Source organism: Anoxybacillus sp. EFIL (assembly GCF_013096955.1).
In the GTDB taxonomy this organism is placed as follows: domain Bacteria; phylum Bacillota; class Bacilli; order Bacillales; family Anoxybacillaceae; genus Anoxybacillus; species Anoxybacillus ayderensis.
The window spans coordinates 108,239-163,180 of record NZ_SDLH01000003.1 but is presented as its reverse complement, the minus strand read 5'-3'; the positions used below and the strand labels follow the sequence as shown (position 1 = coordinate 163,180).

The following is a 54,942-nucleotide window of genomic DNA, read 5'->3' as shown; positions in this document are numbered from 1 at the left end:
TTTTAAGTCTAACAGGGAACATTTAAAATCCCCTTTCTTACGCATCTGTTTTTATTATAAAGCAACATATTGTTGCTATAAACAAAAATTAATTACTAGCAACAAAAAATTGCTGATTAATATTGACAGTAACTTTTTGTTGCGTATAATTAAAAATAACAAAGCAACTTTTGGTTGCTGGGAGGTGAGTTTTATGACTAAAGAACAACTTAGAGAAACCCTTGTGCAGGCAAGAGAAAGTAAAAATTTGACCCAAGAACAAGTTGTAGAACTATCTGGATTAAGCATCACGCGGCAGTACTATGGGATGATCGAGAACGGCGAGCGAAGACCATCCGTAGATGTTGCTAAAAAAATAGCTCCTGTTCTTGGAGTAAGCTGGACAATTTTTTTTGAAGTAGATAGCAACCAAAAGTTACGTAATATAACATCAGCATAGCAAGCCTTTGCTCCTTGACAACTCAATCCACTATGACATGAAAGGAGGTGAGTAAGATGAGCGTTCTAAACAAATACGTGATTATCGCCCATTTTCATCTTATGTTAAGACAGAATAATTTCAGTGAAGCAGACCTAAAAGAAGCGGTCGATCTGCTTCACAAAGAGCTGTTCCCAGAGGTTTGGGCGAAGATTAACGCCAAGTTAGAAAAGGAAGCCGCCGCGGCAACGACGGCTAAACCACCACATATAGGGGATAAGCATTACCAACTTTGTAAAGATATTTTTGAGATCCTATCAAAACATCATTTATTGGTTCATGAGGCATACACAGTTTTAGAACAAGTAAAGTCAGTCATTGGATATACGCCAATTCGTTAACGTTAATTTAATCTCGTTTTAAGTTCGTTGAATATATTTTCTAAATTGTTTAACTCGATGTAAGACCATTGAAGATCACTATTTTCCTGCAACGAGCCTAAGAACTCTTTATTGAGGATGCCGAACTGGTGAACGAAATCTTCAAACTCTTGAATTTCGCCTCGTTGATAATTTTGTGAGTAAAAATATTGAGCGAGCTTGGCACACTGAAAAGCTTGGTTCATGAATTGTAAAGAAACAGACAGGTTTTTAAATTCACTAAACCCACGGATTGCTTGTTCAGCATTGAATACACATTCATACGAAAACTGCAGTAGCAATTCTTTACGATGATCGATACGACCTAACATGATGTTCACCTCCTTCCTGCCGTATTCATTCGCCAAGAAGGAGGAAATTCCTACAAAAAACGACCTGACTGAAACAAGGTTTACGAACAACCATAGTAACGGAAATGAGCGATGTTTTAATGCAAAGGAGGTAGGTTTAATTGGATAAAATCTGGTGGTCCATGCAAGATCTCAAAGAACGAACAGGCTATAGCGAGGATTGGCTCAAAGAGAACATCCTCTTGCATCCTCGCTATCGGCAAATGCTTGATTTAGAAAACGGTGGTTTTGTGTATTACCCAGAGAAAAAAGGAGAGCGTTGGTGCTTTATCGCATCGCGTATGGAGGAGTTTTTAGCCAAGTATTTCCGTGACATATTCACGACAAAGACCAACACAAAATCACGGATCGCTCAATGAACTTCCACTGTTCACGCTGGTTGTTCTAATGATACTGTAACATGCCATTCTCAATGGTGATGGTAGAAGGGGGAGAACAGAAAATGAAACGTGGTAGAGCGGCCGATGCGGTGAAAGCGGCACGGCAGGCGACAGGGATGACACAACAACAGCTTTCGTTTGAAATCTATGAATCTCGCGAAGCAGTTTCTCAGCAAGAAAACGGACGGTATCGAGTGCAACCGAACATATCGAAATATTTCACCGAAAAGCATAACAATCCATGGGTGGCGTTAGAAGCAGCAGCAGAATACACAGGCTGGGGACCAGTGAAGCTGGACGGTGAGGTCGTCGATCTTCACCGAGCAAGTGTGGCGATGAAAACGAAAGAGGAATTAACCGAAGCGCTACAAGCGATCGAAAATGTATGTGTAGCAAACCATCCGCGAGCGATTAGGGAGTACGATAAACAACACCTCGAAGAAGCGATTTTACAAGCAATAGATGCGATTGTAGCGCTCACACAATACGTCGCAGTTATATGTGTTGATTATGGTTTTTCATGGCTCAACATGTGGAAGAAACATCGTACAAAGTTGCAGACGAAAGGATTTATTCGAAAATAAGGGGGAAAATCAAATGATTCAGTTACCAGACCTATCGAAAATGACGGACGTCGAGGCGATTCATTTTTACACAAGCGAATTTTCGCGGCTCTCACGGGAAGGACAGCTCAACAGTGAATACGGCAAAGCGTTGCTGGAGTGGAAAAAGGAAATGAACAAACGATTAGAACAGTCACGAAAGGAGTGGTGGTAATGTACTTTGTAATCACAGCAAGTCGGGTAATGACAGCGCGTGAGGTAAGAGAATTATGTGCCGAGTTGCGTAATGACCCAGCGTTGCTATTAGCGTTAGAACTTACGGTAAAACAAGAGTGGTACAAACGAAAAATGGCCAGTGCGCCAACACTAGCCATCGCTCAATAAACAATCAACCTTTGACCTAATCATATTCTAGCATAAACGATTTGCGAAAGGAAGGGCAAGCGTATGCTTGCCGATTGGAGTACAAGCAACAGGTATCTCCCAGCCTGAAAATGGGCGTGTCCCCCAGCCCATGAGCTTGTACTTCAATCGGTGCGCATGCACACTAGACCGAGCGAGAGCGGGCGACGATCCAAAAGGGGAGCCGCGCCAGAATACATGCATATGGTCATTGCGAAGACGTCTAGTCATTCATTCAGAAGGAGGAAGAGGTTATGCAAGATATGCTCTTTTTGCAAGAAGAGGATTTGTTACAAAAGGCATCGCGGTGCATCGAGTACATACAAGAATCGCTTCGAAACTGCGACTATGAAACAGCGAAAATCGAAATGTTGGAGTTGCGTTTTTTATTAGACGAATTGCAGGTAATTGAACAAAAGAAAAAACGTCGCGCGCAGCTTTTTGAAGTTGTCGCTGACATGAGAAAACGGGGCATTCAAATTGATTTTGTCTCACGATTGCTAGGGTGATGGTATGACGCGGGAAGAGAAAAAACAAATTCGTTTGCAAATCTTGCAATTGCTAGACAAGTGTACAGGATGCAAAGAACGGCATCACGGTACACAAAGCGTATGCATCATAAGTTGTCCGATCGGAAAGCAAATGCAACAGCTATCTGTATTGTTATCGAAAGAAAGCCCTCGCATAAAAAGAGGGAAATGGACTGAAGAAGAAGAGTTTTACCTATGGCAACATAAAGACATTTTCGATATTTCAGATCTTGCAGCTCGTTTGGAACGAAGTGAGATATCCGTATATTCAAAGTTGCGCCAGCTTGAGAAAAAGAATGTTTTGCCTTGTTAGAAGGGAGGTCACGAAGCATCACTACATTGTATGCTTCATGCGTGTAAATATGCTATTTGAAGTTGAATTCGCAACAAAGGAAAACGGCTATTTCGAAACGATTCATACGGCACTCATTCACGCGCTCACTGTGTCCGAGTGCCGCCAAATCGCGTTAGAAATAGCCAAACAACTAGGAAAAGGTGATATACAGGTTTTTATTTCAGACTTCTAGGATTATTATGCCAAAACGGAGTGCGGAAAGCAAGGGAGGAAGGGGATATACATGGCGACAAGACTTTTAATGGATGAAGAGCCGTTAGTGATTTTACCGTCACTAGCGGCTACGATCGGCTTGAATGAAAGTATCGTGCTGCAGCAGTTACATTACTGGCTTGAGCGAAGCAATCACATTCACGAAGGTTATAAGTGGGTATACAACACATACGAGGAGTGGCAAGAGCAATTCCCATTTTGGTCGATCAGCACGATTCGCCGCATTATCAACAAGTTGGAAGAAAAGGGGCTTATTATTGTCAGTAATTTTAATAAGTCCAAAATCGATAAAACAAAATGGTATCGCATTGATTATGAGAAACTCACTCAATTTGAACAGACGACTGTTCAAAATGACACCTCGACTGCTCAAAATGAACAGACGACTGACGAAATCGACAGTCCATCTGCTCAAAATGAACAGTCCATCTGTTCAAAATGGACAGACGAAGCGCTCAATTTGAACAGACCAATACCAGAGAATACTACAGAGATTACTACAGAGAAAAAAGAAGAAGTAGAAGAAGCACGCGTGCGCGAGAATCCATTCGCTTTCTTTGAACAAAACGGATTTGGCACGATTGGTGGCTACATAAGCGAAAAGATTTCAACTTGGATCGATGACACATCTGAAACACTGGTTTTAGAAGCGATGAAAATTGCAGTAGAAAATGGCGTCAAGACATGGAAGTACGTTGAAACCATTTTGCGCGACTGGGTAGACAAGGGATATCAAACCGTCGAACAAGTGCATGCAGCACAAAAAGCATTTAAAGAGCAGCAATCCAAGAAGCGTAATGGTTCTAGCACGAATAGGAAAAAAGCCGTTCGAACGGAAGTTATTCCAGACTGGCTTAACACCGATTATTCGCAATATGAACAAAAAGCCGAGACGGATCAAGAAGCGCTCGAACGCAAACGGCGTGAGTTAGAAGAGCGACTGAAAAAATATCGCAATGATGACTAGGTGAACGCTATGCCGTACCCGATTTGGATTCGCTTAGAGTATCGAAACGACGTTGGGAGAATTGTTGGTTTCACTGGAAGCATTCAATCCGAAGCAGCGTTACGTGACGTGTTAGAGCGATACGAGATTACTAGAGAACATCTTGTTTCGCTTGAAATCAACGGCAAACCATACTCGTTGTCAAAACTTGATCGCTTTTTTCGGAGGTGAAGCAGTTGCTTTTACTCAAACATGTATTGATTCAGCGTCTACGGCGAAAGGGCGTTTTCGTTGCAACAGACGGGCGAGCGCTATCAAAACTGACGATCGAAGAAATTCAACGGGAATACGAGCGAATGGAGGGTAATCACGATGAATTGGTCAAAAGCAACGCTTAGACAGCTATATGTCATTGTTCGCTATGAAGATTGTCCGAATCGATACAAACAAATGGCGCTTGAAGAAATTCAAAAGCGATTGGGGGAATTGCGATGAGCCGTAAATCATTACATGGCCCAGTTGTCGTCAGTTACTTAACGCCAGAAGAGTTAGAGGCGTACCGAAGCCGTCCACGCAAAAAATATTACGACGAAGATAACCGTCGAATCATTGATTGGCGCTGGCCACAAAACAGAAAGAAAAGGGGAGCAAAATGATGGATTTATCCAAGCTTTTTGACATGCAGCGGGAACTGGATGAGCGGATTGAGAAGCATCATCCAAGGCAACCTGATGACAGAAGAATTTACTCTAAGTTACTTGCCTTACTCGTAGAGATCGGGGAGCTGGCAAACGAAACTCGATGCTTTAAGTTTTGGAGCAACAAAGGACCTTCATCGAAAGAAAAAATTCTTGAAGAAGGCGCAGATGTATTGCATTTTCTCTTGTCGATTGGCAACGAGATTCATGTTAAACCGTCAATTGAAATTATCCCAATCAAAAAAATATCGCTCGATGCACAATTTTTAGCGCTATACGACCAAGCAAGGCTCGCGAACATTAAAGAGCAATGGGAATGGACGTTCAATCTCTATGTCGGATTAATGGAAACGCTCGGATTTACTTGGGATGAAGTTGAGGCAGCGTATATGCGCAAAAATGCAGTCAACCATCATCGCCAGGAAAGTGGGTATTGAGATGGACGCGAAGCATTGGATGAACGAGCTTAACAAAAACCAAATACTTCGCAACGTGCAAAAATTGCTCGAAACACAAACGGAAAAGGGGATTGAAAAATACGGCACAACCGTCAATCCAAGTGACTACACATTTGTCGGATGGTTAGAGCACTTGCAACAGGAAATGGTCGATGCCATCGTATATTGCGAAGTGCTGAAATTTAAATACGCGCACTTAGTTGCGCTTGAGAAGATAAATTCGGACGTGAATGCTGAATGAAACGTCGTAAGCGGAAAGCCAAGTGGTATTTGCTATATCGAAAGGAAAATCGCGATGCGGTTTATGTATATGAGCCGTTGCGCAAGTATGAGCTACAAAGCCGACTTCGACGCGGATGGAAAGTGATTGGATAAAATAAAAAAGCCGGGACTCCTCCCGACAGCCTAACTTCATTATACCACAACGGAGGGATTCCGGTGAGTAAAAGAGCACAAGAGTTGCAGATTGATACAGATAATATGATCGTTTCACACCCCGTCGTGCCAGGGAAGGTGCTTGTGATTGTCGTTGACGGCGTGCAAGGGAAAGCGAAAGTAGCGGAAGCGGTTGAGCATGGATATACGATTATTGAAACAGCAAAAGGAAAAACCGCGCGGATAAAATACGAGGAAAGCGAGTTGTTTTGAAGTGAAAATTGCGGTTCATGTGTATGAATGCAAGGGTTGTGAAGTGGTGTTTGCAGTTTCGCAAGACTTCGAAGAACAGCATCTTGTGCAATGTCCAATTTGTAAAAGTGATAAAGCGTTAAAAGGATTATCGGATGGTGAATTACGAATGAAACGAGGGCAACAGTTGAGGGCATTTATAACCTTATGAGGTGATAGCGTGATTAAATTGCCGCCAATTTCTGAAGACGATGTATTGGAGCTAAAGGATTACATCAGCTTTTCCGAAAGTGCATTTGGATCCCCGGAGAGCGAATTTTTACGTCAGCTTTTTGACTTTCTATACGACAAATACGAAGAAATCGAAGCCGAGCGATGGCGTAATGATCCACAAAACTGGGGCACATACAGCAAATGGCCACGTGAAGATGATTTGCCGTTTTAGGAGGCGTAGTTAATGAGGAAACACGGAGATAAAGTTGAAGTTAGTTTCAATGTTCAACTTCCCATTAATGTGTGTAGTAAATGTCATGTAGAATTCGTTTTACTTTATGTAGCAGATCATTGCAATGAGATATGGGAGCAAGTAGCGAATGGATTTGGATTACTTCATTGCCCTTACTGTGGAGAAAAATTGTGGTGGGAAAAGTGAGACTACGAAAAGTATATAACTGTCTTTTTGAGAATGAAGCAGAGCAGGAACTTCTGTACGTGCATGGGGAGGACTTCGACGGAAACATTGTTTATGAATATTGCGATGGAACGTTTCAGTTGCATAAAATGACGAAACATCAGCTGATCGAAAAGTATAGTAGAGTATGGATTTCTCCATTAAAAGAAGATTTGTAGTACAAATATTATACAAACAGGAGGACCCCTAAAATGGAACATGATTTAAAAGTGCTAAGACAGTATTACGACAAGGTGTTAATCAACGAATATTACGCAACACCAGAAATTGATCCAGACATCGCAAATAAAATCGTTGGCGGGTTGATTTTATATATGAATATCGCTGAGAAACAACAAGCAAAAATCGAGAAGTACGAAAATGCATTAAAAGAAGTGATTCAAGCCGTTTATGATGCAAAGCGATTCACACAAGAATTTAACGATATGGTTGGTTTTGATTTCTTTGAGGATTGAGTGAGGTGAAGAAGAATGAACCAATTACAAAAGGTGTTTACTTACAGTGGCAATCAAGTGAGAACGATTATAAAAAATGACGCAGTTTGGTTTGTAGCAAAGGATGTATGTGAAATTCTGGACATCGCTGACGCCAGAAAGGCTGTCCAAAGGCTTGATGAAGATGAGCGGAGTTTAATTCCGGTCATCGATTCGCTAGGAAGAAAGCAAGAAACATTCATTGTAAACGAACCAGGGTTATATGCATTAATTTTAGGGAGCCGGAAACAGGAAGCGCGTCAATTTAAACGCTGGATTACGCATGAGGTTATTCCAACGATTAGAAAAACCGGCGGCTATGTAGCGAATGATGATTTATTTGTAGAAACGTATCTCAAGCACGCCGATGAACAAACGAAACTATTATTTCGCGCTACATTAGAAACCGTTAGAAAACAAAATGAGCAGATTGCCATGATGCAACCAAAAGCCGATTATTTTGACGCACTTGTTGATCGGCGGTTGCTGACAAACTTCCGTGACACAGCAAAAGAGTTAAAAGTGAAGCCAAAAGCTTTTGTTGAGTGGCTTATTGATAAGAAATACATTTATCGTGATCAGAAAGGAAAGCTGAAACCGTATGCTCAATATGTTCCGTCTTTGTTTGAATTGAAAGAATGGGAACGAAATGGACGAGCTGACGTGCAAACGCTCGTTACTCCGAAAGGAAGAGAAACGTTCCGAATCTTGTTACAAAAGACAGCTGTTTTGATATAATGGAATTAAAACCAAATATGTCCAAGACCGAGAGCGTGAGGACACTGATTGTACAGGATAGCAAAGTTATCTCTGTATGATTGGTGTCCTCTTTTGTTTTATCAGAAAAACGAAAGGGAGAGGTACAATGCGAACAATCCAGCAGGAATTAAAAAAATGGATGAAAGTCAATAAAGTTCAGCAACGTCAGAAGAAAGCGCGTAAAAAGAAACGAGGAAAAGAGCGGCTGACGGAGCGAGATATTAAGGAATTAATGGGCGTTGGTCGACCAGTGTATAGACGCGGTAAGGGCGGGGCATTTCGACAGCGATAAGGAGGGATGGCGCAATGGAAAAGAAGTTAGAATTCATGCTTCCAGAGATTGATCGTGTTGCGACGAAAAAAGCAGTTGAAGCGGCATTAGAAAAATATCGTATATATTTGCTGACTTTACGATTGGATCAACTTCCGAAAGTCACGCAGAGCTACTCTCTCGTTTCAGCAGCAACTAATCAAATTCATTCCTCCACGGAAAATATTGCAATACGAAATGTTGATTATGAGTGGGAGAGGGAAGAATATATTAGGCGAGTTATTAATGTTGTTAATCGACTAAGCAAATGGGAAAGGGCAATCATTATTCAACGGTATATGTCTGAAGAAGATGTTTACGATTACGAAGTGTATAATGAACTTGGGATGAGCGAGCGGAAATATTATCGGTTGAAATCACGAGCGTTTTACAAACTTGCTTTTGCGCTTAGAATCGAGGTGTATAAAAAATGAATTTTGTACAGCCAATTCGCGATCAAGAAAAGATTCAAGCGATTAAGGAGTATTTAAAAGAGCAGAACGAACGTAATTATTTGTTATTTTTGCTTGGTATCAATACCGGTTTACGCATTTCGGATATTCTAAAGTTGAAAGTTGGAGATGTAAAGGGCACACATATTAATATCCGTGAGAAGAAGACCGGAAAACAAAAGCGTATTCGTATTACGCCAGCTTTAAAAAGAGAATTGAATCGGTATATTGTAGGGAAAAATGATGATGAGTATTTAATCAAAAGTCGCAACGGAAGAAATAAACCTATTGGTCGTAGCATGGCATACAAAATATTGCGCAAAGCAGCTGAACACTTCCGATTAAGTGAAATTGGCACGCACACACTTCGTAAAACATTCGGCTATCATTTTTATCAGCAGACGAAAGATGTGGCCATGCTACAAGAGATATTTAATCACTCATCACCAGAAATCACGCTTACGTACATCGGAGTCAATCAAGACTCAATGGATCGAGCTATGACAAAATTTAAAATTTGAACGAGCTCACTTATGAACATGGGTGAGCATTTTTGTTTGTTTTTATGAATTACACATAAATTTTTGGTTGTGTAATTTATTTTTTCACGTCTGTAGGTGGCAGGAATATCAATGAATTTGTCGAAATGTCGAATTACACACAATATAAGATATGGGGAGTTAATAAAAGAGTAACGCTGTGTAGAAGGGGGATTAAAATGCAAGCAGAAATAAAAGAAATTATACGCCTCTTAAATCGCAAAAATTATAAGCAAGCAAAGAAACAATTTAAACGGGTTGCTTCACAAAAGATAACAGAAGGGAAAGAAGAAGAAATATCTTTGTATTTAAGGAAATATTTGCTTTTTTTAAATAAATCAGAAGACAATAATCGTACAAGTATCTTCTGTGATCCATTAATGAACTGGTGCGTTGAACAAGGAATCTTGGATAATGAATATGTTCAGCAGTGTCGATTGCTTAATAATGAGATGGAATGGTATGTAGATCAGTATAAGTTGGTACTAGAGGAACTTTATCGATTTCATCCGGTTGTTGCATTGCACATTATTGTATCTATTTTTGAAAATTTTAATTTGGAAATACTAAGTAGAAAACCGAATAATTATGAAAGACTTTTTTATTTCTTCTATAGCTATGGTATGGAAACAAATTATGAAAGTAGTATAACAGCTCTAAATGTTATGTTGAAAATTTGGAAAGAAAGTGAAAGAAATAATCGCTTTCGTGGAAAAGATACCAACTTACCATATGTGGCGGAACTAGGTTCAAAATTTATGGAAAGGATGTACCCTATTATTCGATCACTTAACTATCTACACTGGATTTGTGATGAGCTAGCTCTTCATCATATGAAAATGATTATGGAAGAAAAACAGGTGACTTTTATATACAAAGATATTGAAGAGTATAAACGATTTCGACTTCCAATACTTCGTAAACATGCTCGGATGCAAAATGCACACCGAACCTTGCCAAAAGTTTCAGAAAATCGTTTTAGTTGGGCTAAGGAAAAGATTGATTATGATCGAATCATACAGGTTAAACCTTCTGGAAATGATTTTAAGTTAAACATCTCAAGTAGTACTTTTATGGAAGCTTTTAAACGCGCGATGGAAGAATCTTATCAAAACTATTTGCTGATCCTTGATGATACGTACATTACTACTCTAGAGAAGCAAGAGGTACGGGGGATTAACTGTTTTGAAATGTTTATTTTTTATTATTGTTTAAAGATTTTAGCCCTGTTGTACTATGAAGCAACACAACATTTCAGAGATAAATATCAAAAGGAAGTTATGGCACCATATCTTGCAATTTCTGTAAAGGGAATTGCAGACGTTTTTATCCCGATTATGTCGAAAATTTTTAAACGTGAAGTATCGAAATGCGATATTGAGAAATTAATAAACCTATATACGTTTGGAAACGATGAATTATTTGACTTGTATTGTAAACCTCTTGTGACGAACACAGGAACAGTAATGATCATTCCTTCTTTGTTCATGATGAACAATTTTTCAAAAACTTTTATTTATCATCTCAACAGACTGGGCATTCGGTTGAGTGATCGGGGAGACATTTTTGAAGAAGTAACTAGAAAACGTTTTGAAGAGTACGGATTTAATGTATATCCAAAACGATTCCATTATTCTTATGAATATGAAGGTGAAACAGATAGAGGAGATATTGATTTGATTGCTCGCAAGGGCTCCTACTTATTCCTTGGACAATTGAAAAATCGGATAGAACCTATGGAGCCTTGGGATCACCTCAATGTTGATAGTAAAATAAAAAAAGGGGTGTATCAAGCTGAAAAAGCTGTAACATATATTAAACGTAATCCTAAAGATTTTTGTGAGCGATTAGGAATTAATGAGAGAGAGCTAGCGACACTTAATATTCAGCCTTTTGTCCTATTAAGTTGTTTTTATGGATCGGGCACTAAAATAAAGGGAATACCAGTAATAGATACAAGTGCTTTGCAAAAGTTTTTCGATGGAGAGTTACGTGTTTATAAAGGAGAAGAAATTATACTTTGTAAATCGATTCGACAAAAAGGAGAAGTGTTACCAGAAGAGTTTGTGAATTTTTTGGAAGATCCCTATTTTCTTAAAGAAAATGTTTATGGTGCCTATTTACTAACATCCCATTTTTACTATATTCGTGAACGTAAATTCGTAGTAAGACCAGAAGGAAACTTTGAGGATCAATTTTCCAATAATTTCGTTGCTGCAACCATATCTAGATTTTGGGAATGAGCTACGACAGAAGAGGAAAAAAACAGCAGATTATTTGTTTTTTTGAAAAGTGTCAGAAAAAAGGAAGGATTTTATCATGAGGATGACAGACTATTTTGCTTCAGACATGCTATGATGATAACGCGAAAGACTTTGGTTGAAGCGGGACGCCACTTCGTATGGAGTGGCGGTTATTGTTTTGTCGATATTTGGCGAACGAATAGTGCAGGAAAATGACTCATTTTGTCGTATTGAGTAGGCGGAAGGAGGGATATAATGCAAGAAGACTTCAAATCGAATGAATACGATGCAATCTTTATTCAGGATTTAATCAAAGCAACCAGAAAAGGTGATAAGGAGCTTAGCGAATTTGTTAATTATCACTTGTTTCCTAAAAGATCACCGTTAAGTTTAGAAGATATCAACAGAAATATTAGATCCTTAAAGAAGATGGATGATACCCAGCATCTAATTGTTAAGGCGAGGGCAAAAGAGTTTGTGGAATTAAATAATCCCGCAAACCTAAATTTGTTATTTGCGATTTTTGGGTTAGTAATAAGTATGTACAATTTACTAAAAGAAGCAAATAAAATTTTAGGGTTAATTCTGAACATTATAGCTATTGGCATATTTGTAGTATATCTGACTCTAACTACAGTTAATAACGTAAGATTGCGTTCCACAGCGTTGTTTTTTTATGAACTGATAAGTAATTTAAATTATGACATGAAAAGTAAAGATTAATTCGAGATTCCTATTAATTATTTAGTGTTTTCAAGGAAAAACTTTCATTGATTTTGACTTTTTCAAGAAAGGAGAAAGAATAGTTTGGGCGAGGTAACTGCAGTTGTCCAAAAAACGATGTGGTCATTAGCGTTAAAACTTGTTTGGCTTATACTATTAATGTTTGTGTTTTATGCCTTTGCTTTTTTCTTTGCAAAGTCCATTCGGCTGCCGCATAAGATAGGGAATGTATTTGGGAGTTTTGCGAGTTTGGTTGGTTTTTATGTTTGGATTCAATATTTTCTTTCTTAACTGATTAGCATCCTTCGGGGTGCTTTTTATTTTATGAAAGGAGCTGATACACATGCAAATCATTCGGGAAACGGCTACGCATATTCAAAAGTGGGATTCAGAAAGTAAGCGAGTTGTAATGGAGCGAAAAGAAGAGATGACAGAGAAGAAACCGGCACAAAACAAAGCAACGACTAAAAGTAAAGTAGCTGATAAATAATGCGGTATTGCAACTATAATGGCTGTAATCGTCGCATTGTTCGAGGTTTGTATTGCGATGAACATAAGCCTAAACGAAAGCACCAGTCGAAAAATAAACCGTTCTATCGGTCACTGGAGTGGCAGCGAATGCGTGAATACATTTATGAACGTGACGGTGGCTGTTGCAAAGAATGTGGACGATTTGTATTTGGGCGTCAGGCGCACATCCATCACATTGTACCGATTAGCGAAAATCCTTCTCTTAAACTTGACCCTAGCAATCTTATTTTGCTTTGCGAATCGTGCCATAAGAAGGTTGAAGAAGGAAGTCGGAAGTGGGAGGAACGACCGTATTTCTTTTGTTGATATAATGTATATTTATTACATTTAGCCCCCCTACCCTTGGTTTTTGGGTGATTGTGGGAAAAAGACCGCGGCCGGCGGTAAACGTGCGCCAAAATGAAATTTTCAAAGGGGGTGTGAAATTTGGATAAAAAAATAAAAGCGGCACTAACGAAAAAGCGAAAAAAGGAACGGGAGCGGATTGTTGGTCTACTCAAGGAAAATGGCACTTACAACAAGTCACTTGAGCCGTTGCTAGAGTTGTACTTAGATGCCTACATGGTTTATTCGCAAGTGTATGAAAAGTGGCAAGAAGAAGGATTTCCTGCAACAAAATCACATACAAACAAAGCTGGTGCAACAAATGAGATGAAGCATCCACTTGCTCAACAAACGGCCGATTGGAATACGAAAATGAGCAAGTTGTTGGAACAGTTAGGATTGACGCCAAAAACGCAAAAACAGATTACTGGGGAAGTGGCGAACGCCACAACAGACGCTTTTCAAGCATTTGCGAATAAATGGGACTGATGTTTTATGATCGAGCGTGGTGTTAATTATGCTGACCAGTTTGCAAAGAAGGTGAAACGAAACAAAAAGAAGTATCCGCAAACGGTCCAGAAAGCTGTTGAGCGTTATGAACGTTGGAAAAAACGAAAAGATATTTGGCTTGATTTAGACGCTGCTAATCGGGCGATGGATTTTATGGAAACGTTTTGTATTTATGCGGAAGGAGAAGTCGCAGGACGACATTACGAATTAAAAGATTGGCAACGGTTTGCATTCACAAACATTTATGGTTGGAAAAAGAAAGACGATAACGGCCAAGATGTGCGAGTGATTCGTACAAGCTATATTCAAGTTCCGCGGAAAAATGAAAAAACAACGATTGCAGCTGGTGCAGCAACCTATGCGTTATATGCAGATGGTGAGTTTGGTGCCGAATGCTACACTGCTGCGGTAGATAAAGAGCAAGCGAACATATCTGCGAAAAAAATAGCGATTACGATTGAAAATAGTCCAGACTTGAATCAGCGAACACAAATTTATAAGGGACCAAAAGGCGGCGTGAATGCGATCGTTTATTCCTTTACGGTCAATGGCAAGAAGTTTAAAAATACATTGCAGCCATTGTCTAGAGAAACGAAAGGACTTGATGGGAAAAATCCTCATTTTGTTCTTTTAGACGAGGTACATGCGCAAGGAAATGCGGATATGTACGATGTTTTAAAGTCTGGCATGGGTGCAAGGAGACAGCCGTTAATGATGATCGTTTCGACAGCTGGCAAAGGTACAACGTCTGTCGGTTTACAAATTTATGATTACTGCAAAAAGATTTTGAATGGTGAAATTGACGATGATTCTTGGTTTGTGCTCATTTATGAGCCAGATAAAGGCGATCGATGGGATGATCCTACAGTTTGGGCGAAAGTGAATCCAAACTACGGGATTTCGGTGAAAAAAGACTATTTGATGAATCAGTTTAAAGAGGCGCAAGTGTCCGCGGAAAGAAAAGATGAGTTTTTAGCAAAGCATTTAAACATTTTCGTTCGTTCTAGTGGTACTTATTTTGAAAGAGATATTGTTGAAAGATGTTTAGTCAATGACTTAGGTGATTTAATGGGCATGACGTGCGTGGTCGGCTTGGATTTATCGAAAACAACCGACTTAACGTGTGTGAGTTTAAACTTCCCTGTTGTGGACGAAAGCGGAAAAGCAAAATTGAAAGTAAAACAAATGTATTTCATTCCATCGGAAGGGCTAGAAGCTCGGGAAAAGATGGAAAACATCCCTTATCGTCATTTAGTGGAACGTGGTTTTGTGACGTTGTGCGAAGGGAAAACGATCGATTACGATATGGTGTTTGAGTACATTAAGGAACAATCTCAAATGTATGATATTAAACAAATTAACTATGACCCAGCACATGCGGTCAAGCTAGTTGAAAAGCTAGAAATGGAAGGTTTTGATTGCGTAGAAGTACGGCAATATCCTTCCACACTCAATGCACCTTTCGATGATTTAGAAATTTTAATGTATGAGGGGCGCGTCGAAACCGATAATCCATTATTGATTTACTGTACGGAAAATGTCGTTGCTTTTATCAATACACAAGGGCTCAAAGCACCGTCAAAAAAGCAAAGTCAGTATAAAATTGATGGCTTTGTGGCCATGCTTACAGCTCATAAGGAAACGATGAACATGATGATAGATGTTAGTGAAGAAGAGTATATGGCAATGATCGAAGTGCTTTATAAGCGGTAAAGGAGGTGAGAACGATTGGGATTATGGCAGCGGCTTTCGGGTTGGTTTAAACGCTCTAAGTACAATGTTTTTAGTAACTTTTGCTGGAATTACGGCGGTTATGTGACAGACGAAAACATTCTGCAATCGTCCGACATTTATAATTTAATGAAACTAATCAGTGACCAAATTGCGCTCACTGATTTTTTTATTGAGGACGAGGCGGGAAACGACGTCAATGATCCGTATACGTTGCGGATTTTGCGCAATCCGAATCAATATTTGACTGAATTTGAAATGAAAAAGCTTATCGTCAACACGCTTTTAATACGAGGAAAAGTCTACGTTTTCAAAAACGAAAATGAATGGCACGTATTAAACGGTGTCTACTCCGAATTGTTAGAGGACGGAAGCAAAATTTACAGCGTTGGTGGTGTTCAAATCCCTGCGGAAATGATTGTTCACGTCAAAAATATTGGGACAAATCATTTAGACGGTGTGGGATTGTTAGATTTAGCACGCCAAACGCTTGAAGGGGTCATGAATGCGGAAAACAGTTTAACAGACAAGTATAGAAAAGGTGGATTGCTTGCGTATTTGTTGAAATTGGATACGCATATTGCACCGAATAACCAAGCACAAAATGCAATGATTATGGCCATTCTTGACAAGTTAGAACAGACTGGACAAGGGAATAAAATTCAGCTAATTCCACTTAGCAAAGGATATGAGATTGAAGCGTTACAAAGTCCAGTGGATGACGAGAAAATTCTTAAATATCTTTCGGTGTACAAAAAAGACTTAGGCAAATTTTTTGGTGTGGACTTGGAACATTTGCTTGAGTTGCAAAAGACGGATATGGAGCAATTCATGATGATGCTTTATACGACTGTACTGCGTCCGATTATAAAAAATCTTGAGCAGCACTTGTCAAAGTTATTTTTCCCTCAAGGCGGGCGCCGGATTCGCTTCAAGATTAACCCATTAGATTATGTGACAATGAAAACGAAAACGGACATTGCTTACAACTTGGTGCGAACGTCCATTGCGACACCGAACGATGCGCGCGAAATGCTTGGATTTGATCGTTTAGAGCAAGAAGAAGCGAAAAAACTATACATTTCAAAAGACTTAATCGGTCTCGATAATCTGGAGGCGACGTTAAAAAAGGTGATTAAAGGAGGTGAGACGCCATGAATGAGAAAGAAAAGCGAATTTTTACGCTCTCGAACATTGAAATACGCGCTGGAACCGAAGGAAGCTCGCAAGTCATTGAAGGCTATGCGAGCATTTTTGATTCTCCGACCATGATTGGAGATATGTTTCAAGAAACAATTGCGAAAGGAGCATTCGCCAAATCATTAATGGAAAAAGCGGATGTCCGTGCGCTCTTTAATCACAATTGGGATTATGTTTTAGGGCGGACGAAAAGCGGTACGCTCACGCTCGAAGAAGATGAGAAAGGGTTGAAATTCCGTGTTACGCCACCAGATACGATCTGGGCAAAAGACTTAATGATTTCCATGCAACGTGGCGATATCAATCAATGTTCGTTTGGTTTCCAAGTCGTTCGTGATTCGTGGAATTGGGATGTTGAACCAGCACAACGAAAGATTCAAGAAGTAAAACTTTATGAAATTAGCATTGTAAGCCTTCCGGCGTATGAGGATACGGAAGCGTACGTCCGCGATCGGTTCACGGAGCAGCGTGAACTGCATTATGAAAGACAAAAATTGATTAAGCGAATTGAGGAGGCGTTGAAGCGATGAAAAAGTATTTATTACGGCGTAAAGCACAATTAGAAAAACGATTAAAACAGCTTAAAGAGTTATTAGAAAAAGGTTCTGAAACTCGTTCAATGGAAGAAGTACAGGCAGAAGTCGATGAATTGACAGCTGATTTGGATGCGGTAAACGAGGCTCTCGCAGAGTTTGATGAGACAGACGATAATAATGGCAACGGAGCTGGTGAAGGGGAAGAAGATGATGAGAACGAAGACGATGAAGAACAAGACGAGGGCGAAGGAGAAAAGCGCTCCATCTTAACACAAGAACAGCGTGCTGGTTTAACAAATATGATTAATCAATCTCTTTCCTCTCGTGTCCAAGTAAAAACAAATGAAATGAAAACGCGCAATGCCTTTTGTCGGTACCTTGTAGGTCAAATTAGTGAAAGTGAAGCGCGGGCAATGGGAGTTCAGACGCACGGCGGCAATGTACTTGTTCCAGAATCGTTGGCGAAAGAAATTATCGCTTATGCTCAAGAAGAAAACTTGTTACGAAAATACGGAAAGGTTGTACAAACAAAAGGGACACAAGGCTTCCCAATTTTAATTAAAAAAGCGAAAGCAAACCGTGTGAAAACAGAGCGTGCATTGAATCAGCCGATTCCAGAGACGGATATTGAATTTGATGAGTACTATTTGAATCCAACGGAAACGGATGCGCTTGTGCTTGTGACAAAGAAACTTCTTGCAATGAGCGAGATGAATGTGGAACGAATCGTTGTGGACGAATTAAAGAAAGCTTACGTACGTGAAGAAGCTGAGTTTTTCTTCAATAGCGCTGACAATCCTGGCGCGTTGATTCGCAAGGCCGTCGCTTTTACGCCGACAGCAACGGACATTTACGACAAGTTTGTGCAACTTAAAAACAGTTTGCCAACGTCCATGCTTAAAAATGCGCGTTGGATGATTAACCGTGCTGCATTAACGGCAATCGAAACGATTAAAACGGCAGACGGCTTTCCACTTTTGCGCCCAGATATCGGGTTAGAAGGTGGCTTCGGCTATCGCTTGCTCGGCTTTCCGGTTGACGTGACGGACTTTGTTGATGCAAATACACCAAACATTCAACGCCTGTATTTTGGTGACTTTTCAACGTTCTACATTCAAGATGTCATCGGCACGATGGAAGTGACGAAATTAATTGAAAAATATGCAGATACAAACCATGTCGGTTTTAAAATTTGGCATTTGAATGACGGTCAGCTTGTCTACGGTCCGTTTGAGCCGTCTGTCTTTAAGCTTGAGCTAAATGCGTAAGCGGGTGAAGGGGCATGGCAGTCTCTGTTGACATGTTAAGGGAACATTTGCGAATCGATGGGAGCATGGAAGATGCCATGCTCTCTTTTTATTTAGAAACAGCCAAAAAGTATGTAAAAAACGCAACAGGAACGGAAGCAGATCATTTAGTGCTCATCGTTGCTTCTATTTTCTACGAATATCGGGTGAGCGAAGAAGAAATGGGCAAAGCCTTTGATGCATTGACGCCATTTTTTGTGCAGGAGGCAATGACAAATGGCGCGGCGACTGACTAACCAATTTAAACATCGGATTACAATCCAGCAGCAAGTAGAGGAACAAAATGAAAATGGATTCATCATAAATGAATGGCAAGACCGTCATCATTTATGGGCAGCGATCAAAACGTTGCGCGGACGGGAGTATTACGAAGCGGCGACAACGCAAAACGAAAATACAGTTCGTTTTGTCGTGCGCTACACAGCGGGGATTACACCCGATATGCGTATTCAATATAAAGGACGCACGTTTGAAATTTTGTCTGTCATTAATGATGATGAGCGTAATGTCACGATGACGATTGTGGCAAAGGAAGTGATGTGATGGGCTTTAAGTTAGAGGGAATGCAAGAGTTGTTAAAGAAGTTGGAGACGTTGGGGAACGAAGCTGAGCAAGTCAAACAAGAAGCACTTATTGCCGGTGCAAAGGTGGTTCAGCAAGCAGCCTCACAGAAAGCACCACGAGATACGGGGAAACTCGCCGAAAACATTGTGATTTCTGATATGAAAGAAGATGGAACTGTCGATATCGGACCGGATCGCGATCGTTTTTATGGGTTGTTTGTCGAATTTGGTCGAAAAGCAGGAGAGAAAAAAGGACGAAAATATCCGAAAGCAGACCCTCATCCCTTTTTGCAGCCAGCTTTTGAGGAGAACATTGATCGTGTGCAAGATGAAATGGCCGATGTCATTCGGCGGGAGTTGAGGCTATGAGCTTAAATAAGATGATCATTGACACACTAAAACCTCTCGGTGTTCCAGTCGCGTTTCAAACGTATGAGGGAAAAGAAAAGACGTATATCACCTTTTTTGAATACAATCAGTTTTCAGCGCTGAATGCGGACGATGAAGAACAACAAACGGCACACTTTTTTCAAATTGACATTTGGAGCAAGACGGACTATACCGATCTAGCGCAACAAGTCAAAGAAAGAATGATAGCAGCAGGATTTCGGCGCACATCGGAAGTGGATTTATTCGAACAAGAAACAAAAACATACCATAAAGCAATTCGATTTTCTTATGTTTGTTAAGGAGGGAATAAGATGGCAGTAATCGGTTTGAAACATCCATATGTCGCTAAGTTGATTAAGGACGATTTCACCGGGGTTCAGTACGATACGCCGAAGCGATTAGCGAAGGCGATTGAAGCAAAAATTAGCCCGAAGGTAAACACAGAAACGTTGTATGCGGATGACGGACCAGCTGAAGTTGCTTCGTCTCTTGGTGAAATTGAAGTAGAAATCGGAGTGGATGACATTTCAACAGAGATGCAGGCGTTTTTGTTAGGCGCAACGATTAATGATGATGGCGTCGTTATTCAAAAAAGCGGCGATACAGCACCATATGTCGCACTTGGGTTTATTCTTCCTCTTTCGAACGGGGGACAGAAATATGTGTGGCTATACAAAGGGAAATTCGAATTACCGGAAGAGCAATATAAAACAAAAGGGGATAAGGTCGAATTTCAAACGCCTACACTAAAAGGGAAATTTGTAAAGCGGGAATTTGATGAAGCATGGAAAGCATCGGTGAATACAAAAGACCAAGGTGTAGATCAAACAGTCATTCAAAATTGGTTTAGCGCCGTGTATCAGGAAACAACAACACCATAAAGGGAAAGGGGAAGCCCTTTCTCTTTTTCAATTTCATAACATGGAGGGATAAACATGCAAATTACATTGTTTGTAAATGGTCAGGAGAAAACATTTACTGTTCCGTTTGTCAAAGCACGTATGTTTCGTCGCGCATTGGAACTACGTAAAAAATATGACTTTAACAATATTGATGTGGAGGCGCTGGATTCCATCATTGCTTTTATTGTCGAACTGTTTAACGGGCAATTCACGGTCGATGAATTTTACGATGGCATTGCGGCAGAACGATTAATTCCAACGATTTCAGATTGCATGAATAAAGTCATTGGAGTGGCGAAAACGAGCGACCCAAACGTGTAACGGGGTCTGAAATGGACCCATATGACGCGGTGAAAGAGTTTTACTTAACACACATTAAAAACGGCATACCGATGTATCTCGTGGATGAGATGGACATCGGTTTTTATTTTGAACTTTTGGATTACGCAGAAGAAAAAGAGACACGAAAAGAACGGCTGATGATTGAGCAGTTGTTGTAAAGGTGGTGAAAAGATGGCAGAAGTGGGTACGTTGCGAGTGTCGCTTGGTTTAGATAGCGCAAATTTTACGACGAGCATTGAGGCAGTCAATCGCAAGCTGAGGCTTGTTGACGCTGAGTTTAAAGCGGCTACCGGTGGGGTGAAGGATTTTGAAAATGGTTTGGAAGGATTGCAAATTAAAGCGGAATCCCTCACACAAAAACTACAGTTACATGAGGCGAAAGTAGCCGAGTTAAAGCGCAGATATGAAGAAAGTGCGCAAACGAAAGGAAAAGACGCAGCTGAAACCGAGAAATTGCTCATCGCTTACAACAAAGCTGTTGCAGAGATGAAAAAGACTGAAGCTCAGTTGCAACAGACAAATAAAGAGATTGAAAAGCAATCGAACGGTTTTAACAAATTAGAGCAAGCAGTAACACAAAGTTTACAAAAAATCGATCAACAGCTCAAAGTTATTGATTCCGAATTTCGCGCTGCAACAGCTGGGATCGAAAATTTTGGCTCAACGTCTGAACAGTTGCGTACGAAAGCAAATAGCTTAGCTCAAACATTGGAATTGCAGAAAACGAAAGTGTCGGAATTAAAGCGACTATATGATGAAAGCGTAAAGGCAAAAGGAACAGATGCGAAGGAAACGAATGATCTCTTAATCGCCTACAACAAAGCGACCGCGGAAATGAAAGAAACCGAAGCGCAGTTGCGACAGTTAAATCAAACGATTGAACAGCAAGCGACAGCATGGGGACAACTACAAACCAAGTTGAATGAGACCGGCCAACGCTTGCAAGACGTGGGTAATAACCTTCAATCGTCTGGAGCGCAAATTGCTGCCTCGTTCGGTGTAGCAAGTGCAGCAATTAGTGGTGCATTAGGTGTTTCTGTCAAAAAATCGATGGATTTTGAGGCACAGCTTTCTCGAGTTGGAGCGATTGCAGGGGCAACGCCGAATGAATTAGAGAAGCTCAAACAGGCTGCCCTTGATCTTGGTTCGTCAACTTCCAAGTCAGCAACCGAGGTAGCGCAAGGTATGGAAATTATGGGGCAAATGGGGTATAGCACAAATCAGATTCTTGCCGCAATGCCAGGGGTCATCGCAGCGGCGGAAGCATCCGGCGAGGATATGGCGCTAGTGGCTGATACAGTATCGGCGGCGCTGAACTCTTTCGGTCTTGAAGCATCCGAAGCATCCAGAGTGGCAGATGTTCTCGCGCAAGCAGCCAATGATTCAGCGGCCGGCATTCAGGATATGCAATATACCTTCAAGTATGCCGCACCAGTAGCAAAATCGCTTGGTATTTCCCTCGAGGAACTTGCGGCGGCCACAGAAATTATGGCCAATAATGGTATCCGTGGCGAGCAGGCTGGTACAACATTGCGTGGAGCTCTGATTCGACTCTCAGACCCGCCAAAAGAGGCTCGGGAGGCACTTGCAGAACTGGGTATTCAAGTAACTGACTCACAAGGGCGAATGCTACCTTTCGGCGATATTATCGGCCAGCTATCTGAAAAAACGAAAAATATGAGCAACGCTCAAAAACTTGCTGCATTGTCTACTATTTTCGGCACAGAAGCCGCCAGCGGAATGCTGACAGTAATTGAAGCTGGGCCGCAAAAATTAGACTCTTTGACAAAATCCCTCCAAAATTCAAGCGGGGCATCAAAAGAAGCAGCCGAAAAAATGAAGGATAACTTGAAAGGAGCACTCGAAGAACTAGGTGGCGCTATTGAAACCGCACAAATTTCGATTGGTGATGCGCTAGCTCCCGCAATACGTATCGTCGCTGAGGCTCTACAAGGTCTATTTAATGCTTTTAATAGTTTACCAGTAGGTATGCAGCGATTTATCGCAATTGGAGCGGCGATTTCAGCTGTTTTGCTCGGGATCGTTGCATCCATTGGCATTGTATTGTCGATTATAGGAACCGCCATGCAAGGTTTTGGAGCATTGGCAAGTGTGATGGCCAGCGCTGGCGGAATGGCAGGGGTCTTTTCAAGCGCGATAGCCGTTATTACTGGTCCAGTAGGGATTGCGATCGGGGCAATTGCTGGATTAGTAGCTGTCGGTGTTGTGTTGTATAAGAACTGGGATGAAATTAAAGCATTTTTGTCCGCAACATGGGAAGGAATAAAAGCGACAGCTGTGGTAGTTTGGGATGGGCTGAAAACGTATTTTACAAGGATATCCAATATTTATAAAACGATTTTTACAACCATATGGGAAGGTATTAAAACGGTAGTCACAACGGTTTGGGAAGGACTAAAAACAGCGGCTACAGCCATTTTTGAAGGGATAAAAGTGTATTTTACAACCGTACTCAACATATACAAAACGATTTTTTCAACTGTTTGGAACACAATTAAGACAACTGTTGTTGGCGTTTGGGATGGATTAAAAACAGCGGCAACGACTATTTTTAATGCAATCGCGTCATTTTTATCGAATGTATGGAATGGTATCAAAACGAGTATTAGTAATATCGTGAGTAGCTTATCTTCTACAGTACAAAACACGTTCAATAGCTTAAGAAGCGCTATTTCTAATATTTTTGGTGGTGTAAGAGACACATTAATTAGCATATGGGAGGGAATTAAAAACACCGCAAGAAATTGGGCAAGTAGCTTTATAGAAATCGGTAAAGACTTACTTCGTGGTATATGGAACGGTATGAGTAGCATGGCAGATTGGCTATGGGACAAGGTTAGGTCTATGCTTTCTGGATTAACTGATAAAATAAAAGACTTCTTTGGAATTCGCAGCCCAAGCCGTTTGTTTGCAGAATACGGAGGCTATTTGTCACAAGGTTTAGCGATCGGGATTACGGACGATGCAAAGCTAGTTGAAAACAGCGTTGTCGATATGGCGAAACGAGTAGCAAAAGCCGGACAACAAATCGGAAATATTGCGTTACCAAGCATAAAGCCAGCAGCGATTCAGCATGTCATTGAAACGAATGTGGTTGGTAACGTTGATGCTTCGAGCGGAGGACCGACAATCATCATCGAAAATATGGTCGTCAGAAACGATGAGGACATATATCGCGTTTCACGCGAGCTATATTCGCTCACTCAATCCTCCCGTAAAGCAAGGGGGATGAGATAATGTCTAAAGGACTTTCTTTCAACGGAAAACACACAAGGAAAATGGACATTCTTGTGACAGATTTAAAGATGCCACTTGTATCAAATATGAGGGACACCTATGAATCTGTTCCTGGACGCGATGGGAATATTCTTTTTCCAGGATGGTTGGAAGATAAACGAATCGAATGTACATTCGGTGTTCGTTGCACGCGGTCTGAACGAATTGCTAAACTTCGCGAAGTGGCGCAATGGCTCTACACGAGAGAACGAAAGCAACTCATTTTCGATACGTCACCAGATGTTTACTATATGGCCAAAGTATCAGGGCAAGTGGACGTGGAACATTTGCAAGGTATATCACTTGTGAAAGTGGCGTTTCAAGCCGAGCCATTCGCATATAGCGTCAATAAGACGAGTGTGTCTAAGCAAATCACTTCAAGCGACAAACAAATCACTCTCGCCAATAACGGAACATATGACGTGTTTCCGATAATAAAAATATCGAACGCTAATACAAATTCCTTGTCTTTGACGCTCGGGGGCGACAAGCTAACTATCTCAAATGCCATCCAAACAAGCGATGTACTGACAATCGATTGTGATGAAATGACCGTTTTATTGAACGATACGAACGTTTTAGACAAAACGACGGGCACGTTTTTGGCTTTGCAACCGGGCACAAATGTAATGACCGTCGAGGCGCAAAATACGCTAAACGTATCGGTGGAATGGCGCGAACGATTCTTGTAGGAGGTGAGAGCGTTGAGTTTTTCAAGAAAAATCGAACACCAGATGGTGCTATATGACCTTGTTGGGAAACCACTTGGTGTTCTGAAAAATGCTTACAATATTGTGCATGAAGAAACGCTGAATGATGCAGAAGTGCTCACGTTCTCACTTCCTCGTGACGATCGTCTTGCCCAAGTAATGATGAACGACATGGAAATCATCTATATGGGCAAGCGATTTTTTATTTCCGAAATGAATGACGGACGCGATGCCAACGGAAAGCCGATTTTCGATGTTATTTGTCCGTCTTATTTCGTGAAATTGCTCGATACGTTTTTAATCGAGATAACGATTGATAGAAAGACACCGAAAGCAGGACTAGAACAAATTATTTCGCGCACAGGTTGGGTCGTTGGGCGTGTAGAGGCGATGTCGTCACAAGAAACACAGCACTCGATGAGCGAAAAGAGGAAATCAGCGCTTTGGACGATTCGACAATGGGCGAAAATTACCGGTCATGAAATTCAATTTGATACGGTAAAAAAAGAAATCAACCTTGTCAAACAGATCGGGACGAATCGCGGCTACGGCTTCCGTTATCGAAAAAACTTGAAGGAAATCAAGCGGACGATTCGTGCACCGGAAGCGACAGTCCTCTATCCATACGGAAAAAACGGACTGTCTATTGAAAGTGTTAATGACAATAAACCGTATGTCGAGGACTACTCTTGGTACACGAGTTTAGGAATCCCATTGGTTGAGGCAAAACAAAAATATCGCAAAGAGTACGTATGGGAAGATGAGCGGTTTTTGCTTGCGGGAGATTTGATGCGCGCGGCACAAGAAAAGCTGAAAGTATTGTCCCAGCCTGTGATTTCGTATCAGTGTAAAGTCATCGATTTGTCTGCGTTGACAGATAATCCACAATATGAGTTTTCTGTTGGGGATTATGTGAATGTGTTTGATGATGAACTTGGAATCAACGTTCAGACGCGGATTGTTCGTATGCGGCGTTTCCCGGACGAGCCGTATCGAAATGAAGTGGAGTTGTCGTATATCATTCCGGGCATTCATATGCAAGAGCAAGATCAGCTCACTTCATCGGATGTTTCTTTGTCCCAGCCTTCTTTTATTATGGGAACGAATGAAAAAACACTTTCTATCGGAACATCTGTACAAACAGCTCTTTCTCTTGTTATCACAAACTTTAGTTCTGCGAATGCGCAGGTCGGGCTGTCATTGATTGGACAAGCCTCTACAACGATGAACGTTGAAATTTCGTTTATGTATGGAGGAAAGCCGATTTTTAATACAATAAAACAAACATGTCAAACCGGATTTGTGACAATCGGTGTTCCGTTTCTTTTGTTACAAATGCCGCCTGGCTCGGCGTTTTTAGATGTACAAATGAAAACAAGCACAGGGACGTTAACTATTGATACACGCGGTTTACAAGTGTTTGTGTATGCGGCTAACCTGCTTGGTGGTATTTTTGATCGTTTACCGCGTGCGAATGTGACGGAAGAAATTCAATGGAAAAACGCAATTTCACCATACACAAGCCGTTTCCAATCGGTTGTTAATGGTCAAATTGTCAGCACGCAAGTTGTTGTTCCTGTATCTGCGAATATCACGGAGTCTATTACACAATGGCGGACTCATGAACAAATTCGTACATTCCCAGCTGTATCAGACACCGTACAGATTACATTGAAATGAGGTGAGGAGATTGGAATTTGATATGGAACGAGCGTATCGTTCACTCGCTAGAAAAGAAAACTTTGTGACTGGCGAAGTTATTGAGATGCTGAAGCATAAAGTCAGCTCGATTCCGATTCGGGGTTTTACAAAAATCGAGCTTTTTGACGAAAAGCGATTCGGAAAAAAAGTCGAAGAAATCACCGCGGAAAACTTTATTTCGATTAATATGAAAGATTATCTTGAGTATATTTTGATGGATGAATATTCAAAAATCGGAGCGTGGTCGACTAGCGGTAAATCTTTTACTGAATGGCATATGAGACCTATCACAAGTAAAAACTTCCCGTTTGATACGCTAGCCCTCACGACAGATTCAAGACCAGAAAATCCGCAAAATGAGCGTATGGTGATGGGGGATATCGTCGGCTATGCCTTCAAAAATGAGTATGTCGGTACGGATACAAAACGTGGGACGATTAACGCTACGGAAAGCTATACAGATAAAGGAATCGCTCATTTTGTTTTTGATTTTTCCACGCAAGCAGCAAATGGTACGTTTTCATCCGTCGTATGGTATTCAAATGTCGATTCATCTTCCGCATCAGCACAACGATACTATCAGAAGAACTATGAGTGGTATGTGGCGTTGAAAGGGAATAATGAGATACCAAACAACTCCGATTATAGAGGTGGTCTGTGTTTCGATGGTTCAAGTTTCTGGACGTACGAATCGTTCGGAACTGGGGCAAGGAAGATCGTTGAAATACTAGTGACTCCAGGAACGAACGGGAAAACAGCAACTTTCACTATCGGTCGTGTTTGGGATTCGCATTTTTCATATCCATCAGTCGCTTACGATATGACTTCTGACGCTGATTTTATTTACTATGTTGCAGGGAATCATGGTACCAAAAATACTATATATCGGGTGAAAAAATCGGACGGAACACGGAGTACGATTACACTATCTGGTTTCACATCCTTATATAGTGTGGAGCGAGTGGGAGCCGACTTTTATGTTTTAGGAGAATCAGCCACACAAGTAAACGGACAATACCCGTTGCGATGGGCAAAGTATGACAGTAGTTTCAACATCATTGAAGCGAAAAATATTTTCGATACTAGCGTTGTTGCATACGGAATGGCATACAATCAACAGAAAAACGAAATTGCGGTTCGTACAAGTTTAGGACTTTTTATTTATGATTTACAAATGAATAGATTGTCTTATAATATCAATCAGCCTAGCTTACCAAATAGATATCCTGGAATAGCTGTTAAGGGTGGAGAATATTTCTTACGTGATGAGTATTCATTTTTCATGGCGGAATTAGGATCGTTAGGGGCACGAAACCTGCTTCCGACACCGGTGACAAAGACGAGCACAAACACGATGAAAGTGACATACGATTTTATATTTGTGTAGGAGGATGCACATGGAACGATTCGATATTGTATACAAAACCGGCGCGGCTGTGGTTGGAGCTGTGATTGGGTATTTGTTTGGAGAGTCAACAGGACTGTTACTCGCCTTATTTTGGATGGTTGTCATTGATTACGTTAGTGGATTGGCTGCTGGTTACACAGAGAAAACTTTATCAAGCAAGATTGGATTCAAAGGTATTATTAAGAAGGTTATGATTTTTGTCATGGTGGCACTCGCCCATTTGGTAGATAGCGCGCTTGGAACGAAAAACATGTTCCGAGATGCGACTATCGTTTTTTATATGGCCAATGAATTGTTGAGTATTTTTGAAAACGCTGGGCGTATGGGGGTTCCCGTGCCAGATCGGTTGACCCAGGCTGTTGAAGTATTGAAAGGGAAAAGTAAGGAGGCAGAGAAGAAATGAAAATTATATGGGATAAAGGACACGGCGGCAACGATCCTGGTGCGGTTGCAAATGGATTGCAGGAAAAACAGTTGACGCATAAAATCGTGGAATATGCAATGTCTTACCTCGAAGCTAACTACACAGGCTTTGAACAACGTGTCACTCGTACAGGAGACCAAACATTGACGTTGTCCCAACGCGCAGACATGGCGAACAAGTGGGGCGCGGACGTATTTGTCAGCGTGCATATCAATGCTGGGAAAGGCACGGGCTTTGAATCTTTTGTATACAACGGCGGCGTTTCTTCCCAAACGGTCGCTTTGCAAAACGTGTTGCATGGCGAAATTCTAGCGGCTATGCGTCAGTTCGGAAATATCACAGACCGAGGCAAGAAACGGGCTAATTACGCTGTGTTACGCGAAACAAAAATGCCAGCCGTTTTGACCGAAAACTTATTCATCGACAGCAACGACGCAAAATACTTGAAAAACGAGGCATTCATAAAGGCAGTTGGCGAAGCACACGCGCGCGGAGTGGCGAAGTTTTTGGGATTGCCGCAAAAAGCAAAGCCACAATCACAACAAAAATCGACTGACGGAAAATTGTATCGCGTGCAAGTCGGGTCGTTCAGTGACCGAAAAAACGCGGAACGACTGGCAGAAGAATTGAAGAAAAAAGGATACCCGACGATTATTGTATGATTCCCCTGCTACTCGGCAGGGGATTTTTTGTTTTTTACGACATGTTTCGACATTTTCCATGATGGTTGTCTGATATGATAATAAACAAAAAATAACTAGGAGGATCAAAAATGTACGTTGTGGATAGTGTTGGTAGAGTCACTTATCCATCTAACTTTGCAAATAATTTATGGAATGGGCAAACGCTAAAAAGAGGTGATAGAAATGATTATGTGAAGACATTGCAATCTTGGCTTTACAGAGCCGGATTTAACCCTGGGGGGATTGATGGAGTTTACGGAGCAAATACAGAGAAGGCTGTGAAGGAATTTCAGAAGAAGGTTGGAATCACGGCCGATGGAATTGCGGGGAAACAAACGTACCAAGCTCTGCAAAAGTATGTCAGAACACAAACAACAGTGTCCCGATCAAACTCATCAGGTAGCGATGATCGTTGGACAGGTCAGACGCTTAGGGAAGGAGATCGGGGACAAGCGGTAAAAGATTTGCAGGCTAAGCTTCAACGATTGGGGTATAACGTTGGGGCTATTGATGGTATTTACGGTAAACAAACAGCAGAAGCAGTGAAAAGGTTTCAAAAGGCCCATGGGTTGACAGCGGATGGCTTGGCGGGAAAAAGCACTTATCATGCTATTGAGCAGGGCATACAGCAAAAAAATTATTATAATCAAAAAACGATTATTCAGAATAAGTATAAAGCATTGGAAAATAAGGTTCATTCTAAAGATTCTACGTGGGGAGAAGTGGTAAAATCTTTAAAGGAAATCGCTAAACTAGGATTTGATTTTATCATTGGAGATGATATTAAAACTTTATTGAATCCCAGCGCTGATACAATTGATAAAGTTATTGCGGCTTTAAGTTTTATTCCGGGTGGAAAGATAGTCAACGGTGAAATAAAATTAGCTAAGCTAGGAAGTAAAATCGAAGTTAAGTTTGATCAAAAATTCCTAAGTGAGATTTCGAAAACAAAACCAATAAATCTTCCCTCATACAAAACTATAAGCATAGATATGGAGCATATCTTATCAGGTCATATTAAATCGGGAAATCGGGCAAAACAAAGCGGAAAGAAAGATTTGTTTCCTGAAAATATGACTACTAAACAAATAGAAAAGGCAATTATAGAGGCTTATAAAAACGGGAAAAAGTTAAAATCTCAAGGCGATAGGGTGAAAATTGAAGGATATGGGGGAGGAATGAAAATAGAAATGTGGGTCAATCTGAAGACAAAAATCATAGAGACTGCTTATCCTAAATTTTAGAAAGGGTGATTATGTTGTTAAAAGACATTGAAGTTGTAGTAAATACAAATTCAATATTCATGAACACTAGTAGAAATGTTATAGGTGAAATTTATCTAAAGATTGGTGATTTCTTTTTTCCCGAAGAAGGCTGGAATGATTTTGTGGTGGTGATTCTAGGATGGTGGCAAAAAAACATTATGAATATTAAAAATGATAGAATTGGGACAGTGTATGAATTCGACTTTATGGATGGACCTTGGTTTATGAAGGGAAAGAAAATTTCAGAGCACACGATCGGATTGGAATTTGTAAGGAATAAAAGTGATTCTCAACAAATTGTCTTCACGTGTTTATGTCAAGTAGCACAATTACAACAATCCATTTTAAATGCTACTGAAAAACTCTTGATAGAGTTAAAATCGAGGAAATGGCATTCCGATGATATTGAAGAGTTGGATAAAATTTGGCGACTATTGCAGTCTCTTAATTAGTAACGAACTTTGACAAGTTTTTTGGTTTCCATAGCCAATAAAACAGAAATGATGACTGTTTTAATGAAGAATTGTCGCAGCATGTGGTTTTTCAATGCCGCACTCGATGAAATATGGGAAAAGGCGGAGTGATCCGCCTTTTTTGCACGGGATAGCAACCGAAAATAATTTTGCACAAATTTTGCACGATACAAAAGAACGTGTGGCTCAAATATTGAAATATCAATACTTTTAGGTATATGGTTATTATCCTGCCGAGGGCGTTATGAAACCCTGCTTGCGTGGCAAGCAGGGTTTTTTGACATAAAAACAAAGTCCGGTGAGCCACACCGGACGAATGGATAAATTTTGCGAGGCTTGCTCGCTTGTTCTATAAGAATGATAACATGCCTTCAATGCATATGCATAGTAGAAAAAACATCCAACAAGTTTTTATCGTCTCTTTCTGATCGAGATGATAAAATGAGGATGAAGGGAGATGGCATGAATGGAGATGCAATTAACGCAAAGGCAAGAGCTAAAAGTTGCGTTGACAAAAGAGCTTGTCCAAGCGATTGAATTGTTGCAATATTCAACGGTAGAATTGCAATCGCTTTTACACGAACAAGCGCTTGAAAATCCATTTATTGAGCTGCGAGAGCGAAAACGGACGACTCATAGGCGGCGTGAACAAACAGATCGGATGAATTATATTGAAAATGTAAGCGCTTTTAATCGCTCGCTTGCTTCCCACTTGCATGCCCAACTTGTTGGGATGCGCCTATCTCGTGAGCATAAAAAAGCGCTCGATTATTTCATTGCTTCGCTTGATGAATGGGGTTATTTGCATACGACGATTGCGGAGGCGGCTTGCCATCTTCAATTGGAAGAAACGGTTGTGTCAAATGCTCTGCATATGTTACGTTCACTTGATCCAGCGGGAGTAGGAGCGGAAAATTTGTCACATTGTTTATATTTACAACTCATTCGTCTTCCAGAAAGGGATGAGTTAGCGGAGACCATTGTCACGGAGTATTTTGAACCGTTTGTCAATAAAAAGTGGAAAGAAATAAAAGCGAAACTAGGTGTGGAATTAAGCGATTTACAACGAGTGTGGGAACTCATTCGCACGCTTCATCCACGTCCGGGAAGTTTATATAATGATGAGCAAATGACGTACATTGTACCGGATGTCATCGTGTCATATGATAACGGAACATGGACGGTGACGATGAATGAGGAAATCGTTCCAACGGTTGTATGGAATGAAGCGTATGAACGGAAAATACAGACGGACGATCCGTATGTTCGAAAATATATCGAAGAAAAAAGGCAGCAGTTTCATTGGATTCAGCGGTGTTTAACTCAGCGAGCGACGACGATGGAGAAAATTACGCTCGAGTTAATCGATAAACAACGCGATTATTTTGAAAAAGGTTCGCTCCATATGAAACCGCTCACGATGCGTGATGTTGCAGCTTCATTACACATGCATGAATCGACAGTTAGTCGCGCAGTAAAAAATAAATATATGCAAACGCCTCATGGGTTAATTGAAATGCGCCGCTTTTTTACAAGTGGTGTCGATGAACATGCATCACAAGAAAAAGTAAAAAGTTTAATTGCTGAACTCATTAAACAAGAAAATAGTCAAAAACCTCTTTCTGATCAAAATATTGCTGATTTACTTGAACAACGTTACAATATTTGTGTTGCGCGGCGCACGGTTGCAAAATATCGCGAACAGCTTCACATTCCGCCAGCTTCGAAACGAAAGCAATATGCATAGAGGGGACAAAACATGAAAGTGATCGTATATTCGAAAGAAAATTGCTGTCTTTGTGATGAGGCGAAAGCGATTCTTCGTGAGTTACAAGTGGAATGGGAAGAAGTCGATATTTACAAAGATGAGCAATTGCTTGAACAGTATCATCTTATCATTCCAGTCATTGAAGTCGATGGAGAAATGGTGGCATATGGCCGTATTCACAAAGATGTCATAAGAAAGCGGTTGCAAAAAAAACGAAGCAGTTGAATAACGTTTCACTTCCTGTTACAATAAAGATGTGGCAGGGGTGAATTTTTTTACACAAAGTGGGACACAATACGTCATAGTGGGACTTAAAACGTCCAAATAGAGAAAAAAGTGAGTAAAAAGGAAGAAAAGAGCATGCGACAATGGATTGATGTTCAACGAAAATTGTTGCCTGATCTTCTCGCGATTATGCAAAAACGGTATGAAATTTTGCAGCACATTCGGTTAATGCAACCGATCGGACGGCGAACGTTGTCGCTCAACTTAGGCATTAGCGAGCGCGTCTTGCGGTCGGAAGTGCAGTTTTTAAAAGAGCAACATTTACTCGATATTACAGCTGCAGGCATGAGCATTACAGCTGAAGGAAATGATGTGCTCATGCAACTAGAAGATATGATGCGAGAAGTATTAGGACTGAAAGAATTAGAAAGAAAAATAAAAAAGAAGCTTCCTGTCGAAGACGTCATTGTCGTTGCTGGTGATAGCGACCAGTCTCCTTGGGTAAAAAGAGAGATGGGAAGAGCTTGTGTCTCACGAATAAAACATTCGCTAAAAGGGAATGACATTGTTGCGGTGACGGGTGGAACAACCCTTGCTGCTGTTGCTGAAATGATGACACCTGACGCTAAATACCGCGATGTGCTGTTCGTTCCTGCGCGCGGTGGACTTGGGGAAGATGTAACAAACCAAGCAAACACAATTTGTGCGCGCATGGCTGAAAAAGCAATGGGACATTATCGTTTGTTACATGTCCCTGACCAGCTAAGTGCTGAAACGTACCAATCGATTATTGAAGAACCTGCGATTCGAGAAGTGCTTGAATTAATTAAATCATCAACGATCGTCATTCACGGAATTGGCGATGCAAAAACGATGGCAGAACGAAGAAAAACGCCACTAGAGGAAATGAAAAAAATTGAACAAAACGAAGCGGTGGCGGAAGCGTTTGGGTATTACTTTAATCAGCACGGAGACGTCGTGCATAAAGTAAATACAGTTGGCATTCAGCTCGAAGATGTACGCCACGTCCCTTGCGTCATTGCGGTTGCAGGAGGAGCTTCGAAAGCAAAGGCGATTCAAGCGTATATAAAGCAGGCAAATCAGTGCATCTTAATTACAGATGAAGGTGCAGCAAAACAGTTAGTACGGGATGATTCATCCCTCTAAAATATATCCCTACAATTCCAAAGGAGGAACAAACGATGGCAGTAAAAATTGGTATTAACGGTTTTGGTCGTATCGGCCGTAACGTATTTCGCGCAGCATTAAAAAATCCTGAAATTGAAGTAGTAGCAGTAAACGACTTAACAGATGCAAAAACGTTAGCACATCTTTTAAAATATGACTCTGTTCACGGCACATTAGATGCAGAAGTGTCTGTAAACGGCAATAACATCGTTGTAAACGGAAAAGAAATTATCGTAAAAGCAGAACGCGACCCAGCAAACTTAGGATGGGGCGATCTTGGTGTTGATATCGTTGTTGAATCAACAGGACGCTTCACAAAACGCGAAGACGCAGCGAAACATTTAGAAGCAGGCGCGAAAAAAGTAATCATTTCTGCCCCTGCGACAAATGAAGACATTACAATCGTGATGGGCGTAAACCAAGACAAATATGACCCAGCAAACCATCATGTGATTTCAAACGCATCTTGTACAACAAACTGCTTAGCGCCATTTGCAAAAGTATTGCATGAAAAATTCGGTATTATCCGCGGTATGATGACAACTGTTCACGCATATACAAACGACCAACAAATTCTTGACTTACCACATAAAGATTTACGTCGTGCGCGTGCAGCAGCGGAATCTATCATTCCAACATCAACAGGTGCAGCAAAAGCGGTAGCACTTGTATTGCCTGAATTAAAAGGAAAATTGAACGGTATGGCGATGCGCGTACCAACACCAAACGTATCTGTTGTTGACCTTGTTGCTGAACTTGAAAAAGAAGTAACGGTAGAAGAAGTGAACGCAGCATTGAAAGCAGCGGCAGAAGGCGAGTTAAAAGGTATTCTTGCTTACAGCGAAGAGCCACTTGTTTCTCGTGACTACAACGGCTCAACAGCTTCTTCAACAATCGATGCGCTTTCAACAATGGTGATGGAAGGTCGCATGGTGAAAGTTCTTTCTTGGTACGACAACGAAACTGGATACTCTCACCGCGTTGTTGATCTTGCTGCATACATTGCGTCAAAAGGCTTATAATTTTTTGGATTGTTTGCCCAAAACGGTTTATAATAAATAGTTGGAAATACCGAGAAGGGGAGCGGGGATCATCCCCACTCCCCTTCTATGTATCACACGAATAAGGAGGCCTTTCCATGAACAAAAAAACAGTTCGTGACATTGATGTGAAAGGGAAACGTGTCTTTTGCCGCGTCGATTTTAACGTGCCAATGCAAAACGGTGTTGTAACTGACGATACGCGCATTCGCGCCGCGCTTCCAACGATTCAATATTTAATGGAACAAGGAGCAAAAGTCATTTTGGCGAGCCATCTTGGCCGTCCGAAAGGAAAAGTTGTTGAAGAAATGCGCCTCACTGCTGTGGCGGAACGTTTAAGCGAACTGCTCGGCAAGCGCGTCGTAAAAACAGATGAAGCGTATGGCGATGCGGTGAAAGCGGCGATTGCACAAATGAATGAAGGCGATGTATTGTTGCTTGAAAACGTCCGTTTCTATCCTGGCGAAGAGAAAAACGATCCAGAGTTGGCGAAAGCATTTGCAGAACTTGCTGACGTATATGTCAACGATGCGTTTGGGGCAGCTCACCGCGCACATGCTTCAACAGAAGGTATTGCGCATCATCTACCTGCTGTTGCTGGCTTCTTAATGGAGAAAGAGATTGAAGTATTAGGAAAGGCATTGTCAAATCCAGATCGTCCGTTCACAGCAATTATCGGTGGTGCAAAAGTAAAAGATAAAATTGGTGTGATCGAAAACTTATTAGACAAAGTTGACAATTTAATTATTGGTGGCGGGTTAGCGTACACGTTTGTAAAAGCGCTCGGCCACGAAATCGGAAAATCATTATTAGAAGAAGATAAAATCGAGTTAGCGAAATCTTTCATGGAGAAAGCGAAAGAAAAAGGCGTGAACTTCTACATGCCTGTTGATGCAGTTGTTGCGGACGATTTTTCAAACGATGCAAACAAAAAAGTAGTGAACATCGACGAAATTCCAAGCGACTGGGAAGGGCTTGATATCGGTCCGAAAACGCGTGAATTGTACCGCGATGTCATTTTAAAATCAAAACTCGTCATTTGGAACGGTCCGATGGGCGTATTCGAAATGGATGCGTTTGCGGAAGGGACAAAAGCAGTTGCTCAAGCGCTTGCTGATGCAGAAGGTACATATACGGTCATCGGTGGCGGCGATTCAGCAGCGGCAGTTGAGAAATTTGGACTGGCAGACAAAATGAATCACATTTCAACAGGTGGCGGTGCGTCGCTTGAATTTATGGAAGGAAAACAACTTCCAGGTGTCGTCGCGTTAAACGATAAGTAAGAAAGGGGTTAAAAGCGATGCGGAAGCCGATTATTGCAGGAAACTGGAAAATGCATAAAACGCTACAAGAAGCGCTTCAATTTGTTGAAGAAGTGAAACATGCTGTTCCTTCAAACGAGCAAGTTGATACGGTTGTTTGTGCTCCAGCGCTCTTTTTAGCGCATTTAGTGGAAGCTACAAAAGGAACAAATGTAAAAATTGGTGCGCAAAATATGCATTTCGAAGATCAAGGCGCATTTACAGGGGAGATTAGCCCTGTTGCATTGAAAGATATCGGTGTACAGTATGTCATCATCGGTCACTCAGAGCGCCGTGAAATGTTTGCGGAAACAGATGAAACAGTAAACAAAAAAGTGCTTGCGGCATTTAAACATGGACTTGTACCAATCGTTTGTTGCGGAGAGACGTTAGAAGAGCGTGAAAACAACCGGACAAACGAAGTGGTCGGCGCACAAGTTGAAAAAGCGCTTGCTGGCTTAACAGAAGAGCAAGTGAAACAAGTTGTTATCGCTTATGAACCAATTTGGGCGATTGGAACAGGAAAATCGTCTACAGCGGAAGATGCAAACAACGTATGCGGCTATATTCGTCAAGTGATTGCCCATACATTTTCACAACAAGCTGCTGATGCGGTGCGCATTCAATACGGTGGTAGCGTGAAACCGGAAAACATCGGTGCATTTTTATCGGAAGAGCATATTGACGGTGCACTCGTTGGCGGTGCAAGCTTACAACCACAATCGTTTTTACAACTCGTGGAGGCAGGAAAATGAGCAAAAAACCAGTAGCATTAATTATTTTAGACGGATTTGCTCTTCGTGAAGAAACGTTTGGTAACGCGGTTGCACAAGCGAAAAAGCCAAACTTTGATCGATATTGGAATGAATATCCACATGCGACGTTAACGGCGTGCGGTGAAGCGGTTGGGCTTCCTGAAGGACAAATGGGGAATTCGGAAGTTGGCCATTTAAATATCGGGGCCGGTCGCATTGTGTACCAAAGCTTAACGCGCGTCAACATCGCCATTCGTGAAGGCGAATTTGAGCGCAACGAAACGTTTTTAGCAGCGATGGATCATGTGAAAAAGAATGGAACGAATTTGCACATTTTCGGACTTCTTTCAGACGGCGGCGTGCACAGCCATATTAATCATTTGTTTGCTCTCTTGAAGCTAGCAGCAAAAGAAGGCGTCAAACATGTGTATATTCACGGCTTTTTAGATGGACGCGACGTCGGTCCACAAACAGCGAAAACGTATATTCAACAGTTAAATGAACAAATTGCACAAATTGGCGTTGGCGAAATTGCTACGCTATCTGGTCGTTATTATTCCATGGACCGCGACAAACGTTGGGAGCGCGTAGAAAAAGCGTATCGTGCGATGGTGTATGGCGAAGGTCCATCATACCGTGATCCGCTTGCGTGCATCGATGATTCTTACGCAAATGGCATTTATGACGAATTCGTCTTGCCATCTGTTATCGTTCGTGAAGATGGATCACCAGTCGCGACGATTCAAGATAACGATGCGGTCATTTTCTACAACTTCCGTCCTGACCGTGCGATTCAAATTTCAAATACGTTTACGAACGATGATTTTCGTTCATTTGATCGCGGACCGAAACATCCGAAAAACTTGTTTTTCGTATGCTTAACACACTTTAGTGAAACAGTAAAAGGGTACGTGGCATTTAAGCCAACGAACCTTGATAATACGCTCGGTGAAGTATTATCACAAAACGGGTTAAAGCAATTGCGTATTGCAGAAACGGAAAAATATCCACATGTTACTTTCTTCATGAGCGGCGGTCGTGAAGAAAAGTTTCCTGGCGAAGAGCGCATTTTAATTGACTCGCCAAAAGTGGCAACATACGACTTAAAACCAGAAATGAGCGCATACGAAGTGACAGAAGCGCTATTAAAAGAAATTGAAGCGGACAAATTCGATGCGATCATTTTAAACTACGCAAATCCTGATATGGTTGGCCACTCTGGAATGTTAGAACCGACAATTAAAGCAGTTGAAGCGGTCGACGAATGTTTAGGAAAAGTTGTTGATGCAATCATCGCTAAAGGCGGTATTGCGATCATTACGGCAGACCACGGAAATGCAGATGAAGTATTAAATCCAGATGGCAGCCCAAATACGGCGCACACGACAAATCCGGTGCCGGTCATCGTCACGAAAAAAGGCATTACGCTTCGCCAAGACGGTATTTTAGGCGACTTGGCGCCAACGATGCTCGATTTACTCGGCTTACAACAACCAAAAGAAATGACAGGAAAAACGTTAATTCAAAAATAAACTAAAGGAGAGATGAACGATGCCAACAATTATTGACATTTATGCTCGTGAAGTATTAGACTCTCGCGGCAATCCGACAGTAGAGGTAGAAGTATACACAGAATCTGGTGCATTTGGACGCGCCCTCGTTCCAAGCGGAGCATCAACAGGGGAATACGAAGCTGTTGAATTGCGCGATGGCGACAAAGGTCGTTACCTCGGTAAAGGTGTATTACAAGCGGTGAAAAACGTAAACGAAGTGATCGCGCCAGCGTTAATCGGTAGCTACGATGTAACAGAGCAAGTAGCGATTGACCGCGCATTAATCGCTTTAGATGGTACAGAAAATAAAGGAAAATTAGGTGCGAACGCCATCCTTGGCGTATCGATGGCTGTCGCGCGCGCAGCTGCCGATTACTTAGGTATTCCTTTATATCAATATTTAGGCGGATTTAACGCGAAAACGTTGCCAGTGCCAATGATGAACATTTTAAATGGCGGTGCGCATGCAGATAACAACGTTGACATTCAAGAATTTATGATTATGCCAGTTGGCGCACCAAACTTCCGTGAAGCGCTTCGTATGGGTGCGGAAATTTTCCATAGCTTAAAATCGGTATTAAAAGCAAAAGGTTACAATACAGCGGTTGGTGATGAAGGTGGATTCGCACCAAACTTAAAATCAAATGAAGAAGCGCTTGAAACAATTATTGAAGCGATCGAAAAAGCAGGATACAAACCAGGCACAGAAGTCATGCTTGCGATGGACGTTGCTTCTTCTGAACTTTACAACAAAGAAACAGGCAAATACCATTTAGAAGGCGAAGGCGTTGTAAAAACGTCTGAAGAAATGGTTGCTTGGTATGAAGAGCTTGTTAACAAATATCCGATCATCTCGATCGAAGACGGCTTAGATGAAAACGACTGGGCTGGTCATAAGTTATTAACAGAGCGCCTTGGCAAAAAAGTACAACTTGTTGGTGACGACTTATTCGTAACAAATACGAAAAAATTAGCGCAAGGTATTGAACAAGGTGTAGGGAACTCGATCTTAATTAAAGTGAACCAAATCGGTACGTTAACAGAAACGTTTGAAGCGATTGAAATGGCAAAACGCGCAGGCTATACAGCGGTTATTTCTCACCGTTCTGGGGAAACAGAAGATAGCACAATCGCTGACATCGCGGTCGCAACAAACGCGGGTCAAATTAAAACAGGTGCTCCTTCACGCACAGACCGCGTGGCGAAATACAACCAATTGCTTCGCATTGAAGACCAATTAGGCGAAACAGCGGTATACGATGGAGTAAAAACGTTCTACAACTTGAAGAAGTAAAAACGCAAACAAGGATGCCTCACGTGGGCATCCTTTTGTTTATTATGTCAAATTTAAAAGAAGTATGTCGAAGAAAACATATTGACAAATAAAAATAAGCCCTAATATAATCGGTTTGTAAAAAAAATGTATTAGGGGTGTGAGATAGTCAAAATGAGGAGGAAAATATGTAGCTTGATTTTGACTGGATTTTTTTGTTTTTTAGTTGTTTTTATGATGTATGTCGATTCAGTAAATGCAATGACTAATCGCTCGACTATTCTGCTAAAAGAAGAATCCTCCGATATGTATTCAATAACTATACCAATTACTCAAAAATCACAAATTACTCAACAGGATGTACATTCTTATGGGATAAAAGGATTTCTAGTTAAACAAGCAATTAAAATTATTAAAATTGCCACTGATAAAGGAGGAGACGTTTTAAACTATATACTCAAGTGGCTTGATAAAGACACAGCAAAATACTTTGAGAATAATAAAGACAAAGTAGTGAAATCACTAGATGATCTCGAAAATTGGGTTGATGATGCGAGTGATTTGGCTCAAATCACAATTAAAAATAAGTTAAACTCTTTATTAATGGTAGCAGGGGTACCTGGTACATATTCGTTACCTATCGCTGATGCTATTGCAAGAACGATTACTTGGTTAGTTCTTTAATTTTTATGTTTCATCAAAATGACATGGGGAGATAAAAATGAGAAAAATTTATGAATACTTATCAATCGAAGAAAAAAAGGAAGCAGTTAGAAGACTAAAACAAGATTTAATAAAATTAGAACAGGAGATATCCAAAAATAAGAGTTCTTTTTCAAGTTTTATATGTGAAGTACTGTACAGTACACGTGATAAATGGAAGTTGGAGATTGAGGAACTAGAGCGTGAAATAAGAAATAAAATGTAAGCTGGACACAGGAGTTACTTTTGTTATATTTATGGATAAAAAAGGAAGAAATGACCGCGTGGAAAAATACAACCAATTGCTTCGCATTGAAGATCAACTAGGTGAAACAGCAGTATACGATGGAATGAAAACATTCTACAACTTGAAGAAGTAAAAAATAAGGATGCCTTCGCATGAGGGCATCCTTTCTTTCAAGTTTTTCTTTTCTTTTGGATATATTGCACTACAATGAAAATAAATACAAGAAAGAGTAGCACATCAATAACCCAATCGAGGGAGTATGTTTTTAAAAAATCTTTTGCGGTACTTTTTATGACTAATAATAAAAGACTAACGATTAACCCTATGATAACGCCTGTCATGGTAGTAAATATAATTTTTGCTTTACTCATTTTTGTATCCCTCTGTTGAATTTATATCGTTTTATCAAATAAGGATGTCTTCGAATCAGGATTAATTTTGTTTTTGTAGTTTGTTGAAAGTTCAGACTAGACAAATGAGTGCTTCTCATGGTCAACAAGTTAAGAAAGCAGCAACATTCGTCACAGTCCTATAATATTAGAATTTATTCCGTGTATTGTCAATTGGCATTCTATCAAATCAAGTACATCAAAATATGCGAAATTGGAGCTCAATCTAAAAGATTTGTCCTCGGCGGATTCATCAGTAGGCGCAGTTAATGTCTCATTGTACTTTTCTTGAATAAGTGTAGATGAGTAAATTTACTAACATAAATTTACAACCAAACAAAAAAGAGGACATGAACCCAATTCCTTGGTTAGAATAGATGTGCCACAACTACTCACAAGGGGGTTCATGTCTCATGAATAGATTAGCACATCACCAAGGAATCCACAAGTTTTTGACGATGTTGGGGTTGTTTGAGTCAAGACTTTGTGGGAGATTTTTTTCTCGACCGATTTTTTTGGTTATATATGGTTTTATAAAATCGTTATATGTAAGCGCTTTTACTTACTCTCATCCTGTAGGTATGTGCGTTTTCTCTCGTTTTAAAAACCTTTCAATGCTTGCAATGCCTCGTAAATCGGTGTCCCTGAAGATTGGCGAAGGTATGGGATGTTATCTCGTACCACTTCTGTCATTTGCGTTTGCACGCGCTTCAGTGCCTTTTTCACGATCGTTTCTCGTTTCGTTTCTTCTCGTTCTTCCACGCCATACATCACTCCATCGCGTGTCCGAATGAGTAACGTATCTTTTATCGCGACGATCGCTCGCAACATCGCTTCAATCCCTGCATCCCTCCAACTTCGACCGTTTTTACTTCGTTTCGCAAACACATGCATCGTTCCTTCCGCACTCCCCATCCCCCTCATGTTTGTCGTGTCAATCCCTTTTTCCTTCAACCATACGCGATAGTCACGTAAACATCCTGGTATCTCCTCGATTCGACGAACAAGCGCCTCGAGTTGCTTTTCCTTCTCCTCATGTTCTAACGTACCGATGGCACTTGTGAGTTCTCGTAACACACCTTCTTCATCCCATGATGCTAACTTCTTTCGAATCACCCGATATCTCGCATGACCTCGGAACAATTGACGAATCTCTCTTGCCACATGGAACCGATCAAGCTGAAAGTACCCCCTGTCCCCGAAATATTCTCGACACGCTGTAATCCATGGGGCTCCATCTCCATTGATGACCACCCAATCCTCAAACGGATCATAGCTGTATTCCTTCATCAGAAAATTCTCTACAGCTTCCCAAATCGGTTCATTCGTTTGATGAACCATATACCGTCGATTCACTAAGGATACGCGTTTCCCGTTTTTCTCCCATCCTTGGTGAATCGTGATGATCTTTTCTTCTTTTCCTTTGATGCGGCTTCGTTGACGTTTCACGTACAACCCGTCTGCTTCGATAAAAAACACGCGCCCTTTTTTCTCCATCGCACGGTGCCCTTCCACCTCTGCCTCGATGATGGACTGGCGAATCGTTTCGTGACTCATACATGCATACCCCACCAGCTTTTCAAGCGACTGCGCAGCCTGTCGATACGAAGAACCCGTCACGGCGAGATGAATCGCTGTCTCCTCTAATAGCGGACTCACTCCATGCGCCCCATCGACCTGAAGAAAGACATCGAGTAAAGACGTATACACCTTTTTTTCACGGTCAAAGTAGTAGTTTCGCTTCACTTCCACCTCTCCAAATAGCGTTTGGAGTCGGATCGTCCGCTTATCTTTGAGCGCATATCGTTTCTTGTCCCGCTGTTCTGCCAATGTGCGGTCGATCTCCTCCAACACCTGTTGAAGGAGATGACCATATTGTTTTTGCATATGTCTAAATAAAGACTGTTCGATCTCTTTTAATGTCAAGCCGTTTGTGATATAATCCTGCATTGGGCTCCACTCCTTTCTTTGGTTGTATTTTTTTCACACTTACTACCTTACCAGGAGGAGAGCCCGTTTTTCATCTATTTTGCTTACATATCTGACAGGTTCCTTATTATACCAAATCAGGAACCTGTCTTTTTTTCTCCCACAAACATTTTACTCATACTGGGGGACTGTACGTCGATCAATCGAAAAAAGGTGTGGTAACAATTAGTTTTTCTAAAAATTTAAAACAAATGAATAAAGAGATAAATGACATTAGAAAAATTTTTGATAATGATTCAAAAATAAAATTTAAACAAGTACAAAGATCAGAAAAGCAGCTTGATGAAATACATTCGACAGTACTCTCGAAGAAGCATGAATTAAAGGAACAAGGTATAAATGTTACTACTATATATTCTGATATTCAAAGGAATAAGGTTATTATCGGCATTTATCCATTTGACAGCACTGCTAGGGATTCACTTGTAAATATATTCGGTTCAGATATTGAAGTAATTGAATCTGATGGTGGTTACGAAGAGTCTAGAACTGCTTATACACGGCCATTAGAAGGCGGATTAAGGATTAGCAATATTGACACAGGTTGGGGGTGTACGGGCGGATTTTCAGCTTCTTATGGAAATTGGGTTTACTATGTCACAGCTGGTCATTGCGGAAGAAGTAGTGATAGATTTAGTCAAGGCGGTTCATACTTTGGATATGCCTACAGGCTCGTAAATAGTGGTGAACTGGATGCAATGCTGATTTCATTAGGTCAACTTTCCTATGCTAGCAATTATAATTATGGACAGCCTAACTTTACCAGTTGGCAAAGAGAATCATATGAATATGTAGGACAATACGTATGTATGAATGGTTCATATACCGGTAATGCATGTGGGGTTGTAAAAAGTACAAATTATTCAGCAAGAGAACACAATAATATGACTGCTGCTGATTATAATTCTACTAACGGTGATAGTGGTTCGCCTACATATTATGGTAGCCAGATTAGAGGTGTACATGAAGGCGTAGGCTCTAATGGGTGGAAAATGTATACTCATGTACAAAGTATAGTAGATTATTGGGGTTTATCTCCTAGAACGTGGTGAATGTTTTTGTGTATTATCTTTGTTAATATAGGGATTAGGGAAATAACGTATTACCAAATAAAACGTTCATGAGTAATCTTTACTTCCCTTAGGAGCATTTTTAAAAGCCTCCTGCTCATAAAAAGGGAATAGAGAGAAGTTTAGTTTTGCGTTGTGTTGTCTTTTTCGATAAATGTAATCTTAAACTGTAGATGAGCAAATTCACTAACATAAATTGACAACCAAACAAAAAAGGAGACATGAACCGAACTCCTTGGGTAAAATAGATGTGCTCAAAACCCATTCCCACAAGGAGGTTCATGTCTCATGAATAGATTAGCACATCACCAAGGAATCCACAAGTTTTTCCTAGCGTTAGGGTTGGTCTTGCATGTCTCCAAACCAGCTTGGGAACATCTCGTTCACCTGGTCGATGCCTTGACCACCAAGGGATTTTCGGGAACGTTGACCGATGTCCATCACTGGAGTTTTCATCCGAATCATCGAACCACGCTCAGCCACTTTTTCACGAAAAGCCCTTGGAACGAGGAAAAACTGCTTGGGAAGCTTCAGGAATGGATCCTTCGCCAGATCAAACGCCTGGCCAAACGGAAGAATCAGCCCCTTTTCCTTTCGATCGATGATACAATTTGCCAAAAAACGAAGCCCTCGTCACGGGTCACGCACGCCATTCAAGGATGCAATTGGCACTACTCGCACAAAGATCGTCAATCGGTCTGGGGGCATTCGCTCGTTTGGCGGATGGTGCACACCTTCACTCAAGCGTTTCCGTTCGCGTTTCGTCTGTATGACAAGGCGGCGGGAAGGAGTAAAATCGACCTGGCGATCGAGATGCTTTCCTCGCTCAAAGGGAAGCGGGCTCATCCAGTGTATGTGCTCATGGATTCATAGTATCCGTCCCAAGAGCTCATCGAAGCCTGCCTGAAACAGGGATTCCATGTCATCGCCATGCTCAAGACGAACCGAATTCTCTATCCGAAAGGCATCGCGGTCCAAGCCAAGTTGTTTGCCCGCTATATCGAGCCCCAAGACACCCGCCTCGTCACGGTGGACAAGAAGCGTTACCGCGTGTATCGTTATGAGGGGGCGATCCATGGCCTCGATGATGCGGTGGTGCTGCTGGCTTGGAAAGCGGATCAGCCGATGACGCTGGAACATCTTCATTGCGTCTTGAGCACCGATCGGGAACTTGGCGACGAAGACATCTTGCGTTACTATGCCCAACGCTGGTCGATCGAATGCTTTTTCCGGCAGGCAAAAGACCAGCTGAAGCTCGATGGGTACCGCGTCCGCCACATTCAGGCGGTCAAACGGTATTGGGTGGCCGTTTTGTTGGCTTGCGTGTACAGCATAGCGGAATCCCAGCAAGACCTCTCTGCCGGGCTGGAGCTTCTTCGATCGCGGAAAGGCCACAGCGTCGTCGAGTTCATTTATGACGCGGCGAAGCAAGAGATTCCCATTGATGTTGTCAAAAAACAGCTCCATGTCGCCTAAGGGGTATCCTGTTTGTCTGTTGGGTTATGGAAATTATTGTGATGAAAAATACTCATCTACAGCTTAAATAAAAAATTATTTTTCATACAAAGGAATGTAATTCGAATGATTAGAACTGTTGTTTTCGTCTTGGTTAGTTTACTCTTGACTGGTTGCACAGGAACAAAGTCTTTTGAAGGGACGCTTTATAGTATTGGAGAAAATTATTTTGTCGTGGACTGTTCCCATGAAGTAAAGAAAAGGAAAAATAACGTAGAGGATATAAGCTATCCTTGTACAGTCCGAATCACAGACCAAACAAAATTCAGTGATGAAGATGGCAACAAATTAAGTGTTGACGATTTTACGGAAGAAGTAACTGTGAGAGTCATTCTTGCCACTCCTCAGACTATGAGTCAAAGTAAAGAAAGCAGAGACATTGAGGCTAGGGAGATTATATTGCTTAATCGATAGAATCTGGTCCTTCAAACGTAACTATTCAGCCACATCATAAAGTGAGCTGAATAGTTACCTTTTTTATAACAATTTAGATAAGCTATTGAATCATGCCATACTTGCAATAGGTAGATATGGAAATACTGATGATGCATCAAGACTTGAAAGAATTGTTGAGGAAAAAAAGTATTTAACAAAAAGGAAATTTTGGAAATGGCTAAGTGAAAGCGTGTTGTTAGACGATATTAACATCACAATAAAGAAATTGAAACGAAAGAAATAGACGATTCACACTCTAAATGAGCAACAAGGAAACATCGGGATCCGTTACCAATACGATGAGTGGGGAAATATTCATTCTCAATCCGGCGCTTTGGCGGAGGAAAACCCATACCGATATGCGGGATACCAATATGACAAAGAAACGGGTCTGTACTATCTGATCGCCCGGTACTATCATCCAACGCATGGCGTGTTCCTTTCTTTGGATTCGGACCCAGGGGATGCGGACGATATCCTCACGCAAAATGGGTATGCGTATGCGAACAATAATCCGGTGATGTTGGTCGATCCGAATGGGCATTTCTTCTGGTTTGTAGTTAACGCTGGATTTGCGGCGTATGATGGATATAAAGCCTTTAAAAAAGGCGGTTGGAAAGCAGCGGCGATTGCTGTAGGTGTAGGGCTTGTTGGTGGTGCTGCTTTTAAAGTGTATAGAATTTATAAAGCGAAAGAAACAGCCAAGATTATGAGGATTTTATTGGCTGCTAAGCATGGAAAAGGTAACACTACTATAGAAGCAGGTAGAGTAAGTAAGAGACTATATACATGCACTTTAAAGCAATGACTTCTGTATGAACACCTTTTTTCATGGCTATAATGCTCCTAAATACTCATGTGTAAAAGGAGCTGAAATGACATGAAACATCTGAAAATTACAAATGATCACGGCTGGACGCCTCGAACACTTCGGAAACAAGAACGAAAATCAAAGATGCTTCGCTTCGCGTTCGGGTGACTGCCGTTCGCCTCGTCATGGAAGGTCATCTTGGCAAAGATGTGGCCAAAATGGTCAATCTGTGCCGTCAATCCGTTGCCCTCTACGTTGCACGTTTTCATGAGGGTGGGCTCGATCATCTACTCGATCGTCGGTTGCCGCCTGGTCGTGTGCCATTTCTGACGGAAGAACAACAACAAGAAATCAGACAACTCGTGTTAACTACTACACCTATGGATGCTGGCTGGGGCATTGCTTCGTCATGGAACACGCGTATTTTACAATCCTACATCCAACAAACCTACGGCGTTTCGATGTCACGTGAAGGCATTCGCAAGTTGCTGCATCGTTTGCGTTTATCGTGGACACGCCCCACTGACAAGCTCGTTAAAGTGGATCCCAAACGTCAAGCTGCATTTCAAAGGGAACTTGAATTTATAAAAAAAAACTAATTACCGAGAATGTCATGCTGTTTTATGTGGATGAGACACATGTTCGTGCTTATCAAGCGCTACGTACGACATGGGCAGAAGTAGGGAATTAAAAACAAGTGCCGAGCTACGGTCACCACGCTCATGTTTCCATTTTTGGTGCCGTCGATGTTCAACGAGGCGATGTCGTGTTTCATCGTGCATCATCCGCCAATGCCGAAACGTTCCTCGACTTTTTGCGCCTGTTGAAAGAGAAATATGCAGATCGATTCCTCGTGCTTGTATTGGACAATGCACGTATTCACCATGCCAAGATGGTGCAAGCCTTTCTTGATGGCAAGGAAGGTGATGCTTTTCATTTCATCTTTTTGCCACCGTATTCTCCACAGTTAAACCCGATGGAACGGTTATGGAAGTGGCTGAAAGATGAAGTCATCGCCAACGTCTTGCATAAAGATCAAAATGATATTGCCCAGTCGATTACTCGTTTCGAACAATATGTCTTACAGCACCCAGATGAGGTGTTACGTCGCATCGGGTGTGCTGCGTAAATCAGAGGTTAAAATTTTAAATTGGATGTATATAGACTAACATCAATGAACCTCCTTGTGGATAGTTGTGGGCACATCTATTCTAACCAAGGAATTGGGTTCATGTCTCTTCTTTTGTTTAGTTGTAAATTTATGTTAGTGAATTTGCTCATCTATAGTTAAGATATTATATACCAACCTGAAAATTAAAATAGTACCCTGCATCGTTAAGAATTTCGGAGACTTTCTCTAAAAAGTCCTTGCATTTATCAGGAAATTTGTTTTTGAAATAAATTTTTATTTCGAACTCTCTCCCTTTTGCATCCTCATAAGTAGAATATATTTCTCCGCTTTCAATAAAACTTAAGTATACATTTATTTTTTCTTGGAGAAGTAATAAATGTTCCTCTTCATTTTCCCACTCAAGGGAATCAATAATCCCCAAAGTTACAATCCCTGTTTCCTTATTTAAACTAATAATGTCAACTTCATTAGTATTTTGTAACGGCACTTGTCATCACTCCAAATTTATTTTTTTCGAATAATTTCTACTTTTGTCGGAGGAATTTTGGTTCCACCCGTATAAGGAGCTTTTCCTTTTCCTACAACTGTAGCCCCCGATTGTTCAATCTCTGGAAAAGCTTTCTTTTGATTTTTTGTTAGTGGTGCTGTAGGGGAAGCTTTACATTCTACACATTGTATTTGCCCTGTTTGACTATTTTTAGAAACAATATCAATTCTTGTTCTAACCCCACTTTTAGTTTTAACAGTTATTTGTTGTCTTACATTAATATTATTAGGGTCTGAAGATATTTTGTTAACAACTTCCTTTTCAAAAGCATCTCCTTTAGCTTTGTTTTGTTCAAGTTGAGATTTACCTGTATGTTTAACATTACCCTTAGACACTCCCACTGAAGAGCCTTCACTTCGGCTCATTCGCTGATATAATTCCTTGGCACTTTTGGCGAAGTTCGTGCTTCCTGTTGCCGTCAAAGTGGCTCCATGGGTCACTCCCGCAGCGGCAATGGCAGTGGCAGGCGTTCCAATACTTGATTATGTGACTGAATAGTTACGTTGATTTTACGCAATGAATGATAAAAAAAGCTTGCAACCCTTATTGTTTGAAGCGTGATTGAGGTAATAACATTCACAACGCCTCAAACAAAACGAAGGGGTGACAAGCCTCCGAGTGTACTACATGAACCAGAGGTTAAGATGTCAATTTGGATGTGTATAGCGCCACGAGATATCTAAATAATCGCTATCTTTGGTTCGTATGCAGCGACAACATCTACGATCGAGTCGCCTGCCAAAAAACAAAAGTGTATAAGTGATTCTGATTCTGAGATTCCGTATGATTGCTCTGATAACCATTGAATATATTCAGAATTAGCAACTTTAAAAAAAGTCCATTCTGCGTAAAATTGTGTTCCATACTGCTCATCAATTTTATTTATTACACTTTGTCTAAAACTTTCGTCTGTACTTCTATATGCATGTACGGAATCTTCAAATATCACTTCAACTTTCTTATTTTCATCATAAGCATCAGACAACAAAATTTTAAAGCCCTCAATACTATCTGATAACGACTCTACATAATATTTTAATGACAAATCACCTATTGGTTCCCATCGCTCCCATTTTTCTTGCATTATTCCACACCTACCTTAGTAACGGATTTTAATTGATTTTTTACCGTCATAAATTTCTAATGTCGGCCTACCATCGGAGCTTTTGTTTCTTACATTTATGGTTCGTCCATCTGGTAATTTTCCTACCTTACCGCCTGGTATATCTTTTACATCGGTCACCCCCATGCTGTTAAAATCATCGACAGCTTGAGCGAAACCACCTTTTTTTTCATACTGGATAGCTTTACCTTTAGTAATCCTACCAGGATTAGCTCCTTTCAAGACTTCATCCACAGATTTTATGGAAGTTTTTGACGATTCCTTCCCTCTCCCACGAGAAACTCCATCACTTCGGCTCATTTGCTGATACAATTCTTTTGTACTTTTCACAAAGCCTGTACCGCCTGCGGTGGCAAGTCCTGTCCCATGCGCTACTCCCGCAGCGGCAATGGCAGTGGCAGGCGTTCCAATGACTGCCCCTGCTCCTGTGGCGTTAAGCAACATCCCGCCTGCACCAATGGCAACGGAGCCTGTCGTTTCCATCACACCTGCGATTGTTGCTACCGCATGTCCGAACGTTTGTCCTGCTTTGTACGCCGTCGGATGTTTTCTGTAATCTGAGTGCTTTTGTACAACGTTTAACGTCATATCCGATAACGCTGCATCCCCTGCACCTGTGACAAACTCTTTTGTGCTTTCGATCGGATGTTTCTTAAAGCTGTGCCATGATTGTTCTGTATGTTTCGCTACGGACAAAACGGTTTTTTCGGCATGTTGTCCTGTGTTCATTATACTACGAGCAGCTTGTTTAACGGCAAGTCCTGTCTTCTTTTCTAGTTGGTGAACACCGTGTTCAAGCGTTTTTTCTGTATCTTTCAACGTTTGTTTAACAGAACGAACAGCTTCGGATGTAGCTTTTTTTACATCATGAACGATATGTTTCGTCACTCGTTCGGCTTTCTTTTCCGCCTCATGAAACGCTGTTTGCGCTTTCTGACTAATATGTACCGTGTCTTTTATCGCCTGTTTCGTTACTTGCTCCACTTTCTTTTCCGCATGATTAACCGTTTGATGTACGGCTTTTTCTGCTTTTTTTACATCATTGGCGATGTGTTTGCCTGCTTTCTCTATTTGTTTCTCTGCTCGTTGAAAAGCCTCTTTTGCTTTTTGGCTAATTTGAATTGTATCTTTTACGATTTGTTTAGAAACGGATTCCGCTTTCTTTTCTATTTGTTGTATGGTCTTTTCTACCTTTTTGAAGTCGTTGGCAACATGTTTCGTCGTCTGTTCGATCTTTTTACTGACTGAATGTCCCCATTTATTTAATGAACCCCAAAAAGACATATTCCTCGTTCCTCCATCTCTCATATGTCGAAGTCATCTCAGTTTTCACATATTTACTATAACATGAGATTTATGGGGGGCAACGAGATGTTTTCGACAAATTTTGCAATCTTTCTGCCGCTTTTATAGCATGTTGATTTGTCTAATATTTTTGATAAAGTTTTATCCTGTATCTTTTCGTCCGTTGTACAAATGAATGTTGTTATGTTAAAATAAAACTATTGTGATTGATGTGCGTCGTTGGAGGTGTAAAGTATGCATACGTTTCTTGTTACGTTGCTTGTTATTGTTTCGATCGGAATGATTGCGGTTGTTTTATTGCAATCCGGTCGAAGCGCAGGGCTTTCGGGTGCGATTACAGGCGGGGCTGAACAATTGTTCGGCAAACAGAAAGCACGCGGGATTGATGCGGTGTTGCACCGTGTGACTGTTGTTCTTGCCGTGTTGTTTTTCGTATTAACAGTAGCTGTCACTTATTTTGAACTGTAACAGCGGTCCAGCGATGCGGATCGCTTTTTTCATGGAGAAGGGAGGAATTGTTGTGAAGCTAGTTGCACCACAACCGTTTACGTTTGAAGCAGGTGAACGGGCAGTATTGTTATTGCACGGATTTACAGGAAACTCTGCCGACGTGCGCATGCTCGGTCGTTTTTTACAATCAAAAGGATATACGTGTCATGCCCCAATTTACAAAGGACATGGTGTGCCGCCAGAAGAGCTCGTTCATACCGGTCCAGAAGATTGGTGGCAAGATGTGATGAACGCTTATGAATATTTAAAACAAACCCATGAAAAAATCGCTGTCGTTGGATTGTCACTTGGCGGTGTGTTTTCGTTAAAACTTGGCTATACTGTTCCTGTCGTGGGCATCGTGCCGATGTGCGCCCCGATGTATATTAAAAGCGAGCAGACGATGTATGAAGGAGTTTTAGCGTACGCCCGCGAATATAAAAAGCGGGAAGGAAAAAGCGAGGAGCAAATCGAGCAAGAAATGACCGAGTTTGCGAAAACGCCGATGAAAACGCTGAAAGCACTACAACAACTGATCGCCGATGTGCGCGATCATCTTGATTATATTTATGCCCCTGTTTTTGTCGTGCAAGCGCGTCATGATGACATGATTAACCCAGATAGTGCAAATATTATTTATAACGGCGTCGAATCTCCCGTAAAACAAATCAAATGGTATGAGGAGTCAGGACACGTCATTACGCTTGATAAAGAAAAAGAACAGCTTCACGAAGACATTTATACATTTTTAGAATCATTAGATTGGTAATCCTCGAAAGGAGGAAGTAAATGAAGGAAAAATTATTAGCATTTATGCGCGATGAAGCGTATAAACCGCTTACGGTTCAAGAATTAGAAGAAGCGTTTCATATTACAGACGCCGCTGAGTTTAAAGAACTTGTCAAAACACTTGTGGCGTTAGAAGAAGAGGGGCTGATCGTTCGGACAAGAAGCAATCGCTACGGGCTACCGGAGAAAATGAACTTAATTCGCGGCAAAGTGACAGGTCATGCGAAAGGATTTGCGTTTGTCGTTCCAGAAGATCCAACGCTTGACGATATTTTTATTCCACCATCAGAGCTGAAAAATGCGATGCACGGTGATACCGTTCTCGTGCGTGTAAACGGACAAGCAACGGGGGCGCGTCAAGAAGGAACGATTGTCCGCATTATTGAGCGTGGCATTACAGAAGTTGTCGGCACGTATACAGAAAGTAAAAACTTCGGCTTTGTCATTCCAGACGATAAAAAGATTGTGAACGATATTTTTATTCCGAAACATGCCGCAAACGGCGCAGTGGAGGGGCATAAAGTTGTCGTCCGCCTCACGACGTATCCGGAAGGACGCATAAGCGCAGAAGGAGAAGTTATTAAAATTTTAGGACATAAAAACGATCCTGGGGTCGATATTTTATCCATTATTCATAAACATGGATTGCCGCTTCAATTCCCTGAAGACGTCCTTGAACATGCGAACAGCATTCCTGATACCATTTCTGAAGAGGAGATAAAAGATCGCCGTGACTTGCGCAATGAGATGATTGTCACGATCGACGGGGAAGATGCAAAAGACTTAGACGATGCCGTGACGGTGACGAAATTAGAAAACGGAAACTACAAACTCGGCGTTCATATTGCGGATGTAAGCCATTACGTCACCGAAGGATCACCGATTGACCGTGAAGCATACGAGCGTGGAACGAGCGTTTATTTAGTAGATCGCGTCATTCCGATGATTCCGCATCGACTGTCAAACGGTATTTGTTCATTAAATCCGAAAGTCGATCGGTTAACGTTATCGTGCGAGATGGAAATTAACGATCGTGGCGAAGTCGTTCAACATGAAATTTTCCAAAGTGTCATTCGCACGACAGAGAGAATGACGTATTCCGATGTGAACCGCATTCTCGTTGATAAAGACGAGGCGCTTCGAGAAAAGTATGCTCCGCTTGTGCCGATGTTTGAGTTAATGGCAGAGTTAGCCGATATTTTACGAAACAAGCGCATGAAACGCGGTGCCATTGATTTTGACTTTAAAGAAGCGAAAGTGCTCGTCGATGAAAACGGCAAGCCGTATGACGTCGTTTTGCGTGAGCGTTCTGTTGCGGAGCGATTAATCGAGGAATTTATGCTTGCGGCAAATGAAACGATTGCTGAACATTTTCACTGGATGAACGTGCCGTTTATTTACCGTGTGCATGAAGATCCGAAGCCTGAAAAATTGCAGCGCTTTTTAGAGTTTATTACGAATTTCGGCTATATTGTCAAAGGAACAGGAAACCAAATTCATCCTCGTGCCTTGCAAGAAGTGTTAGAAGCGGTGCGCGGCGAGCCGGAAGAAATGGTCGTGTCAACCGTTATGCTTCGCTCGATGAAGCAAGCGCGCTATGACGCCGAAAGCCTCGGGCATTACGGACTATCAACGGAATTTTATACGCATTTTACGTCGCCGATTCGTCGCTACCCAGACTTAATCGTCCATCGTCTTATTCGCACATATTTAATTCATGGGCAAATCGACGAACAAACGCAACAAAAATGGGCGGAGAAGCTTCCGGAAATTGCGGAACATACGTCGAATATGGAGCGCCGTGCCGTCGAAGCAGAGCGTGAAACAGATGATTTGAAGAAAACCGAGTTTATGGAAGATAAAATCGGCATGGAGTTTGACGGCATTATTAGTTCCGTGACGAATTTTGGACTGTTTGTTGAACTGCCAAATACAGTCGAAGGGCTTGTGCACGTCAGCTATTTAACAGATGATTACTACCATTACGATGAGCAACATTATGCGATGATTGGTGAGCGAACGGGGAAAGTATATCGCATTGGCGATCAAATTACGGTGCGGGTCATTAATGTGAATAAAGAGGAGCGCATTGTCGACTTTGAAATTGTCGGCATGAAAGGTCGGAAAAACAAACAACCGAAAGCAGCTCCTGTCGTCATTGAAGGAAAACGGAAAAAGAAAAAAGAAGAAGAATGGCCAACGAAAAAAACGAAGAAAAAGAAAAAGTTTTATGAAGATATACCAGACATGAAAAAGAAGAAGAAAAAGAAAAAACGATAAGAAAAGCCTCGTCAGTAGAGGCTTTTCCTTTCTTATCATTTTTGTTAAAATATTCGTTGTCTGAAGGGAGGGAAACAAATGCCAAAAGGGGAAGGAAAGCTCATTGCTCAAAATAAAAAAGCCCATCACGATTATTTTATCGAAGAAAC

75 protein-coding genes and 3 pseudogenes (2 of these 78 only partly in view) are annotated in these 54,942 nt (G+C 41.3%); 70 read left to right on the top strand and 8 right to left on the bottom strand.

The annotated features are described in order from the left end of the window. A protein-coding gene (locus tag ES017_RS06920) for a helix-turn-helix domain-containing protein (protein WP_171334925.1) crosses the window boundary here: on the bottom strand, positions 1–22 show its 5' portion. The gene continues 395 nt to the left of window position 1, outside the view; 22 of the gene's 417 nt are visible here — the first part of the coding sequence; the start codon lies at positions 20–22; its stop codon lies beyond the left edge, outside the window. 171 nt (positions 23–193) lie between these two features. Between ES017_RS06920 and ES017_RS06915 the strand changes: the two genes are divergently transcribed. Together ES017_RS06915 and ES017_RS06910 are read left to right on the top strand one after the other, a co-directional pair. Continuing rightward, positions 194–439: a helix-turn-helix transcriptional regulator gene (locus ES017_RS06915; protein WP_171334924.1), complete on the top strand. Its 246-nt coding sequence runs from the start codon at positions 194–196 to the stop codon at positions 437–439. 56 nt (positions 440–495) lie between these two features. Next, the gene (locus ES017_RS06910) at positions 496–819 is read left to right on the top strand and encodes a hypothetical protein (protein ID WP_171334923.1); all 324 of its coding nucleotides are present in this window, start codon (positions 496–498) and stop codon (positions 817–819) included. A gap of 2 nt (positions 820–821) precedes the next feature. On the opposite strand, the gene ES017_RS06905 is transcribed toward ES017_RS06910, so the two are convergent. Further along, positions 822–1,169, bottom strand: coding sequence for a hypothetical protein (locus tag ES017_RS06905; protein WP_171334922.1), 348 nt, complete (start codon positions 1,167–1,169; stop codon positions 822–824). 140 nt (positions 1,170–1,309) lie between these two features. On the opposite strand from ES017_RS06905, the gene ES017_RS06900 reads away from it, so the two are divergent. From ES017_RS06900 to ES017_RS16080, 58 genes and pseudogenes are all read left to right on the top strand, one after another. Beyond that, complete coding sequence (locus ES017_RS06900; RefSeq protein ID WP_081253614.1) at positions 1,310–1,567, top strand: DUF771 domain-containing protein; 258 nt, start codon at positions 1,310–1,312, stop codon at positions 1,565–1,567. A gap of 83 nt (positions 1,568–1,650) precedes the next feature. Continuing rightward, positions 1,651–2,172 carry a helix-turn-helix domain-containing protein gene (locus ES017_RS06895; RefSeq protein ID WP_171334921.1) on the top strand — a complete coding sequence of 174 codons (522 nt, stop codon included), beginning with the start codon at positions 1,651–1,653 and terminating at the stop codon, positions 2,170–2,172. A 13-nt stretch (positions 2,173–2,185) separates the two neighbouring features. Further along, positions 2,186–2,365, top strand: coding sequence for a hypothetical protein (locus tag ES017_RS06890; RefSeq protein WP_171334920.1), 180 nt, complete (start codon positions 2,186–2,188; stop codon positions 2,363–2,365). Further along, on the top strand, positions 2,365–2,535 hold the full coding sequence (locus ES017_RS06885; RefSeq protein ID WP_171334919.1) for a hypothetical protein: 171 nt from the start codon (positions 2,365–2,367) through the stop codon (positions 2,533–2,535). Before ES017_RS06890 ends, ES017_RS06885 begins: the two co-directional genes overlap by 1 nt. Before the next feature lie 272 nt (positions 2,536–2,807). Continuing rightward, a complete protein-coding gene (locus tag ES017_RS06880) occupies positions 2,808–3,062 on the top strand; it encodes a hypothetical protein (protein ID WP_171334918.1) in 255 nt (84 codons plus the stop codon). Between the two features lie 4 nt (positions 3,063–3,066). After that, on the top strand, positions 3,067–3,396 hold the full coding sequence (locus ES017_RS06875) for a zinc-finger domain-containing protein (protein ID WP_171334917.1): 330 nt from the start codon (positions 3,067–3,069) through the stop codon (positions 3,394–3,396). Between the two features lie 265 nt (positions 3,397–3,661). Further along, on the top strand, positions 3,662–4,618 hold the full coding sequence (locus ES017_RS06870) for a DnaD domain-containing protein (RefSeq protein ID WP_171334916.1): 957 nt from the start codon (positions 3,662–3,664) through the stop codon (positions 4,616–4,618). Positions 4,619–4,627: 9 nt separating this feature from the next. Beyond that, a complete protein-coding gene (locus tag ES017_RS06865) occupies positions 4,628–4,828 on the top strand; it encodes a hypothetical protein (RefSeq protein ID WP_009362110.1) in 201 nt (66 codons plus the stop codon). Next, positions 4,825–4,995 (top strand): Fur-regulated basic protein FbpA, encoded by a 171-nt coding sequence (locus tag ES017_RS06860; protein WP_368737188.1) that lies wholly within the window; start codon positions 4,825–4,827, stop codon positions 4,993–4,995. The genes ES017_RS06865 and ES017_RS06860 overlap by 4 nt, the downstream gene beginning before the upstream one ends. Further along, positions 4,970–5,092: a hypothetical protein gene (locus tag ES017_RS16095; protein ID WP_019417147.1), complete on the top strand. Its 123-nt coding sequence runs from the start codon at positions 4,970–4,972 to the stop codon at positions 5,090–5,092. The genes ES017_RS06860 and ES017_RS16095 overlap by 26 nt, the downstream gene beginning before the upstream one ends. Continuing rightward, positions 5,089–5,253: a hypothetical protein gene (locus ES017_RS06855; protein ID WP_167333728.1), complete on the top strand. Its 165-nt coding sequence runs from the start codon at positions 5,089–5,091 to the stop codon at positions 5,251–5,253. Before ES017_RS16095 ends, ES017_RS06855 begins: the two co-directional genes overlap by 4 nt. Continuing rightward, the gene (locus tag ES017_RS06850) at positions 5,250–5,732 is read left to right on the top strand and encodes a dUTP diphosphatase (RefSeq protein ID WP_253263366.1); all 483 of its coding nucleotides are present in this window, start codon (positions 5,250–5,252) and stop codon (positions 5,730–5,732) included. Before ES017_RS06855 ends, ES017_RS06850 begins: the two co-directional genes overlap by 4 nt. A gap of 1 nt (position 5,733) precedes the next feature. Continuing rightward, complete coding sequence (locus ES017_RS06845; protein WP_075039656.1) at positions 5,734–5,994, top strand: hypothetical protein; 261 nt, start codon at positions 5,734–5,736, stop codon at positions 5,992–5,994. After that, positions 5,991–6,128: a hypothetical protein gene (locus tag ES017_RS06840; protein WP_019417143.1), complete on the top strand. Its 138-nt coding sequence runs from the start codon at positions 5,991–5,993 to the stop codon at positions 6,126–6,128. Before ES017_RS06845 ends, ES017_RS06840 begins: the two co-directional genes overlap by 4 nt. Positions 6,129–6,191: 63 nt before the next feature. After that, positions 6,192–6,401, top strand: coding sequence for an XtrA/YqaO family protein (locus ES017_RS06835; RefSeq protein ID WP_019417142.1), 210 nt, complete (start codon positions 6,192–6,194; stop codon positions 6,399–6,401). 1 nt (position 6,402) lies between these two features. Further along, positions 6,403–6,591, top strand: a complete 189-nt coding sequence (locus tag ES017_RS15930) for an FmdB family zinc ribbon protein (RefSeq protein ID WP_019417141.1) — start codon at positions 6,403–6,405, stop codon at positions 6,589–6,591. A 9-nt stretch (positions 6,592–6,600) separates the two neighbouring features. Continuing rightward, positions 6,601–6,825: a hypothetical protein gene (locus tag ES017_RS06825; RefSeq protein ID WP_019417140.1), complete on the top strand. Its 225-nt coding sequence runs from the start codon at positions 6,601–6,603 to the stop codon at positions 6,823–6,825. A gap of 203 nt (positions 6,826–7,028) precedes the next feature. Further along, positions 7,029–7,229: a hypothetical protein gene (locus tag ES017_RS06820; protein ID WP_143249235.1), complete on the top strand. Its 201-nt coding sequence runs from the start codon at positions 7,029–7,031 to the stop codon at positions 7,227–7,229. Between the two features lie 33 nt (positions 7,230–7,262). Beyond that, a complete protein-coding gene (locus tag ES017_RS06815) occupies positions 7,263–7,526 on the top strand; it encodes a hypothetical protein (RefSeq protein WP_019417137.1) in 264 nt (87 codons plus the stop codon). Between the two features lie 15 nt (positions 7,527–7,541). After that, a complete protein-coding gene (locus ES017_RS06810) occupies positions 7,542–8,282 on the top strand; it encodes a phage antirepressor Ant (protein ID WP_019417136.1) in 741 nt (246 codons plus the stop codon). Positions 8,283–8,409: 127 nt separating this feature from the next. Further along, positions 8,410–8,595 (top strand): hypothetical protein, encoded by a 186-nt coding sequence (locus ES017_RS06805; protein ID WP_171334914.1) that lies wholly within the window; start codon positions 8,410–8,412, stop codon positions 8,593–8,595. Between the two features lie 14 nt (positions 8,596–8,609). Beyond that, entirely contained in the window at positions 8,610–9,047 is a 438-nt protein-coding gene (locus ES017_RS06800) for an ArpU family phage packaging/lysis transcriptional regulator (protein ID WP_019417134.1), read from the top strand. Continuing rightward, positions 9,044–9,586 (top strand): site-specific integrase, encoded by a 543-nt coding sequence (locus ES017_RS06795; protein ID WP_019417133.1) that lies wholly within the window; start codon positions 9,044–9,046, stop codon positions 9,584–9,586. Before ES017_RS06800 ends, ES017_RS06795 begins: the two co-directional genes overlap by 4 nt. Before the next feature lie 197 nt (positions 9,587–9,783). Then, positions 9,784–11,847 carry a hypothetical protein gene (locus ES017_RS06790; RefSeq protein ID WP_171334913.1) on the top strand — a complete coding sequence of 688 codons (2,064 nt, stop codon included), beginning with the start codon at positions 9,784–9,786 and terminating at the stop codon, positions 11,845–11,847. Between the two features lie 255 nt (positions 11,848–12,102). Beyond that, positions 12,103–12,570, top strand: a complete 468-nt coding sequence (locus ES017_RS06785) for a hypothetical protein (protein WP_171334912.1) — start codon at positions 12,103–12,105, stop codon at positions 12,568–12,570. A gap of 343 nt (positions 12,571–12,913) precedes the next feature. Beyond that, complete coding sequence (locus ES017_RS06780) at positions 12,914–13,060, top strand: hypothetical protein (protein ID WP_171334911.1); 147 nt, start codon at positions 12,914–12,916, stop codon at positions 13,058–13,060. 128 nt (positions 13,061–13,188) lie between these two features. Next, complete coding sequence (locus tag ES017_RS15925; RefSeq protein ID WP_244463808.1) at positions 13,189–13,407, top strand: HNH endonuclease; 219 nt, start codon at positions 13,189–13,191, stop codon at positions 13,405–13,407. A 120-nt stretch (positions 13,408–13,527) separates the two neighbouring features. After that, positions 13,528–13,914, top strand: a complete 387-nt coding sequence (locus ES017_RS06770) for a phage terminase small subunit P27 family (protein ID WP_052481234.1) — start codon at positions 13,528–13,530, stop codon at positions 13,912–13,914. Positions 13,915–13,920: 6 nt separating this feature from the next. Then, a complete protein-coding gene (locus ES017_RS06765; RefSeq protein ID WP_171334910.1) occupies positions 13,921–15,648 on the top strand; it encodes a terminase large subunit in 1,728 nt (575 codons plus the stop codon). Between the two features lie 15 nt (positions 15,649–15,663). Beyond that, on the top strand, positions 15,664–16,824 hold the full coding sequence (locus tag ES017_RS06760) for a phage portal protein (RefSeq protein WP_253263365.1): 1,161 nt from the start codon (positions 15,664–15,666) through the stop codon (positions 16,822–16,824). Beyond that, entirely contained in the window at positions 16,821–17,396 is a 576-nt protein-coding gene (locus tag ES017_RS06755) for an HK97 family phage prohead protease (RefSeq protein ID WP_171334909.1), read from the top strand. Before ES017_RS06760 ends, ES017_RS06755 begins: the two co-directional genes overlap by 4 nt. Beyond that, complete coding sequence (locus tag ES017_RS06750; RefSeq protein WP_171334908.1) at positions 17,393–18,670, top strand: phage major capsid protein; 1,278 nt, start codon at positions 17,393–17,395, stop codon at positions 18,668–18,670. The genes ES017_RS06755 and ES017_RS06750 overlap by 4 nt, the downstream gene beginning before the upstream one ends. Before the next feature lie 14 nt (positions 18,671–18,684). Further along, positions 18,685–18,945, top strand: a complete 261-nt coding sequence (locus tag ES017_RS06745) for a head-tail connector protein (RefSeq protein ID WP_171334907.1) — start codon at positions 18,685–18,687, stop codon at positions 18,943–18,945. Then, positions 18,926–19,252: a phage head closure protein gene (locus ES017_RS06740; protein WP_171334906.1), complete on the top strand. Its 327-nt coding sequence runs from the start codon at positions 18,926–18,928 to the stop codon at positions 19,250–19,252. Before ES017_RS06745 ends, ES017_RS06740 begins: the two co-directional genes overlap by 20 nt. Beyond that, entirely contained in the window at positions 19,252–19,641 is a 390-nt protein-coding gene (locus ES017_RS06735; protein WP_171334905.1) for an HK97-gp10 family putative phage morphogenesis protein, read from the top strand. Before ES017_RS06740 ends, ES017_RS06735 begins: the two co-directional genes overlap by 1 nt. Continuing rightward, positions 19,638–19,961, top strand: a complete 324-nt coding sequence (gene gp17, locus ES017_RS06730; protein ID WP_171334904.1) for a tail completion protein gp17 — start codon at positions 19,638–19,640, stop codon at positions 19,959–19,961. The genes ES017_RS06735 and gp17 overlap by 4 nt, the downstream gene beginning before the upstream one ends. A 12-nt stretch (positions 19,962–19,973) precedes the next feature. Then, positions 19,974–20,543 carry a major tail protein gene (locus ES017_RS06725; RefSeq protein ID WP_171334903.1) on the top strand — a complete coding sequence of 190 codons (570 nt, stop codon included), beginning with the start codon at positions 19,974–19,976 and terminating at the stop codon, positions 20,541–20,543. Positions 20,544–20,597: 54 nt separating this feature from the next. Further along, positions 20,598–20,885, top strand: a complete 288-nt coding sequence (gene gpG / locus ES017_RS06720) for a phage tail assembly chaperone G (RefSeq protein WP_171334902.1) — start codon at positions 20,598–20,600, stop codon at positions 20,883–20,885. 11 nt (positions 20,886–20,896) lie between these two features. Further along, the gene (locus tag ES017_RS06715) at positions 20,897–21,064 is read left to right on the top strand and encodes a hypothetical protein (protein ID WP_155732709.1); all 168 of its coding nucleotides are present in this window, start codon (positions 20,897–20,899) and stop codon (positions 21,062–21,064) included. A 13-nt stretch (positions 21,065–21,077) separates the two neighbouring features. Then, on the top strand, positions 21,078–24,164 hold the full coding sequence (locus tag ES017_RS06710; protein ID WP_216367467.1) for a phage tail tape measure protein: 3,087 nt from the start codon (positions 21,078–21,080) through the stop codon (positions 24,162–24,164). Continuing rightward, the gene (locus tag ES017_RS06705; RefSeq protein WP_171334901.1) at positions 24,164–24,895 is read left to right on the top strand and encodes a distal tail protein Dit; all 732 of its coding nucleotides are present in this window, start codon (positions 24,164–24,166) and stop codon (positions 24,893–24,895) included. The genes ES017_RS06710 and ES017_RS06705 overlap by 1 nt, the downstream gene beginning before the upstream one ends. A gap of 12 nt (positions 24,896–24,907) precedes the next feature. Next, positions 24,908–26,593 carry a phage tail protein gene (locus tag ES017_RS06700; protein ID WP_216367466.1) on the top strand — a complete coding sequence of 562 codons (1,686 nt, stop codon included), beginning with the start codon at positions 24,908–24,910 and terminating at the stop codon, positions 26,591–26,593. Positions 26,594–26,603: 10 nt separating this feature from the next. Further along, positions 26,604–28,001: a hypothetical protein gene (locus ES017_RS06695; RefSeq protein WP_216367465.1), complete on the top strand. Its 1,398-nt coding sequence runs from the start codon at positions 26,604–26,606 to the stop codon at positions 27,999–28,001. 10 nt (positions 28,002–28,011) lie between these two features. Beyond that, on the top strand, positions 28,012–28,425 hold the full coding sequence (locus tag ES017_RS06690) for a phage holin family protein (RefSeq protein WP_171334900.1): 414 nt from the start codon (positions 28,012–28,014) through the stop codon (positions 28,423–28,425). After that, positions 28,422–29,108: an N-acetylmuramoyl-L-alanine amidase gene (locus tag ES017_RS06685; protein ID WP_171334899.1), complete on the top strand. Its 687-nt coding sequence runs from the start codon at positions 28,422–28,424 to the stop codon at positions 29,106–29,108. The genes ES017_RS06690 and ES017_RS06685 overlap by 4 nt, the downstream gene beginning before the upstream one ends. 110 nt (positions 29,109–29,218) lie before the next feature. Continuing rightward, positions 29,219–30,373 carry a peptidoglycan-binding protein gene (locus ES017_RS16155; protein ID WP_171334898.1) on the top strand — a complete coding sequence of 385 codons (1,155 nt, stop codon included), beginning with the start codon at positions 29,219–29,221 and terminating at the stop codon, positions 30,371–30,373. 11 nt (positions 30,374–30,384) lie between these two features. Then, positions 30,385–30,846, top strand: a complete 462-nt coding sequence (locus tag ES017_RS06675; protein WP_033020066.1) for a hypothetical protein — start codon at positions 30,385–30,387, stop codon at positions 30,844–30,846. A gap of 487 nt (positions 30,847–31,333) precedes the next feature. Continuing rightward, positions 31,334–32,614: an RNA polymerase factor sigma-54 gene (gene rpoN, locus ES017_RS06670; RefSeq protein WP_021093693.1), complete on the top strand. Its 1,281-nt coding sequence runs from the start codon at positions 31,334–31,336 to the stop codon at positions 32,612–32,614. Positions 32,615–32,626: 12 nt separating this feature from the next. Continuing rightward, positions 32,627–32,860, top strand: a complete 234-nt coding sequence (locus tag ES017_RS06665) for a glutaredoxin family protein (protein WP_021093692.1) — start codon at positions 32,627–32,629, stop codon at positions 32,858–32,860. A gap of 135 nt (positions 32,861–32,995) precedes the next feature. Then, positions 32,996–34,027 (top strand): sugar-binding transcriptional regulator, encoded by a 1,032-nt coding sequence (locus ES017_RS06660; RefSeq protein WP_021093691.1) that lies wholly within the window; start codon positions 32,996–32,998, stop codon positions 34,025–34,027. Between the two features lie 35 nt (positions 34,028–34,062). Then, positions 34,063–35,070, top strand: a complete 1,008-nt coding sequence (gap, locus tag ES017_RS06655; protein ID WP_009362289.1) for a type I glyceraldehyde-3-phosphate dehydrogenase — start codon at positions 34,063–34,065, stop codon at positions 35,068–35,070. Positions 35,071–35,186: 116 nt separating this feature from the next. Further along, complete coding sequence (locus ES017_RS06650; RefSeq protein ID WP_021093690.1) at positions 35,187–36,371, top strand: phosphoglycerate kinase; 1,185 nt, start codon at positions 35,187–35,189, stop codon at positions 36,369–36,371. Between the two features lie 17 nt (positions 36,372–36,388). Beyond that, complete coding sequence (gene tpiA, locus ES017_RS06645) at positions 36,389–37,144, top strand: triose-phosphate isomerase (protein ID WP_021093689.1); 756 nt, start codon at positions 36,389–36,391, stop codon at positions 37,142–37,144. Next, on the top strand, positions 37,141–38,676 hold the full coding sequence (gpmI, locus tag ES017_RS06640; RefSeq protein ID WP_009362286.1) for a 2,3-bisphosphoglycerate-independent phosphoglycerate mutase: 1,536 nt from the start codon (positions 37,141–37,143) through the stop codon (positions 38,674–38,676). The genes tpiA and gpmI overlap by 4 nt, the downstream gene beginning before the upstream one ends. A 19-nt stretch (positions 38,677–38,695) precedes the next feature. Next, on the top strand, positions 38,696–39,991 hold the full coding sequence (eno, locus tag ES017_RS06635; RefSeq protein WP_009362285.1) for a phosphopyruvate hydratase: 1,296 nt from the start codon (positions 38,696–38,698) through the stop codon (positions 39,989–39,991). Positions 39,992–40,165: 174 nt separating this feature from the next. After that, positions 40,166–40,654 (top strand): hypothetical protein, encoded by a 489-nt coding sequence (locus ES017_RS06630; protein ID WP_019417452.1) that lies wholly within the window; start codon positions 40,166–40,168, stop codon positions 40,652–40,654. A gap of 37 nt (positions 40,655–40,691) precedes the next feature. Then, positions 40,692–40,898: a hypothetical protein gene (locus tag ES017_RS06625; protein WP_019417451.1), complete on the top strand. Its 207-nt coding sequence runs from the start codon at positions 40,692–40,694 to the stop codon at positions 40,896–40,898. A gap of 46 nt (positions 40,899–40,944) precedes the next feature. Then, positions 40,945–41,052 (top strand): annotated as a pseudogene (locus ES017_RS16080) (hypothetical protein); the annotation flags it as partial. A gap of 37 nt (positions 41,053–41,089) precedes the next feature. On the opposite strand, the gene ES017_RS06615 reads toward ES017_RS16080, so the two are convergent. Together ES017_RS06615 and ES017_RS06610 are read right to left on the bottom strand one after the other, a co-directional pair. After that, entirely contained in the window at positions 41,090–41,290 is a 201-nt protein-coding gene (locus ES017_RS06615) for a hypothetical protein (RefSeq protein WP_042894412.1), read from the bottom strand. 618 nt (positions 41,291–41,908) lie between these two features. Beyond that, positions 41,909–43,258, bottom strand: coding sequence for an ISLre2 family transposase (locus ES017_RS06610; RefSeq protein ID WP_171334897.1), 1,350 nt, complete (start codon positions 43,256–43,258; stop codon positions 41,909–41,911). A gap of 194 nt (positions 43,259–43,452) precedes the next feature. On the opposite strand from ES017_RS06610, the gene ES017_RS06605 reads away from it, so the two are divergent. The 6 genes and pseudogenes from ES017_RS06605 (at position 43,453) to ES017_RS06580 (ending at position 48,257) form a co-directional block, all read left to right on the top strand. Then, positions 43,453–44,349, top strand: a complete 897-nt coding sequence (locus tag ES017_RS06605) for a chymotrypsin family serine protease (protein ID WP_171334896.1) — start codon at positions 43,453–43,455, stop codon at positions 44,347–44,349. 306 nt (positions 44,350–44,655) lie between these two features. Then, a pseudogene (locus tag ES017_RS06600) lies at positions 44,656–45,843 on the top strand (IS701 family transposase). A 105-nt stretch (positions 45,844–45,948) separates the two neighbouring features. Further along, a complete protein-coding gene (locus ES017_RS06595; protein ID WP_042894423.1) occupies positions 45,949–46,296 on the top strand; it encodes a hypothetical protein in 348 nt (115 codons plus the stop codon). A gap of 277 nt (positions 46,297–46,573) precedes the next feature. After that, positions 46,574–47,125: pseudogene (locus ES017_RS16150) on the top strand (RHS repeat-associated core domain-containing protein); the annotation flags it as partial. A gap of 188 nt (positions 47,126–47,313) precedes the next feature. Next, a complete protein-coding gene (locus ES017_RS06585) occupies positions 47,314–47,727 on the top strand; it encodes a winged helix-turn-helix domain-containing protein (protein WP_483296339.1) in 414 nt (137 codons plus the stop codon). A 98-nt stretch (positions 47,728–47,825) separates the two neighbouring features. Continuing rightward, positions 47,826–48,257, top strand: a complete 432-nt coding sequence (locus ES017_RS06580) for an IS630 family transposase (protein WP_042894432.1) — start codon at positions 47,826–47,828, stop codon at positions 48,255–48,257. 166 nt (positions 48,258–48,423) lie between these two features. Here the strand turns inward: ES017_RS06580 and ES017_RS06575 are convergent, their stop codons facing one another. The 4 genes from ES017_RS06575 to ES017_RS15755 all read right to left on the bottom strand — a co-directional run bounded on the left by ES017_RS06575 (position 48,424) and on the right by ES017_RS15755 (position 51,214). Next, on the bottom strand, positions 48,424–48,747 hold the full coding sequence (locus ES017_RS06575; RefSeq protein ID WP_042894435.1) for a DUF6572 domain-containing protein: 324 nt from the start codon (positions 48,745–48,747) through the stop codon (positions 48,424–48,426). Positions 48,748–48,764: 17 nt separating this feature from the next. Then, positions 48,765–49,148, bottom strand: a complete 384-nt coding sequence (locus ES017_RS06570) for a hypothetical protein (protein ID WP_171334895.1) — start codon at positions 49,146–49,148, stop codon at positions 48,765–48,767. A 338-nt stretch (positions 49,149–49,486) separates the two neighbouring features. Continuing rightward, entirely contained in the window at positions 49,487–49,891 is a 405-nt protein-coding gene (locus ES017_RS06565; protein ID WP_042894442.1) for a hypothetical protein, read from the bottom strand. 15 nt (positions 49,892–49,906) lie between these two features. Beyond that, positions 49,907–51,214 carry a hypothetical protein gene (locus tag ES017_RS15755; protein WP_216367464.1) on the bottom strand — a complete coding sequence of 436 codons (1,308 nt, stop codon included), beginning with the start codon at positions 51,212–51,214 and terminating at the stop codon, positions 49,907–49,909. Between the two features lie 255 nt (positions 51,215–51,469). Between ES017_RS15755 and secG the strand changes: the two genes are divergently transcribed. The 4 genes from secG to smpB form a co-directional block, all read left to right on the top strand. Further along, positions 51,470–51,703, top strand: a complete 234-nt coding sequence (gene secG / locus ES017_RS06550; RefSeq protein WP_009362284.1) for a preprotein translocase subunit SecG — start codon at positions 51,470–51,472, stop codon at positions 51,701–51,703. Between the two features lie 31 nt (positions 51,704–51,734). Next, on the top strand, positions 51,735–52,493 hold the full coding sequence (locus ES017_RS06545) for an alpha/beta hydrolase (RefSeq protein ID WP_216367482.1): 759 nt from the start codon (positions 51,735–51,737) through the stop codon (positions 52,491–52,493). Between the two features lie 20 nt (positions 52,494–52,513). After that, a complete protein-coding gene (rnr, locus tag ES017_RS06540; RefSeq protein ID WP_171334893.1) occupies positions 52,514–54,793 on the top strand; it encodes a ribonuclease R in 2,280 nt (759 codons plus the stop codon). Positions 54,794–54,871: 78 nt separating this feature from the next. After that, a protein-coding gene (smpB, locus tag ES017_RS06535) for an SsrA-binding protein SmpB (protein ID WP_003399367.1) crosses the window boundary here: on the top strand, positions 54,872–54,942 show its start. Its footprint extends 394 nt past the window's final position; 71 of the gene's 465 nt are visible here — the first part of the coding sequence; it begins with the start codon at positions 54,872–54,874; its stop codon lies beyond the right edge, outside the window.

What these genes read in the sequence shown, in the direction of transcription:
- ES017_RS15755 (WP_216367464.1), bottom strand. Translation starts at nt 51,214, where the DNA reads ATGTCTTTTTGGGGTTCATTAAATAAATGGGGACATTCAGTCAGTAAA.
- ES017_RS06780 (WP_171334911.1), top strand. Translation starts at nt 12,914, where the DNA reads ATGCAAATCATTCGGGAAACGGCTACGCATATTCAAAAGTGGGATTCA.
- ES017_RS06625 (WP_019417451.1), top strand. Translation starts at nt 40,692, where the DNA reads ATGAGAAAAATTTATGAATACTTATCAATCGAAGAAAAAAAGGAAGCA.
- ES017_RS06750 (WP_171334908.1), top strand. Translation starts at nt 17,393, where the DNA reads ATGAAAAAGTATTTATTACGGCGTAAAGCACAATTAGAAAAACGATTA.
- rnr (WP_171334893.1), top strand. Translation starts at nt 52,514, where the DNA reads ATGAAGGAAAAATTATTAGCATTTATGCGCGATGAAGCGTATAAACCG.
- tpiA (WP_021093689.1), top strand. Translation starts at nt 36,389, where the DNA reads ATGCGGAAGCCGATTATTGCAGGAAACTGGAAAATGCATAAAACGCTA.
- ES017_RS06610 (WP_171334897.1), bottom strand. Translation starts at nt 43,258, where the DNA reads ATGCAGGATTATATCACAAACGGCTTGACATTAAAAGAGATCGAACAG.
- ES017_RS06660 (WP_021093691.1), top strand. Translation starts at nt 32,996, where the DNA reads ATGCGACAATGGATTGATGTTCAACGAAAATTGTTGCCTGATCTTCTC.
- ES017_RS06650 (WP_021093690.1), top strand. Translation starts at nt 35,187, where the DNA reads ATGAACAAAAAAACAGTTCGTGACATTGATGTGAAAGGGAAACGTGTC.
- ES017_RS06765 (WP_171334910.1), top strand. Translation starts at nt 13,921, where the DNA reads ATGATCGAGCGTGGTGTTAATTATGCTGACCAGTTTGCAAAGAAGGTG.
- ES017_RS06810 (WP_019417136.1), top strand. Translation starts at nt 7,542, where the DNA reads ATGAACCAATTACAAAAGGTGTTTACTTACAGTGGCAATCAAGTGAGA.
- ES017_RS06805 (WP_171334914.1), top strand. Translation starts at nt 8,410, where the DNA reads ATGCGAACAATCCAGCAGGAATTAAAAAAATGGATGAAAGTCAATAAA.
- gpG (WP_171334902.1), top strand. Translation starts at nt 20,598, where the DNA reads ATGCAAATTACATTGTTTGTAAATGGTCAGGAGAAAACATTTACTGTT.
- ES017_RS06745 (WP_171334907.1), top strand. Translation starts at nt 18,685, where the DNA reads ATGGCAGTCTCTGTTGACATGTTAAGGGAACATTTGCGAATCGATGGG.
- ES017_RS06615 (WP_042894412.1), bottom strand. Translation starts at nt 41,290, where the DNA reads ATGAGTAAAGCAAAAATTATATTTACTACCATGACAGGCGTTATCATA.
- eno (WP_009362285.1), top strand. Translation starts at nt 38,696, where the DNA reads ATGCCAACAATTATTGACATTTATGCTCGTGAAGTATTAGACTCTCGC.
- ES017_RS06840 (WP_019417143.1), top strand. Translation starts at nt 5,991, where the DNA reads ATGAAACGTCGTAAGCGGAAAGCCAAGTGGTATTTGCTATATCGAAAG.
- ES017_RS06845 (WP_075039656.1), top strand. Translation starts at nt 5,734, where the DNA reads ATGGACGCGAAGCATTGGATGAACGAGCTTAACAAAAACCAAATACTT.
- ES017_RS06595 (WP_042894423.1), top strand. Translation starts at nt 45,949, where the DNA reads ATGATTAGAACTGTTGTTTTCGTCTTGGTTAGTTTACTCTTGACTGGT.
- ES017_RS06710 (WP_216367467.1), top strand. Translation starts at nt 21,078, where the DNA reads ATGGCAGAAGTGGGTACGTTGCGAGTGTCGCTTGGTTTAGATAGCGCA.
- ES017_RS06895 (WP_171334921.1), top strand. Translation starts at nt 1,651, where the DNA reads ATGAAACGTGGTAGAGCGGCCGATGCGGTGAAAGCGGCACGGCAGGCG.
- ES017_RS06885 (WP_171334919.1), top strand. Translation starts at nt 2,365, where the DNA reads ATGTACTTTGTAATCACAGCAAGTCGGGTAATGACAGCGCGTGAGGTA.
- ES017_RS16155 (WP_171334898.1), top strand. Translation starts at nt 29,219, where the DNA reads ATGTACGTTGTGGATAGTGTTGGTAGAGTCACTTATCCATCTAACTTT.
- ES017_RS06585 (WP_483296339.1), top strand. Translation starts at nt 47,314, where the DNA reads ATGGAAGGTCATCTTGGCAAAGATGTGGCCAAAATGGTCAATCTGTGC.
- ES017_RS06800 (WP_019417134.1), top strand. Translation starts at nt 8,610, where the DNA reads ATGGAAAAGAAGTTAGAATTCATGCTTCCAGAGATTGATCGTGTTGCG.
- ES017_RS06690 (WP_171334900.1), top strand. Translation starts at nt 28,012, where the DNA reads ATGGAACGATTCGATATTGTATACAAAACCGGCGCGGCTGTGGTTGGA.
- ES017_RS06790 (WP_171334913.1), top strand. Translation starts at nt 9,784, where the DNA reads ATGCAAGCAGAAATAAAAGAAATTATACGCCTCTTAAATCGCAAAAAT.
- rpoN (WP_021093693.1), top strand. Translation starts at nt 31,334, where the DNA reads ATGGAGATGCAATTAACGCAAAGGCAAGAGCTAAAAGTTGCGTTGACA.
- ES017_RS06910 (WP_171334923.1), top strand. Translation starts at nt 496, where the DNA reads ATGAGCGTTCTAAACAAATACGTGATTATCGCCCATTTTCATCTTATG.
- ES017_RS06755 (WP_171334909.1), top strand. Translation starts at nt 16,821, where the DNA reads ATGAATGAGAAAGAAAAGCGAATTTTTACGCTCTCGAACATTGAAATA.
- ES017_RS06915 (WP_171334924.1), top strand. Translation starts at nt 194, where the DNA reads ATGACTAAAGAACAACTTAGAGAAACCCTTGTGCAGGCAAGAGAAAGT.
- ES017_RS06795 (WP_019417133.1), top strand. Translation starts at nt 9,044, where the DNA reads ATGAATTTTGTACAGCCAATTCGCGATCAAGAAAAGATTCAAGCGATT.
- ES017_RS06815 (WP_019417137.1), top strand. Translation starts at nt 7,263, where the DNA reads ATGGAACATGATTTAAAAGTGCTAAGACAGTATTACGACAAGGTGTTA.
- ES017_RS15925 (WP_244463808.1), top strand. Translation starts at nt 13,189, where the DNA reads ATGCGTGAATACATTTATGAACGTGACGGTGGCTGTTGCAAAGAATGT.
- ES017_RS06875 (WP_171334917.1), top strand. Translation starts at nt 3,067, where the DNA reads ATGACGCGGGAAGAGAAAAAACAAATTCGTTTGCAAATCTTGCAATTG.
- ES017_RS06675 (WP_033020066.1), top strand. Translation starts at nt 30,385, where the DNA reads ATGTTGTTAAAAGACATTGAAGTTGTAGTAAATACAAATTCAATATTC.
- gap (WP_009362289.1), top strand. Translation starts at nt 34,063, where the DNA reads ATGGCAGTAAAAATTGGTATTAACGGTTTTGGTCGTATCGGCCGTAAC.
- ES017_RS06850 (WP_253263366.1), top strand. Translation starts at nt 5,250, where the DNA reads ATGATGGATTTATCCAAGCTTTTTGACATGCAGCGGGAACTGGATGAG.
- ES017_RS06785 (WP_171334912.1), top strand. Translation starts at nt 12,103, where the DNA reads ATGCAAGAAGACTTCAAATCGAATGAATACGATGCAATCTTTATTCAG.
- ES017_RS06725 (WP_171334903.1), top strand. Translation starts at nt 19,974, where the DNA reads ATGGCAGTAATCGGTTTGAAACATCCATATGTCGCTAAGTTGATTAAG.
- ES017_RS16095 (WP_019417147.1), top strand. Translation starts at nt 4,970, where the DNA reads ATGAATTGGTCAAAAGCAACGCTTAGACAGCTATATGTCATTGTTCGC.
- ES017_RS06735 (WP_171334905.1), top strand. Translation starts at nt 19,252, where the DNA reads ATGGGCTTTAAGTTAGAGGGAATGCAAGAGTTGTTAAAGAAGTTGGAG.
- ES017_RS06545 (WP_216367482.1), top strand. Translation starts at nt 51,735, where the DNA reads ATGGAGAAGGGAGGAATTGTTGTGAAGCTAGTTGCACCACAACCGTTT.
- secG (WP_009362284.1), top strand. Translation starts at nt 51,470, where the DNA reads ATGCATACGTTTCTTGTTACGTTGCTTGTTATTGTTTCGATCGGAATG.
- ES017_RS06880 (WP_171334918.1), top strand. Translation starts at nt 2,808, where the DNA reads ATGCAAGATATGCTCTTTTTGCAAGAAGAGGATTTGTTACAAAAGGCA.
- ES017_RS06740 (WP_171334906.1), top strand. Translation starts at nt 18,926, where the DNA reads ATGGCGCGGCGACTGACTAACCAATTTAAACATCGGATTACAATCCAG.
- ES017_RS06565 (WP_042894442.1), bottom strand. Translation starts at nt 49,891, where the DNA reads ATGCAAGAAAAATGGGAGCGATGGGAACCAATAGGTGATTTGTCATTA.
- ES017_RS06715 (WP_155732709.1), top strand. Translation starts at nt 20,897, where the DNA reads ATGGACCCATATGACGCGGTGAAAGAGTTTTACTTAACACACATTAAA.
- gp17 (WP_171334904.1), top strand. Translation starts at nt 19,638, where the DNA reads ATGAGCTTAAATAAGATGATCATTGACACACTAAAACCTCTCGGTGTT.
- ES017_RS06705 (WP_171334901.1), top strand. Translation starts at nt 24,164, where the DNA reads ATGTCTAAAGGACTTTCTTTCAACGGAAAACACACAAGGAAAATGGAC.
- ES017_RS06665 (WP_021093692.1), top strand. Translation starts at nt 32,627, where the DNA reads ATGAAAGTGATCGTATATTCGAAAGAAAATTGCTGTCTTTGTGATGAG.
- ES017_RS06905 (WP_171334922.1), bottom strand. Translation starts at nt 1,169, where the DNA reads ATGTTAGGTCGTATCGATCATCGTAAAGAATTGCTACTGCAGTTTTCG.
- ES017_RS06685 (WP_171334899.1), top strand. Translation starts at nt 28,422, where the DNA reads ATGAAAATTATATGGGATAAAGGACACGGCGGCAACGATCCTGGTGCG.
- ES017_RS06865 (WP_009362110.1), top strand. Translation starts at nt 4,628, where the DNA reads ATGCCGTACCCGATTTGGATTCGCTTAGAGTATCGAAACGACGTTGGG.
- ES017_RS06870 (WP_171334916.1), top strand. Translation starts at nt 3,662, where the DNA reads ATGGCGACAAGACTTTTAATGGATGAAGAGCCGTTAGTGATTTTACCG.
- gpmI (WP_009362286.1), top strand. Translation starts at nt 37,141, where the DNA reads ATGAGCAAAAAACCAGTAGCATTAATTATTTTAGACGGATTTGCTCTT.
- ES017_RS06890 (WP_171334920.1), top strand. Translation starts at nt 2,186, where the DNA reads ATGATTCAGTTACCAGACCTATCGAAAATGACGGACGTCGAGGCGATT.
- ES017_RS06855 (WP_167333728.1), top strand. Translation starts at nt 5,089, where the DNA reads ATGAGCCGTAAATCATTACATGGCCCAGTTGTCGTCAGTTACTTAACG.